This is a genomic window from Amycolatopsis camponoti (assembly GCF_902497555.1).
Taxonomy (GTDB): Bacteria; Actinomycetota; Actinomycetes; order Mycobacteriales; family Pseudonocardiaceae; genus Amycolatopsis; species Amycolatopsis camponoti.
The window spans coordinates 1,261,611-1,317,181 of the sequence record NZ_CABVGP010000002.1; the positions used below are offsets into that span (position 1 = coordinate 1,261,611).

Consider the following 55,571-nt stretch of genomic DNA (forward strand, 5'->3'; position numbering starts at 1 on the left):
GCCACGCCGAAGCTCGTGTGTTCCCGGACGCCGCACGAACCGGGCTGGGTGAACGCCCGCGCCGTCACCGACGTGGTCACCGAGGTCAAGGAGCTGTGCTCCCGCCCGGGTGGCGACCTGCTGGTCCTGGGCGGCGTCGAGCTGGCCCGCACCCTGGTGGCGGCCGGCCTGGTCGACGAGTACCGCCTCCTGGTGAACCCGCGCGTGCTCGGCGGCGGACGGCGCCTGTTCCCCGACGTGTTCCCGGGCACGGACCTGGGGCAGGTGAGTGCGGAGGTATTCGGCTCCGGCGTCGTGTCACTCCGCTATCGCCGCGGCTAGTGCGGTGACCGAATACGTTCGCCGGGTCGAGAATGGCCTGCCGCGGCTGGTCGTGAGTGAGAAACAGGGTTAGAACACTGTTTCTCACTCACGACCCCAAGCCGGTGAACCTTTGCGGTCACCGCACTGGCCCGCCGCTCAGGCCGCGGTCGCTTCGTCGAGCCGCGCGCTGAGGAACGCGCGCTCGGCCTCGTTGTCGGCCAGGTCCAGCGCGGCCCGGTAGGAGACCGCCGCCTCGGCGGGGCGGCCCAGCCGGCGCAGCAGGTCGGCCTTCGCGGCCGGGAGGTAGTGGTATCCGTCGAGCCGGCCGTCGTCCTCCAGGGCCTGCAGCTCGCCGAGGCCGGCCGCCGGACCGTCCACCATGGACACCGCGATGGCGCGGTTGAGCGCCACCACCGGGGACGGCCACACCTTCACCAGCTCGTCGTAGAGCACCACGACCTGCGCCCAGTCGGTCTCGGCGTAGGTCGGCGCCTGCGCGTGCAGGGACGCGATGGCCGCCTGCAGCACGAACTTCCCCGGCCGGCCCGCGCGCATCGCGTCGAGCACCAGCCGATGGCCTTCGTCGATTGCCGCCCGGTCCCACCGCGTGCGGTCCTGCTCCTCGAGCAGCAGGAGCCGGCCTTCGGCGTCGGTGCGGGTCGAGCGCCGGGCGTCGGTGACGAGCAGGAGGGCCAGCAGTCCCCAGACCTGCCGCTCGTCCGGCATCAGGTCGCGCAGCAGCCGGGCGAGGTCCAGCGCGTGGTCGACGAGGTCGTCGCGCACCAGCGCGTCCCCCGACGGGGCGGTGTGCCCGGTGGAGAACAGGAGGTGGATGACGGTGAGCACGGCGTCCAGCCGGTCCGGCAGCTCGCTCGCCGCCGGAACGCGGTAGGGCACGCCGGCCGCGGCGATCTTCTTCTTCGCCCGGGTGATCCGGGCGGCCATCGTCGGCTCCGGCACGAGGAACGCCCGCGCGATGTCGCCGGTGGTGACCCCGCACACCAGCCGCAGCGTCAGTGCGATCTGGGCGTCGCGCGGCAGCACGGGGTGGCAGCAGGTGAAGATCAGCCGCAGCCGGTCGTCGGCGATCGCGTCGCCCGCCACCAGGTCGTCCAGGTCGTCCATCTCGGTCACGTCCGGTTCCAGGAGTAACGGCATCCGCGTGCGGAACGCGTCCTGCCGCCGGAAGTGGTCCATCGCCTTCCGGCGGGCGATCGTGGTCAGCCAGCCGCCCGGTTTGGCCGGGATCCCGTCCGAACGCCAGCCGTCCAGCGCGGCGAGGAAGGCCTCCTGGACGCACTCCTCGGCGAGGTCGAGGTCGCGAGTGACCCGTACCGTCGCGGCGAGCACGAAGGCCCACTCGCGACGGTACGCGTCGGCGACCGCCCGTTCGACGTCGCTCATCCGGGCTTCCCCTGCGACATCGGTGTTTCCCCTCGGTTCGCCGACCGGCATCCGCTTTCCCACGCTAGCGCGGTTCCGGGCTCCGGACGGGGAATCGAGCACGCCGGGAGAAGACCGGGCCGGGTCAGCCCAGCGGGGTGTTCTGGTACGCGGCGAGCAGCCAGTCGCCGTCCTGCTTCGCCAGCACCCAGATCGCGCGGACGGCGCGGTCCGGGCTGACCTCGGTCTCGCCCGGCGCGAGCACCCCGCCGACGGTGACGACGACCGCGGCGTCCTTGCCGAGGAAGCGGATGTCGACCGGGTCGCCGTGCACCCGGGTGCCCTTGTACGGTCCGGCGTACCCGGCCGCCATGAACTCCTCGATGCCGGCGCGGCCCTTGACGAAGATCCCGCCGGGCAGCGCCATCGTGCCGTCCTCGGTGAAGACCTCCGCGAAGGCCTTCGCGTCGTTGCCGGCCCACGCCGCGACGATGCGCTGCGGGACCGCGGCGGCGGCGGCCTGCTCGGTCGCCACGGTGGAAGTGCCATTGCTGGTGGACATAATCGGGATCCCTCTTCCTCAGGTGGGCACGAGTACCCCCGACAGTAGGGACGGGGACCCGGCCGGTACTACCGCTCGATTGCGAGAACCCCTGCCCGGCAACGGCTTCCGCGCTCGGCTGCGCAACCGCGGAGACGTCGCCCCCGCCGGTGCCCGGGGAGCATGGACCGCACGAGCCCGCACCGGCCGCCGCCGGCGACGGGACCACGTGCGCTGGAGGAGTGCTGACACCATGGTCATCGTCATGGCAAACGACGCCACCGCAGAGGACGTCGACGCGATCGTCGAGCGGGTGGCCGCCGCCGGGGGCGAGGCCTTCGTCAGCCGCGGGGTGAGCCGCGTGGTCATCGGCCTGGTCGGCGACGTCGACCGCTTCGAGACGCTGAACCTCGGCGGCATGCCCGCGGTCCTGAGCGTCACGCGGATCTCGGCCAAGTACAAGCTGGTCAGCCGGGAGCACCACCCCGAACGGTCCACTGTGTACGTCGGTGGCGTGCCGGTCGGGCCGGACACGGTCACGCTGATCGCCGGGCCGTGCGCGGTGGAGACGCCGGAGCAGACCCTCGAAGCGGCGCGGATGGCGCAGGCGGCCGGCGCGGTGCTGCTGCGTGGCGGCGCCTTCAAGCCGCGCACCTCGCCGTACGCCTTCCAGGGCCTGGGGGAGCGGGGCCTGCAGATCCTGGCCGACGTGCGGGCGGAGACGGGCCTGCCGATCGTCACCGAGGTGGTCTCCGCCGACGACGTCGGGATGGTCGCCCGGTACGCGGACATGCTGCAGGTCGGCACCCGCAACATGTCCAACTTCGGGCTGCTGCAGGCGGTGGGCGAGGCGGGCAAGCCGGTGCTGCTCAAGCGCGGGATGAGCGCCACCATCGAGGAGTGGCTGATGGCGGCGGAGTACGTCGCGCAGCGCGGCAACCTCGACATCGTGCTCTGCGAACGCGGCATCCGCACCTTCGAGACCGCGACCCGCAACACCCTCGACATCTCGGCCGTGCCGGTGGTGCAACGGCTTTCGCACCTGCCGGTGATGATCGACCCGTCGCACTCGGGCGGGCGCCGCGACCTCGTGCTGCCGCTGTCGCGTGCCGCGGTCGCCGTCGGCGCGGACGGCGTGCTCGTCGACGTGCACCCACACCCGGAGCAGGCGCTGTGCGACGGCCCGCAGGCCCTGCTCGCCGAGGATCTCGAGCGGCTGGCCGCCGAGCTCGACGCGCTCAGCGGCGTCGTCGGGCGGGGGCTGTCCACGTGGTGGAACCGGCGCCTGATCGCCGGCTGAGCGGCAGGACGGCACGGGCGGAGACGCGGAAACCGGCCCGTGCCGGTTAGCGTCGCCCAGCGGAGCCGGTCGGATCCCGCCCGGCGGTCGACCAGCCGGGAGGTTTCGCCGTGCCCCTGAACCAGACCCACCCCGTGGCGGTGACCGGATGACCGGCATCGCCCCCGCGCCCGCGGTGGAAGTCGCCACCGGGCTGCAGTTCCCGACCAGCCTCGCCTTCGACGACGCGGGCGGCATCTACGTCGCCGAGTCCGGCCTCGCCTTCGGCGGCGCGGCCCCCGGCGGGAAGGTGTGGCGCTTCGCCGGCGGCGACCGGACGCTCGTCGCCGACGAGCTGGCCGGGCCGGTCACCGGCCTGTGCTGGTTCGAGGGCGACCTGTTCGTCTCCGAAGGCGGAGCGGGCCGGATCACCCGCGTCGACGCCGCCGGCGCGAAGCACGTCGTCGTCGAGGGCATGCCCGGCCCCGGGAACTACCACACGAACATGGCGGTCGTGGGCGCCGACCGGAAGCTCTACTTCAGCCAGGGCGCGATGGCGAACCTGGGGATCATCGGCCTGGACGCCTACGAGCTCGGCTGGCTGCGCCGGCTGCCGCACTCGTTCGACCTGCCCGGCCTGGACATCACATTGACCGGGTTCGACGCGACGACCCGGGACCCGTTCTCCGACGAGCCCGGCGCGACCGTCGAGACCGGCGCGTTCGTCCCCTTCGGAACGCAGACCACGGCGGGGCAGAAGATCGCGGCGCAGCTGCCGTGCACCGCGGCCGTGCTGCGGTGCGAGCTGGACGGCTCCGGCCTGGAGCTGGTGGCCTGGGGGCTGCGCAACGCGTTCGGCCTCGGCTTCCTGCCCGACGGCCGGCTGATCGCGCTCGACCAGGGCGCCGACGACCGGGGGAGCCGCCCGATCGGCAACGCCCCGGACCTGCTCTTCGACGTCCGGCAGGGCGGTTGGTACGGCTGGCCGGACTACGTCGGCCACCGCCCGGTGACCGACCCCGCGTTCGCCCCCCAACGCGGCGCGCACCCGCAGTTCGTGCTGGCCGACCACGACGAGCTGCCCCCGCCCGAGCGGGCGCTGCTGGAGTTCGAGCCGCACGTCTCGGCCACCCGCTTCGCCGTGGTGCCCGACCGGGCCGGGGCACTGGCCGGGCAGCTGGTCGTGACGCTCTTCGGTGACGAGGCCCCGATGTGCCTGCCCGCGGGCGGCCCGCCGGTCGGCCGCAGCCTCGTCGTCGTCGACCCGGCCGACTGGTCGCTGCGCGAGCTGCCCGGCGCACCCGCGCTGGCCCGGCCCATCGACGTCGGGTTCGCGCCCGGCGACGACGCGCTGTACCTGCTCGACTTCGGGAAGTTCGAAATGTCGGAGGACGGGGTCCGGGCGACCCAGGGCACCGGGCGCCTGTGGCGCTGGGAGTCCTGGTCGGACCGTCCACAGGGGACGATCGAGGACTGATCGGAGCCGCACTGCGCGAGAAGCCAGTCACTCCGGCTCGAAGCTACGGTGGAGTCCACGCGGAGCCCGGCCCGGGCCCCGCCGGAGTCCGAAGTGGACTCCCCGTGGGGGAGCTGGGGTGACTGGCTGGCGCGCGACGGTGGTCGCCGCGCCCGGCCGGGGTTGGAGACCATTGTGCCGTACTCGCGTTCGCTGCTCGGCTGCCTGGCCGACTTCGCCCGCACCCGGCCGGAGTCGACCGCACTGGTGCTGGGCGACGTCCGGGTGTCCTACGCCGAACTGGCCGCCATGACGATGTCGGCCTACGAGGGTCTTTCGGCGCTGCAGCTGCCGGCCGAGGCCCGCGTCGCGGTGCACGCCGCGAAGACCCCGCGCACGGTCGCGCTCATCGTGGCCTGCCTGCTCGCGCGCCGCCCGTTCATGCTGCCGTCCACCGAGCTCGGCGCCACGGCACTGGACGAGCTGCTGGAGAAGGCCGGCTGCACCGACGTCCTGACCGCCGAGCCCGGCGCGGGCGTCGGCGGACGGCGGGTGCACAAGATCGACACCACCGCGGTCCTGCCGGACGGCGACCTCGCCGGCCTCGACGGCATCACGGGCCCCGACGTCAGCCCGGACGCCACCTCGTTCATCTTCACGACCTCCGGGTCCACCGGCCTGCCCAAGGTGGTGCCGCTGAGCTTCCAGGCCGTCGAGCGCTTCACCGAGTGGGCGGTCACGAAGTTCCGGCTGCGGCCCGGCACCGCGGTGCTCAACTACGCGCCGTTCAACTTCGACCTGTGCCTGCTCGACATCCGCGCCACCTTCAAGGCCGGCGGCACGACGGTCCTGGTCGACCCGGAGAAGGCGACCAACGGCAAGCACCTCGCCGAGGTCATCCGCACGGAGTCCGTCGAGGTCGTGCAGTCGGTCCCGATGCTCTACCGCCTGCTGGCCGACGCCCACGACGGGCAGCCGTTCGACTCGGTGAAGCACGTGATCGTCACCGGCGACAAGATGCCGGCGAAGCTGCTGCCCGAGCTGCCGCGGCTGTTCCCGAACGCGCGCTTCCACAACATCTACGGTGCCACCGAGACCAACGACAGCTTCATCCACGAGATCACCGGCTTCGAGGGCGAGGGCCCGCTGCCGATCGGCCGCCCGCTGCCCGGCGTCGACGCGCTCGTGCTGGACGCCGCGGGCGAGGTCGTCGACGGCCCGGCCACCGGCGAGCTGCTCGTGTCGACGCCGTTCCAGACCGCCGGCTACGCGGTCGGCGGCGGAGCGGACAAGTTCGTCGAACGGGACAACGGGCGCGTCTACTTCCGCTCCGGCGACCTCGTCGCGCGGGACGCCGACGGCGTGTTCACCCTCGTCGGGCGCACCGACTCCCAGGTGAAGGTCCGCGGGGTGCGGGTGAACCTCGAGGAGATCGAGCAGGTCCTGCTCGGCCACGAGCGGATCGCCGGCGCGGCCGTCGTGGCGGTGCCCGACGACGTGGCGGGGCTGGTCATCCACGCGGTCGTCCGCCGCGACACGACCGAGCCGCTGGGCGTGCTCGCGCTGCGGCAGTTCTGCCGCGAGCGGCTGGCGCGGGCCGCGCTGCCCACCACGATCCGCGTCGTCGACGCCCCGCTGCCGACGACGTCGACGGGCAAGACCGACCGCAAAGCCGTCATCCGAGACCTGTTGAACGGGAGCTGACATGAGCTATGCCGAGCAGATCAAGCAGTACGTCCTCGACGAGTTCCTCCCCGGCGTCGGCCCGGAGGAGCTGGAGGACGACTACGACCTGCGTGCCAACGGCGTGATCGACAGCCTGGGACTGCTGCGCGTGGTCACCTGGCTGGAGAGCACGTTCGAGATCCCGATGGAGGAGGTCGAGATCGTCGAGCAGGACTTCACCTCCATCACTTCGATCTCCCGGTTCGCCGAGCTGCACTCGGCGTCGGGCTCGTCCGGTACGGACTACCTGGGAAAGGCGGCCTGACAAAGTGATCATCCGCAAACTTTCGGAAGTCGAAGGCGTCGAGTGGGGCAACGGCCTGAGCCACCGGTTCCTGACGCTGCGGGACGGCATGGGCTACACGGTCACCCACACGATCGTCCGCGCCGGCACCGACTCCGCGCTGGAGTACAAGAACCACCTGGAAGCGTGCTACTGCATCGCCGGCAGCGGCAAGGTCATCGACTCCGCGGGTGACGAGCACGTCATCGAGGTCGGCACGATCTACGCCCTCGACAAGCACGACCCGCACCACCTGATCGCGTCGCCGCACGAGGACATGGTGCTGGTCTGCATGTTCACGCCGGCCCTCATCGGCGACGAGTCGCACAACCTCGACGACGAGTTTTCCAACTACTGAGCCGGAGCTCCCCCGATGCAGCAGTGGACCGACAAGCAGCAGGAGCTGCGGGACGGCTACACCGAGGCCTTCCAGGCCTGGGGCGCCGACCACCTCCGGCGCGACCGCGAAGCCGAGTTCGCCGGCGAGCTGTGGCCGGAGATCGGTGCGACGGGCCTGTTCGGCCTGCCGTTCGGCACCGAGCACGGCGGCGGCGGGCACGACCTGCCCACCACCATGCACGTGCTGGAAGGCCTCGGCTACCACTGCCGCGACGGCGGGCTGAACTTCTCGATCTCGACGCAGCTGGTCAGCACCGGCGTGCCGATCCAGCGCTTCGGGAGCCAGGAGGTCAAGGACCGGTTCCTGCCGCGGGTCGTCGACGGCTCGGTGATCTGCGCCCACGCGATCACCGAGCCGCACGGCGGGTCCGACGCGGCCGCCATGCAGACCACGGCGGAGCGGCGCGGCGACGACTACGTCATCAACGGCCGGAAGTTCTTCATCACCAACGGCCCGGCCGCCGACGTCGTCCTGGTCTACGCCCGGACCTCGCCCGGCACCGGCCCGCTCGGCATCAGCGTGTTCGCCGTCGAGAAGGGCACGCCCGGCTTCGAGGCGGGGCCGCCGATCGACAAGATGGGCCTCCGCACGTCGCCACTGGGGAACCTGACGTTCACCGACTGCGTGGTGCCCGCGGCGAACATGGTCGGCCGGCGGGGCAAGGGCTTCCTGCTGCTCGACTACGTGATGAAGTGGGAGGTGCTCCTGTCCTTCGCGATCAGCCTGGGCGCGATGGAGTACCGCCTTGGCCAGAGTATCGACTACGCGAAGAGCCGCAAGCAGTTCGGGGCGCCGATCGCGTCCTGCCAGCTGATCGCGGAAAAGATCGTGCAGATGAAAATGGACCTGGAGACCACCCGCAACTGGTTCTACGACACCGCGAAGCGGTTCGAAGCCGGCGAGGACGTGATGGTCGACGTGGCCATGGCGAAGGTCCTCGCGAGCGAGGCCAACGTCCGGTCCGCGACCAACGCCGTGCAGATCTTCGGCGGCCGGGGCTACCTCAGCGAGTTCGGGATCGAGAAGGAGCTGCGCGACGCCACCGGCGGCACGATCTACTCCGGCACGTCGGAGGTCCAGCGGGACAAGGTCGCCAGAATGCTCGGAGTGCGCTGACAGGCGCCGGAACCGGAAGAAGGACGAAATGGCGGCCGAGACGCCTCCGCAAGACCTGCTCGGGGTCACCCCGTTCCTCGACTACGACCACCCGGTGGTCCAGGAGTTCGTCGGGCAGGCGCTCGACGGCTCCGAGCAGACCCCCACCGACAAGGCGGTCGCGCTCTACTACGCGGTCCGCGACAAGCTGCACTACGAGGTCTACGGCGCGGCGCTGAGCCGCGACGGCCTCAAGGCCAGCTCGATCATCAGCCGCGGCCGCGGGTTCTGCGTGCACAAGTCCATCGTGTACGCCGCCGTGTGCCGCGCCGCGGGCGTGCCGAGCCGGATCGCGCTCACCGACGTCCGCAACCACCTCGCGTCGCCGCGGCTGCGCGAGCTCGTCGGCGGCGACGTGTTCCGCTTCCACGCGCTGAACTCCGTGTACCTGGAAGGCAAGTGGGTCCGCGCGACGCCCGTGTTCACCAAGCTGCTGTGCCGGCTCTACGGCATCACGCCGCTCGAGTTCGACGGCACGTCCGACAGCATGTCGCACCCGTACGACAGCAAGGGCCGCCGGTACATGGAGTTCCTCCACGACTACGGCGACTTCGACGACTTCCCGTACGAGCTCGTGGTCGAGGGCATCCGCTCGGCGCACCCGGCGCTGTTCGCGAGCCGCTACGAGACGGCGGGCGGCTCGCTCGTCGCCGAGGCGGCCGACGAGACCGGCGAGACGGGGCTCAAGGCCGCGTAACCGGTCGAGCACAGCGGGAGATGCGGTCCGCCGTCGCGCGGGAGGACGGTGGACCGCGGCGAGGGGGGTTCGTCACCGGTCGGGCCACCTCATGGCCACGGTGGCCTGCCGTCGGCCGGATCGGTGACCGGGAGAGGGGCAGTGATGGTGGATCTGGCGCCCGGTTTCGTCCGGAGCCGGTGGCAGCGGTCGGTGCTGGGCCGGTTCCCGGGCCTGGGCAAGCTGACTGTGAGCAGCCTGCTCTCGGAGACCGCCGACGAGTTCGCCTCCGTCGCCCTGATCTGGATCGTGCTGGTGGAGACCGGTTCCCCGGGACTCGCCGGGCTCGCGGTGCTTTTCCGCCGCTTCCCGGAGATCGTCTCGGGACCCCTGCTCGGCGCGTGGTTCGACCGCTGGTCCCCGGTGCGGCTGACCGCGATCGGCTTCGCCGTCCGCGGGATCGCGATCGGCGGGATCGCGCTGCTGTCGGTCGTCGGCACGTTCAGCATCCCGGTGGTGCTGGGGCTGTGCCTGGTCATGGGCGTCACGAACCCGCTGGCCAAGGTCGGCACCCGCGTCATCACGCCGCTGCTCATCCCGCGCCGCGAGCTGCAGGTGGCCAACGGCGTCCTGACCATCGGCGACCAGTTCCCCTACCTCGTCGGCCCGGTCCTCGGCGGCTCGCTGGCGGGCTTCATCGGGATCTGGTCGCTGTTCATCCCGGCGATCATGTGCCTGGTCGCGACGGCGCTGGTGCTCGGTGTGCGGGTGAACCCGGGCGTCGCGGTTCCCGCGGCGTCGCCTTCGCCGAAGAAGAACAGCTTCGTCGCCGGGTTCGGTCCGCTGATCACCGTGCCGGTGGTCCGCGCGATGATGATCCTGACGGTCATCTACTTCCTGTCGTACGGCCCGCTGCTGACCGCGATCCCGGTGTTCTCCGAGCAGAACCTCGGCGCCGGCGGCGCGGGCTACGGCGCGATGTGGTCGGCGATGGGCGTGGGCGCGCTGCTCGGCCTGGTGATGGTGCCGCGGCTGGCCCGGTTCCGCCCGGCGGTGGTCAACGCGGTCGGCGCGACGGTGTGGGGGCTCATCCTGCTGCCGCTGGTCTTCGTGCACGCGTTGCCGCTGGCCCTGGTCATCATGTTCGTCGGCGGGTTCGTCTGGGCGCCGTACGCGTCCACCGAGATCAGCGTCATCCAGAACGCGGTCACGGCCGAGCAGTACGGCGCGGTGTTCGGCGCCCGCCGTTCGGTGATCGTCGCGTCGTCCCCGACGGGCGCCGCGCTCGGTGGTCTGCTGCTGGAGCACTTCAGCGGGTCCCAGGTGGTCGCGCTGTCGGGCGTCGCGTGCGTCCTCGGCGGCGCGTTGTGCCTGTGCCTGCCGTCGGTCCGCGCCGAGAAGCCGGTGGAGCCCGCGCCCGTGCCGTCGTCGCAAGTCGAGCCCGAACCCGAACCGGTCTGAGTCCCCAGGAGTGACCAGCGAAATGGCGCCACGCATCCTGCTCATCGGCGGCAACCCCAAGCACTTCCACGCGGCGAAGGCGGCCGGCCTGGAGGTCGTGTACTGCCAGAACCCGGACGAGTTCAAGCCGGAGTACGGCCCGCTGGTGGTGGGCGCGCTCCTGGCGGACTACACGGACTGGGAGACGTTCCGCCCGCTCGTCGAGGCGGCGCACCGCGCGTGGGGCTTCACGACGGTGGTGTCGCTGACCGAGCCGGGCCTCGACCCGGCCGGCCGGGTCCGCGACCTGCTCGGCCTCGGCGGGCCGTCGTACGAGGTGAGCCACCGGTTCACCGACAAGTACGTGATGCGCCGCAGGCTGGCCGAGGTGGCCCACCCGGACGTCCCGGCGATCGGCGCGGAGGTCCTGACGGACAGCGCGAGCCTGACGGCGTTCGGCGACCGGTACGGGTACCCGTTCATCGTGAAGCCGGGAGCGGGCACGGCGAGCTTCGGCGTCCACCGCGTGGACGGCCCGGACGAGGCCGACGCGGTGTTCTCGGCCATCTCGCGGGAGCGGGACGTGTCCGATCACCCGTTCCTCGGCCAGTACGACCTCGACGAGTACGTGATGGAGGAGTACATCGACGGGACGCTGTACAGCGCGGAGGCGTTCTCGTTCGCGGGCACGCACACGGTGCTGGCGATCACCGAAGCGGTCACGCTGCCGGGGACGGTCGTGCACGCGGGCCACGCGGTTCCGGCCCGCCTCGACGCCGCCGCGGTGGCATCGGTGGAGCGGATGATCCCGGCGTTCCTCGACGCGCTGGGGTATTCGGACGGCCCGAGCCACACGGAGTTCAAGTTCAGCCCCCGCGGCCCGGTGGTGATCGAGTCCCAGAACCGCATCGGCGGAGCGTTGATCAACGAGATGGTGTTCGCGGTGCACGGGGTCGACATGCACGACCTGACGATGAAGTGGCCCCACGGCTCGGTGTCCCCGATCGTGGCCGCCCCATCGGCGTCGGGCGCGGCGGCAAGCTGGCTGGCGGTGGCGGAGCCGGGCGAGATCCTGGAGATCGCCGGTGTGGACGGGGTTTCGGCAGACCCGGCAACATTGGCGATCGACTTGGGCGGAGCGGCACCGGGGGACGTGGTCCGTTCGTTGGACGGGTCATGGGACGGCTTGGGTCACGTAGCGGTCCGAGCCCCCGACACGACGGCGGCGATCGAGTTCAGCCAGGCGAAGGTGGCGGACATCAAGGTCCGCACGAAGCCGGTGGAGTCCTAGGGTTTCGTGGCGGGTGAGAGCCCCGGTGCCGGTCGGCGCACCGGGGCTTTCGCATGCCTGCCCCGCCGCCGGCTGGTCTGGTCTGGCCCGGAACTCGCCATCGCGGTCTTCGTGGCGAGTCGGCTTCGGCCGGGTTCGGAACCTGTTGCCGCGCGGCTGCGTGGGTGCGAGGTTGAGACAGCTGGGCCCGGGTTCGGAACCTGTTGCCGCGCGGGGCGTGCACGCGGAACGGGCCCGCCCCTGGCTGGGACGGGCCCGTTCTCACGCGCGCCGGGTCACGGGACTCCGACCACGCCCGTGCAGTAGTCCTCGATGTACGCCCGCTTGGCCGCTTCGCCGCGGTCCGTGCGCAGGAACCGGGCCCACGCGCGGCGCTCGTGGGCCGTCGTGTCCAGCTCGACCACGTTCTGCGTCGCGCGGAACGCGCCCGGCTTGGCCGGGTAGCGCTTGAACTCGTCGCCGTCGAGGAAGAAGATCCCCGTCCACAGCTCGTCCTTGCGCCACAGACCCACGATCAGGTAGTAACCGCCGTCGTGGTGGAGCTGCGCGTAGCCGAGTTCGTTCTCGAACTGGAGCTCGCCCGACTCCGCCTGGTCGCGCAGGTACTGGCGCGCCTGCTCGCTGATCGCCGGCGCGGCGTCCTCGCCGGCTTCGCGGACGTCGTACCACTTCAGGTACGCGCCCGGCAGCCGGAGGTCTTCGCCCGGGTAAATGCGCTTGTCGACGTGCACCCATTCCGCCGGGATGTCCGCCAGCTCGCTGAGTTCCGTGATCGCCTTGGTCACCTGGTCACCACCTCACCTGTGTAGAGCCCGTTCTGTTCGTACTCGCGCAGCTGCTTGTAGTCCGACTCGACCTGCTCCGGGTCGTCCGCCTCGAGGTAGACGTAGCCCACCGACGTGGCGAGGTCGACCGTCCGCCGCACCGGCCCGCCGGCCGGCGTCGTCAGCACCAGGTCGACGAACGACGGCAGCGCGCGCACCGCCGCGAACCCGGCCTCGTCCGGCACCACGCCGTCGGTCGGGCTGATCAGCGTGACGTAGCGCAGGAACGACCGCGGCCGGTACGTGGGCAGCCGCCGTTGCGTGACCTCTTCGGGCCGCGCCACCGCGAGCGCCAGGCATTCGACCTGGTTGGTGCCGATGCACCGCGAGATCACCGCCGGCTGGTGCGACCCGCCCATCCGCGCCCCGGACTCGACCAGCACCGGCCCGGCCGGGGTGAGCATCACCTCGGTGTGCCCGGCGCCGTTGCGGAGCTCGAGCGCGTCCAGGACGTCCAGCGTGTAGCCGGCCAGCTCCGCCACGCGCGGCTCCGAGAGCGGCACCGGCTGTTCGTAGTCGTACATCCAGTGCCCGCCGTCGAGTGCCCGCTTGTGGTAGCGCCACACCTCGACGACGTGGTGCACGCCGTCCCGGCTCACCGTGTTGACGAAGTACTCGTCGCCGTGCAGGTATTCCTGCGCCAGCACGGTTTCGTTGCGGGAGCCGTACCGGGTGGTGCCGGCCATGATCGCGTCGTGCCCGGCACGCACCTCGCCGGCCGACCCGCAGATCCGGACGTTGTCGGTGCCGGCACTGGCCAGCGGCTTCAGCACGACCGGCCAGCTGCCCAGCGCTTCCGACCAGGCGACGACCTCGTCCGCGGACGGCGACGAGAACGACGCGGCCGTCGCCAGGCCGGCCTCGCGCACCGCGGTGACCATCTCGAACTTGTCGCGCCGGGCCCGCGGCCGGACCATCCCGTTGCCGGGGGTGCCGAGCGCCGCCGACAGCTCGTCGGCGAGCAGCACCCCGGACTCGGTCCCGGCCACGACGAACCCGACGTCGAGGCGCTGCAACGCATCCGCGGTCGCGGCGACGTCGCCCTGGTGCCGGACGTCGGCCTCGGTGGACCCGCGCAGGTGCACGTCCGGTGCTTCCGACCGGACGCGCACCGTCTCCAGCCCGTGCGCGGCCAGCGCCGCGGGCAGGTGCGCCGCGATGCCGTCCGCGTCGACGACGGCCACCCTCACGCGCCGGCTCCGTCCAGCCTCGGGATCGACGCGGCCGCGAGGTCGAGCGCCTCCTCGTTGACGACGTCGTCCTCGAGCGTGCCGGCGAAGTACTTGTCGTAGGCCACGAGGTCGAAGTGCCCGTGCCCGGACAGTCCGAAGAGGATGGTCTTGCCGACGCCTTCGGCCTTGCACTTCAGGGCTTCGTCGATCGCGCCGCGGATCGCGTGGGTCGACTCCGGCGCCGGCAGGATCCCTTCGGTGCGGGCGAACTGCACGCCCGCTTCGAAGCACCCGGTCTGCCCCACGGCGATCGGCTCGATCAGCTTGTCCTCGACCGCACGGCTGACCAGCGGGCCGATGCCGTGCGCGCGCAGGCCGCCGGCGTGCACGGGCGGCGGCATGAACTCGTGGCCGAGGGTGTGCATCCGGAACAGCGGCCCGAGCCGGCCGGTGTCGGCGTAGTCGTAGGCGATGCTCCCGCGGGTGAGCGTCGGGCAGGCGGCGGGCTCGACGGCCAGCACCCGCACCGCGGGCCCGCCGCGCAGCTGCGCGCCGATGAACGGGAAGGTCAGCCCGGCGAGGTTGCTGCCGCCGCCGGAGCAGCCGACGATGATGTCCGGGTAGTCCCCGGCCAGCTCCATCTGCAGCAGGGCTTCCTGCCCGATGACGGTCTGGTGCAGCAGTACGTGGTTCGCGGCGCTGCCGAGCACGTAGCCCAGCGACGGGTCGGTGGCCGCCGTCTCCAGCGCCTCCGAGGTGGCGATGCCGAGGCTGCCGGGGGAGTCGGGGTGCTTGGCCAGGATCGCCCGGCCCACCGCGGTTTCCGGGCTCGGGCTGGGGACGCACTCCGCGCCGTAGGACTCCATCAGCGCCCGCCGGTACGGCTTCTGCTGGAAGCTGACCTTGACCATGAACACCTTGGCGGTCAGCCCGAAGAGCGCGGCCGACAGAGCCGTCGCGCTGCCCCACTGCCCGGCGCCGGTCTCGGTGATCAGCCCGGTCTTGCCGGCCTGCTTGTTGTAGTACGCCTGCGGGATCCCGGTGTTCGGCTTGTGGCTCCCGGACGGCGCGACGCCCTCGTACTTGTAGTAGATCTTGGCCGGGGTGCCGAGGGCCTGCTCGAGCCGCCGCGCGCGGTAGAGCGGGCTGGGCCGCCACTGGCCGTAGAGCTGACGCACCGGCTCGGGGATCTCGATGTCCCGCTCGGTGCTCAGCTCCTGGTCGATGATGGGCTCCGGCATCGTCGCGCCCATCTCGTCGCGAGTCAGCGGGGCCCCGGTCGCCGGGTTGAGCGCGGGCGCCAGCGGAGCGCCGGGCAGGTCGGCGGCAATGTTGTACCAGGTGCTCGGAATCTGGGACTCGTCGAGCTGGAACTTCGTTCTCTCCATCGCGGAGCCTCTCGTGTTGTGCGGTACCGGATCCGGCGCACGCCGGCACCGCCGGCACGCCCCGATGCTGCCGTTCCCGCCCGTCGGCGCACATCTTCCGGAGTGCGCGCTGTGCGCCACCCGCACCAGTGGGGCGCCAATTTCGGGATATAGCCGAGAAAGCGCGAGGGGAATTCCGCTGGGAAACGCAACGTCGGCCGACGGCACCGTCATCGAGTTCGACAAGGTCGGCTCCGGCCCACCGCTGCGCACGCAGGAGCTGACCGATCTGCTCGGCCGCGACGACCGTCGCGGCCGCGACGGCAGCACCGACACCCGCCATGCGCGGTGGAGCGCGAGCTTGAGGACCTGGCCGCCCTGATCGCCGACGCCGGTGGCGAGGCCCACCTGTTCGGCATGTCGGCCGGCACGGTCCTCGCCTTGGACGCCGCCGCTCGCGCGTCCTGGTCCTCGACGGCGGCGCGAGCCCGGCGTCGTTCGGCCACGTGGCCCAGGCCGAAGCCTTGCCCAACGCGCGGCGCCGCACGCTGCCCGACCAGGAGCACGCCGTCGCGCCGGACGTCCTGGCTGCCTTTCTACCTGGACTGAGGGGCGGCGGGTCCCTGCGGCGTCACGCGGCGTCCGATGTGGAGAGCGGCCCTTCCGTGGCCGGCCCACGCGCCTCCGGTGCCGGCGCACGCCCGGCCAGGTACCGCAGCTTGGTCAGGTGCCGCTGGACGAGCCCCGCACGCCGTGCTTCGTCCAGGGCGGTGCGCGTGACGCGGTTGGCTCGCCGCCGCCGGTGCCGGCCGCCGGGCTCTTCGGTGTGCACGGTGGTGTTGCCTCCTTCGTTGTCGGTGCCGGTTCGCTCGATCGGGTGGGCGTGTCGATCGCCGTCGTACCGAGGGTGTGATCGCTGGGTGTGACGGTTCGGTTGCGGGCAAGCGCAAACAGGGCCCTCGCCGCGCGAGGTAACAAGGTTGTCTCGGACGGTGCCGTTGGGCCACCTGGCCGCTCGCACGGTGCGACTTACGGACTCGTGCGGCGCGGGGAGCGTGGTCGCGACCGTCCACAGTGGGGGCACGTCGGCGGTGCCGGGGGAGTGCCCCGATGCGCGGCCGGGCACGTGACCAGGGTGCGTCGTGCGCATGCCGCGCACGACGTCTTCCCTGGTGGCGCCCCCGGCAGGACTCGAACCTGCGACCTAGAGATTAGAAGGCTCTTGCTCTATCCAGCTGAGCTACGAGGGCCCGCGCCGACGGCTGCTGCCGGTAACCCGGCACTGGCAGCTTAGTCGTCGCCATCCTCTCGATCGTTCGACACCGGCGAATCGTTTCAGGTCTCGTTCGACGGAATTCGGAAGTTCGGTGGAAGCGCCGTCGTGACCGGGACGGCGACAGTGGTGCAGACCTCCTCTGTGTCGGGTGTGGTGCTGAGGGTGACCGAACGGGCTTCCCGGCGGGCCGCGAACCTGTAATCTGGCGATCAGAAGGCTCTTGCTGTGTCCAGCCAGACCACGCTCGCCCGCACCAACCCGCGGCCGGGCAGGCAGCGCCGCGAGCGTCCGCACGCCGCTGCCTGACGGCCGCGGCGGGCGGCGCGGTGGTCGCCTCACCTGCGGGGGTGAGGTCTTGGGGACGCCCTGTCGATGGTTTGGTCGCTTGTTGACGACCTTGGGTCGGTTTCGTGGGTGATCTGGTCGATTTGTCCGAATAGTGGTGGACGGGTTGTCGTCGGTGGCGGCGCCGCGGTGCGTTGTGGTGGCTGGCGTCGTGACGCCGGTCGCGCGTTGGTGCTCGCCGGGGGGTGGGTGGTGGTCGACAAGCGGCCGCGGCTGATGTGGCGGTTGCGGTGTGGGCCGCCCAGGCAGGCCGAGAAGCCCAGCTGAGCGGCTTCCAGGCCGACTGAGGCCAACCCGGCCGGGGGCAAGGCCCGCGAAGGCCAACCCAGGCCCGCTAGGCCTGCCAGGCCCGCGAAGGTCAACCCAGGTCGGCTACGGCTAACCCGGGCTCGCCGGGCCCGCCAAGACCGATCCGTGGCCGCAGGCTGGTTAAGGCCGCCAAGGCTGACCAAGGTCCGCTGTAGCCGACCCTGGCCTGCCGCTGCCGACGAGGGCTGGCAAGGCGGACCCAGGCCCGCCGAAGCCAAATACGGCCCACGGAGGCCCACGGAGGCTCGCCAGGGCCAACCAGGGCCAACCAAGGCCAATCAAGGCACCGAGGCCCGGCCCGCCCGGAACCGCCAGAGGCCGTCGCCGGAGTCGCCTACGCCGGCCGCCTGGCTGGCGGCCGCCGCCGGATCTGGTGTGGGAAGCCCGTGGGCGCGCCCCGCCGCTGGGGCGCGCCCACGGGGTGGGGCCGCTGTCGGGGGAGCGGCCCCGGTCGGGTCCGGCCGCCGCCGCGAGCCGGCTCTCCCCCCTGGGAGCGGGCGGCGGTGCGGGCCCGGGTCAGGGCGTCACTCCCAGATCTGGATCCCGCGGACCAGGAACCGCGCGTCCGGCACGTACGTGCCACCACCCGGGTAGGTGACGAAATCTCCCTCGGTCGAGCATTCCTCGCTCTGGTACACCGTGACGTCCCGCGTAAGCAGATTCGCGAATGACGATCCGGAGAATCCCTCGGGCAGGGGAATGCATTCCCCGGGATTCGCGGTGCGGAGGTCGAACCGCTGGATCTCGCCGCCGTAGTCGCCCGCCGACCACAGGCAGAATTCGCCCTTCTGGCACCCCGGTTCCTCCTGTGCGGAAGCGGCCTGAGCGGTGCCGACGCTGGTCAGCAGACCCAGCGCGGCCAGGATCAGCAGGTGCGGCAGGCGGGCGCGGAGACGGCGTGAAGACATCGTGGATTTCCCCTCTGGAATCGCGGCTTCGCGGGCCGCGGTGAACTGGTGATTCCAGATTGGCGGGCGGGGGAAGATTTGTCAGCCCGCGATTTCGGATCTGTGGACAGGTGGCCGGGCGGGAACCGGTTGTCCACAGATCCGCGAACGGTCTTGTGGGGGCGCGGAGGAGGTGCTAGCCCGGCCGTGAGCACTTCCGTCAAGCTGGCTCCATGGACAGGGCGCGGGTTGCGGTGTTCGTCGTCTTCGCGGTCAACGGCCTCGCGCTGGGCTCCTGGGCCTCGCGCACGCCCGCGCTGGCGGCGCAGGTGCACGCCTCGCCCGGGGTCTTCGGCCTGGCGTTGCTCGGCGCCAGTGCCGGGATGCTCGCCGCCGCGTCGGTGGCCGGCCGGATCATCGAACGGGCCGGCGCTCGCGTGGTCGTCGCCGGCAGCACCGGGTGCGCGGCCGGCTCGATGGTGCTGGTCGGCTTCGCGCCGGCCGTGCCGCTGCTGGCCGGTGCCCTGCTCCTGATCGGCATGAGCGTCGGGATGCTCGACGTCGCGATGAACGTCGCCGCCGTGGCTGTCGAACGACGGATCCGCCGGCCGATCATGCCGGAGTTCCACGCGGGGTTCAGCGTCGGCGCCCTCGCCGGAGCGCTGGCCGCGAGCCTCGCCGCCGGCCACGGCTGGTCCCCGGGGCGCCACCTGACCGTGGCCGCCGTCGTCGCCGTCGCGGCGCTGCTCCCCGTCATCCGCGCGGTGCCGGGCAGCCGGCCCGAACCCACCGAAGAAGCAGCGCCGGGCCGGGCGCCGATCCGCCGTCCGGTGCTGTGGCTGCTCGCCGCGGTCGCGCTCTGTTCGGCCATCGCGGAGGGCGCGTCCTCGGACTGGTCCGCCTTGCTGATGACGGCCGAACGCGGTGTCGGCCAAGGCGCCGCGGCCCTCGCGTTCGCCGGCTTCCAGCTGGTCATGGTGCTGACCCGGCTCGCCGGCTCCCGGGCGCAACGCCGGTTCGGCCCCACCCGCTGCCTGGCCGCGGGTTCGGTGCTGGCCGCCGCCGGGCTGCTCGCCGCGGCCACGATCCCGGTCGCCGCCGCCGGATACCTCGGCTTCGCGCTGGCCGGCGCGGGCCTGGCCGCGTCGTTCCCGCTCGCACTGAGCCTGGCCGGCGACGCCGGGAAACGCGGGGACGGCACCGGCGGCGAGCGCGAGATCGGCTTCGTCACCGCCATCGCCTACACCGGGTTCCTCGGCGGGCCGCCGATCGTCGGCGGCATCGCCCAGGTGACGGACTACGGCGTCGCGTTCGGGTTCGTCGGGCTGGTCGCCGCGCTGATCCTGCCCGCCGCCCTCGGTGCCCGGCGGGCGCGGCAGCGGGAGGCGGCCGCGCTGACAGCCGAATCGTGACAAAAAGCCGGGAGCCGCCCGCTCCCGGGTCGCGTCTCTTCCCCGTACGGCCCCTATCGCCGAAGCCCCGTTGACAGTGCGGAACCAAGCGGGGCAAGCTGAGCGCGTCGTAAGCTGAAATGAATTTATCGACGTTACAAGTTCAGGTGGGCTGGTCAGGGTAGGGGCCTTGACCCGGGGAGGACGTCGTGAGGGTTGTGCTGCTCGGCGGCGCGGGGGCGCTCGCCGGCGGAGCCGGGCTCCCGCTCGTGCAGGGCGCGGTGCCGAGGCTCGTGCTCGTGCCGGTCGCGTTCCGGCTCGCGCTGTTCCTGCAAGCGATCTGGGCCGGCGCCCCGCTGGGCGCGCCGGTGCTCGGCCTGGCCATCGTGCTCTACCTCGTGCCGAACCTGGCCGAGGTGGCCTGGGTCTTCCACCGCAGCACCGGCATCCGGCCGGTGCTCGCCGCCGACACCGCGTACACGCTCGTCACGAGCTTCGCCGCGGCCATGTTCGCTCCGGGTCTGCTCGCCCTGACCTGGCCGAACATCATGGGCACGGTCATGGTCTGGACGTTGCTGCGCGGCGCTCCGGCCGGCGCGATCGCGATCACCGGGGCCGTGCTCCTGCGCTACGGCATGGCCGTGGTGTCCGGCACGTCGGCGCCCGCGACGTGGATCGTGCTGGCCCTGGTCGCGGCCGCCGCGACGGCGCTGGCGATCGTGATGCTCGTCGCCGGCGCGATGCGGTTCGCGCACCGGCTGGGGGAGCAGCGCGGCCGCGCCGCCGAGCGGGAGCGGCACCGGCGCGACCTGCACGACACGGTCCTGCAGGTGATGGAGTCGCTCGCGCTGCCGGCGCCCCGGGACGGCCTCGACCCGGTGGGCAGCCTCGACCAGGTCCGCCGCATCGCCCGAGCGCACGCCCTGCGCCTGCGGCTGAGCCTCGACGGCGACGCGCCCGCGGAGCCGGGCGGCCTCGAGCACCGGCTCGGTGCGCTGGCGGTCGAGATGACGGCGGAGGGCCTGCGCGTCGACCTCGTCACGCTCGCGAAGCCCGCTGAAGTCCCCGAGAGCGTCGTCAATTCCCTGCACGACGCAGCGCGCGAAGCGCTGCGAAACACGTTGAAGCACGCGAAGACGGGCAAAGCCGTCATGTGCCTCGAAGAGCATGACGGCGTCGTGACGGTGTCCGTGCGCGACCACGGGACCGGCTTCGACATCGGCGCGCACCCCGCCGGGTTCGGCATCGAGAACTCGATCCACGCCCGGCTGGCCGAGATCGGCGGCGCCGCGCGCATCGACTCGGCGCCCGGCCAGGGCACCCGCGTCGTCCTGACCGCCCCGCTAGAGCTGGGTTTCCCCGTCGGGTGAGTCCCGCCACTGCGCGAACGGCCGGTCCAGCGCCCACTTGCCGTCGTGCTCTTCGAGGACGCGGTATTCGCAGGTCTCCGGGTTGGTCAGCGACTCGAACAGCTCGATGCTCCAGCCGAAGAGCCGGCGGCACAGCAGCCGCACGGTGAGCCCGTGCGACACGATCAGGACCGTCTCGGGGTGACTTTCGTCGCGCAGGCGCAGGTCCGAGAGGAACGCGGCGACCCGGTCGTCGACGTCCGCGCCCGACTCGCCGAAGGGCAGCCGGTAGAAGAAGTGCCCGAACTCGTTGCGCCGCGCCTTCTGGATCTCCTGGCCGGCGGGGTCCTGGAGGTTGCCCCAGTCCTGCTCGCGCAGCCGCGGCTCCTGCAGCACCCGTTCGCACGACGCCTCGATGTCCAGCAGCCGCAACGTTTCCCGCGTGCGCAGGTACGGGCTGACGTAGACGGCGGGCCGCTCGCCGTCGAGCAGCCGGGCGATCTCCGGCCCGGCCGCAAGCGCTTCCCGCTCGCCCTTCGCCGTCAGCGGCAGGGCGTGGTCGGGGATCCGCGTGTAGGCGAGCTCGTCGACGTTGCCGAGCGACTCGGCGTGCCGCAGCAGGATCATCTTCACGGTCCCATCCTGCCCGTCACACGGGCGTGACCGGGGCTGGGCATACCCTCTGGGGCGTGTCCAGCGAGCCCGTGACGAAATCCGACGCTCCCGCGCAGCGCCGGGCCAGTGTGCTGCCCCTGATCTCGGTCGGCGTGCTGCTGGCCGCGGTCGTCGCGATCGGGTTGATCGCGCTCACCGGCGGGGCCGGCTACGTCATCGCCGGCCTGCCCGATCCGGGGCTGGTCACCAAGTACGGCATCACGGTCATGCGCGTGCTGTCCGAAGCCGCGTCGGTGATCTGCGTCGGGTCGCTGCTGCTGGCCGCGTTCCTGGTGCCGCCGCAGAAGTCGGGCACGCTCGGCCCGGAGGGCTACGGCGCCCTGCGCGCGGCCGGGATCGCCGCCTGGGTGTGGTTCGGCGCGGCCCTGCTCTCGGTCGCCTTCACCGCCGCCGACACCGCGGGGAAGCCGTTCGGCGAGGTACTGGACCCGCAGACGCTGCTCGACCTCGTCGGCGCCATCGAGCAGCCGAAGGCGTGGTTGTGGACCGCGCTGATCGCGATCCTCGTCGCGCTCGGCTGCCGGCTCGCGCTGTCGTGGGGCTGGACGGCGGTGCTGTTCTTCCTGGCCGTCGGCGGGCTGGTCCCGGTCGCGGTCACCGGGCACTCGGCCAGCGGCGGCTCGCACGACGTCGCCACCAACAGCCTGCTGTTCCACCTCGTCGCCGCGTCCCTCTGGGTCGGCGGGCTGGTCGCGCTCCTGGCGCTGGGCTACCGGCGCGGGAACCACCTGAGCCTGGCCGCGCAGCGGTTCTCGCGGCTGGCGCTGGTCTGCTGGATCGTGATGGCGATCTCCGGCGTGGTCAACGCGCTGGTCCGGATCGGCCTGAACGATCTCTTCACCACCGACTACGGCCTCCTGGTCGTCGCCAAGACGGTCGCGCTGCTGCTGCTCGGCGTGTTCGGCCACCAGCAACGCCGGAAGGGCGTCGCGGACCTCGTCGACGGCAAGGGCGGCGGCCAGCTGATGCGGCTGGCCGCGGTCGAGATCCTGATCATGTTCGTCACGATCGGGATCGCGTCCGGCCTGGCCAGGACGCCGCCACCGGCGGACGCGGTCACCCAGCCGTCCACCACCGAGCTGCTGATCGGCTACAACCTCGACGGCGCGCCGACGGTGTGGCGGCTGCTCTTCGACACCCGCTTCGACCTGGTCTACGGCACCCTCGCGCTCGTCCTGGGCGCGCTGTACCTCGCCGGGGTGCAGCGGCTGCTGCGCCGCGGCGACTCGTGGCCGGTCGGCCGCACGGTCTCCTGGATCGTCGGCTGCGTGGTGCTGCTGATCGCGACGTCGTCCGGCATCGGCCGCTACGCCCCCGCGATGTTCAGCGTCCACATGGGCAACCACATGCTGCTGTCGATGGTGGCGCCGGTGCTGTTCGTGCTCGGCGGACCGGTGACGCTCGCGCTGCGCGCCCTGCCGGCCGCGGGCAAGGACGACCCGCCGGGACCGCGGGAATGGCTCGTCGCCTTCGTGCACTCCCCGGTGTCGCGGTTCCTGACCCACCCGGTGGTCGCGCTGCTGCTGTTCGTCGGCTCGTTCTACGCGCTCTACTTCTCCGGCATCTTCGACAACGCGCTGAACTACCACTGGGCGCACCTGGTGATGAACGCGCACTTCCTGCTCGCCGGCTACGTCTTCTACTGGCCGGTGATCGGCGTCGACCCGGCGCCGCGGCGGATCCCGTACCTGGGCCGGCTCGGCATGATGTTCGCCGCGATGCCGTTCCACGCGTTCTTCGGCGTGATCCTGATGAGCACGCAGACCGTGATCGGGCGGGCGTTCTACAGCCAGCTGCACCTGCCGTGGGTGTCCGACCTGCTCACCGACCAGCGGCTCGGCGGCGGCATCGCCTGGGCGTCCGGCGAGCTCCCGGTGCTGCTCGTGCTGATCGCGCTGCTGGTGCAGTGGTCGCGCCAGGACGAGCGCGAGGCGAAGCGGCGGGACCGGCGCGAAGCGGCGACCGGCGACGAAGAGCTGAACGCCTACAACGCGATGCTGAAGAACATGGCCGAGGGGAAGCGCGCCGAATAGTCTCGACTTCCGGTTGAGGGTGAGACCGTCCCGGAGCCGGCCGAAACGACGGTTTCGGTGATCCCGGGCTGACTTTCGGTAGTCCGACGGTGACCGGCGTCGGGTCGCGATCAGGTGCGCTCTACGATCGTCGGTATGGCCGAGTTCATCTACACCATGAAGAAGGTGCGCAAGACCGTCGGGGACAAGGTCATCCTCGACGACGTCAGCACCGCGTTCTACCCCGGCGCCAAGATCGGCGTGGTCGGGCCGAACGGTGCCGGTAAGTCCACCGTTCTCAAGATCATGGCGGGGATCGAGCAGGCCAGCAACGGCGAAGCGTTCCTCCAGCCCGGCGCGACCGTGGGCATCCTCATGCAGGAGCCGGTGCTCAACGAGGAGAAGACGGTCCGGGGGAACGTCGAGGAGGGCCTCGGCGAGATCAAGACCAAGCTGGACCGCTACAACGAGATCGCCGAGCTGATGGCGACCGACTACAGCGACGCCCTGATGGAGGAGATGGGCCAGCTCCAGGAGGAGCTGGACCACGCCGACGCCTGGGAGCTCGACTCGACCGTCGAGCAGGCGATGGACGCCCTGCGCTGCCCGCCGCCCGAGGAGGGTGTCTCGCACCTCTCCGGGGGTGAGCGCCGCCGCGTCGCGCTGTGCAAGCTGCTGCTGTCCGCGCCCGACCTGCTGCTGCTCGACGAGCCCACCAACCACCTGGACGCCGAAAGTGTCCTGTGGCTGGAGCAGTTCCTGGCCCGCTACGCCGGCGCCGTCCTCGCCGTCACCCACGACCGGTACTTCCTGGACAACGTGGCCGAGTGGATCATGGAGCTCGACCGCGGCCGCGTCGTCGGCTACGAGGGCAACTACTCCACGTACCTGGAGAAGAAGCAGGAACGCCTCGCCGTCCAGGGCAAGAAGGACGCGAAGCTCGCGAAGCGCCTGAAGACCGAGCTCGAGTGGGTGCGGTCCAACGCCAAGGCCCGGCAGACCAAGTCCCGGTCGCGGCTCGACCGCTACGAGGAGATGGCGGCGGAGGCGGACAAGCACCGCAAGCTCGACTTCGAAGAGATCCAGATCCCGCCGGGCCCGCGCCTGGGCAGCGTCGTGGTCGAGGTCGAGAAGCTCAAGAAGGGCTTCGACGACCGCGTCCTCATCGACGGGCTGTCGTTCGACCTGCCGCGCAACGGCATCGTCGGCGTGATCGGCCCGAACGGCGTCGGCAAGACCACGCTGTTCAAGACGATCGTCGGGCTCGAGGAGCCGGACGACGGCATCGTCAAGATCGGCGAGACGGTCAAGCTGTCCTATGTGGACCAGAACCGCGGCGGGATCGACCCGAAGAAGACCGTGTGGCAGGTCGTCTCCGACGAGCTGGACTACATCCACGTCGGGCAGACCGAAATGCCGTCGCGCGCGTACGTCAGCGCGTTCGGCTTCAAGGGCCCGGACCAGCAGAAGCCGGCGGGCGTGCTCTCCGGTGGTGAGCGCAACCGGCTCAACCTGGCGCTGACGCTCAAGCAGGGCGGGAACCTGATCCTGCTCGACGAGCCGACGAACGACCTGGACGTCGAGACGCTGGGCTCGCTGGAGAACGCGCTGGAGCAGTTCCCCGGCTGCGCCGTCGTGATCTCGCACGACCGGTGGTTCCTCGACCGGGTCGCGACGCACATCCTGGCCTGGGAAGGCACCGAGGAGAACCCGTCGCAGTGGTTCTGGTTCGAGGGCAACTTCGAAGGGTACGAGAAGAACAAGGTGGAGCGGATGGGCGCCGAGGCCGCCCGCCCGCACCGTGTCACCCACCGCAAGCTGACCCGCGACTGAGGGGGCGGGTTTCCCCGTGGAAGCCAGCAAGCAGCACCGGACGGGCCCGCTCTCGACGTCGAACGCCGCCTCCGCGGGAGGACGTGCGTCGGCGGGGGAGAGCGGGCGCGCCGCCAATGCCGGGGGAACCCTCTCCGCAGTCGGACGGCTGATCGAGCGGGCGGACGCCCTGCACCTGCGGGCGCCCGAGCTCGCCCTCGTCCTCGGCGAGCGCGCGGCCGCGTTGTCCGAAGCCGCCGGCGCCGACGAGCAGTGGATCCGGGCCGAGAGCCTGGTCGTGTCCGCGCGCGTCCGCCTCGGCGAGCGGCCGGGCACGGTCGGGCGCGCCGTCGCGGCCCTGCGCGCGGCCGAGCACGCCGGCTACGGCGACATCGCCGCCCGGCTGCGCATCGACCTCGCCGTGTGCGCCCGCAGCCTGGGCGTGCCGCTGACCGGGCTCGCCGCGCTGCGGCCGGTGCTCACCGACCCCGTCGTTTCGCCGGTGCACCGCGCCGCCGCGTTGACGCACCTCGTCGGCTGCCTCGGCTTGCTGGGCCGGAAGGCCGAGCTGGACCGGGCGCTGGTCGAGGCGGACAAGCTCGTCCTCGGCGACGAGTCCCTGAGCGCCGACACCCAGCTGCTGGTGCGGGCGCTGCTGCGCGTCGGCACGGCCGCGCACCGGCGCCGCCACGGCGATCTGACCGCGGCGGCCGACGCCGCCCGGACCGGCCTGGGCTTCCTGGAGAAGCTCGACAACCCGGCCGACGACGGCGGTCTCGTCCGGATCCGGCTGGTGCTGCTGCTGGTGAGCACGCTGCTCGACCGCGGTGACGCCGAAATGGCGTACGAGATCGCCGAGCCGATCCTGGCCGAGCCCGTGCGGGCGGCCGGGGTCGCGCCGCTGGGCTGGCTGCGGCTGGCCGTCGCGACGCGGATCCACCTGCCCTCGGGTTCGGGTGAAGCGGCGATCGAGCTGGTCCGCGAAGCCGTGGCGAGCACCGACCGCCACGGGATGTCCGCCGTCACCGCCCGGTTGTGGCTGGAGCTGGCGCAGCTGCAGGAGCGGTTCGGGCAGGCCGAAGAAGCCATCGCGTGCCTGTACCGCTCGCGGGCGGCCGAGCAGCTCCACGCGCGGGCCCGGCGGCAGGCGTGCAGCGTGCTGGCCGGCGAGTTCGGCTCGGGGGAGCCGGCGTCGGTCGACCTCGACGAGGTGCTGAAGGCGGTGCCGGCGCGGCCGGTCCCGGTCGTCCCGGCCGTCGTGGCGGTTCCGGTGGCCCCGGCCCCGGCCGCCGCGGTCGAGCCGCCGACGCCGGCGTGGTCGTTCGGCCGCGAGGAGGAGACCCCGAAGCCCGAGCCGCGGCAACCGGCCCCCGCGTGGTCGTTCGAGCGGCCGCGGGTGACCGCCGACGCGGCCGAGACGTCGGTGCTGCCGGCGGTGCGGGACGAGCCCGCGGAGCCTCGCGTGCGCCCCGAGCCGGTGGTCGTGGAACGGCGGCGGCCCGAGCCGGTCGAGGGCCGGCCGACGGGACGCCGGCGCGAGCCGGAGCCGATCGAGGTGCGGTCAGCCGAGGTCGAGTCCGTGCGGCGGGAACCCGAGCCCGTCGAGGTGCGGCCGGTCGAGCCGGAGCGCGTCGAACCCGCGCGCCGGCGCGAGCCGGAGCCGGTCGAGGTGCGGTCGGCGATCGTCGACCCGCCGTGGCGGCGTGCGTCGCCCGGCCAGGCGCCGCCGATTCCGCCGGAACCCGTCGAAGCGCAGCCGTCCGGACGCCGGCGCGCGCCGGAGGTCCCCGCCGAGCCGATCGAAGTCCGCGGCGTGCCCGAGCGCCGGCCCGAAACCAACGGCGAACCGGTCGAGCCACCGGCGCCCCAGGAAAGCGAGAAGCCCAAGTTCTCCTGGGCGGCACTCGCCGAATCGCGGCTGCGGGAGACCGCCGCCGAACGGGAGTCGGCGCCCACGCGCATCACGCCGGCGTTGCCGCTCGCCCCCGAGCCCGCCGCCGAGCGGGAGCCGTGGGAGGCGCGGCGCGAACCGCAGCCGTCGACCCGGCACGACGCCGAGCACGGTTCGGAGGCCGCCCGGTCGGTGCTGGACCGTCTGGGGATTTCGTCGTCGGGCGGTGCGAGCGGCGGCCGTCGCCGGGCGGAAGACGCGGAAAGCCCGCGCGAAACCGAGTCCGGTGCGGAAAGCCCGCGCCGGGAACGCGCCGAGGCCCAGCCGGAGCTGGCGCCGCCGCCGCGGCCGGAGGACGAGCCGCCGTCGGTGCCGGACTACCGCGACGAGGCTGAGCCCTGGCTGCCGCGGCTGCGGATGCCGCCGTCGCTGGAGCCGATGGAGGACTTCGGCCACTGGACGCCGGCGACGGCACCGTTCCCGGAGAGCTACGCGCGCGCCATCGCCGAGGACGAGCCCCCGCCGGACGCGGGCCTCGCCGACCTCCTGGCCCGCGCGCTGGCCGAGCACCAGGCGGGCACCGCGAGCGCGGCGGCGCTCGTCAAGAAGCTGGGATCGAACGACACCGGCCGTCGCAACGGTCACGGCCGCAACGGCCACGGAGCCGAGGTCTCGGACTCCCGCCGGCACGGCTCGGGCGACTGACCGAGGCCCGCGGCGGCCCTCGGATCCGGGTCGCCCGCCCTTGGCCGTTCCACCGAAGCGGCGCTTCCGCGCCGAAGCACCCCTATTCGTCGCCGACCTGCCCGGGGCCCCTCGACAGTGGCGTCCGTCGCACCCCGGTGTCGCCGACCGGCCGACAACGTTCGCCGAACGGCTCCGCATGCCCTCAGCTGAACCGATCATGTCGGCCCTACGTCGGGTAATGCGCGCGGAGCCAGGCTGGTCAGCGCCGCGGGAGGCTCCGGAACGCAACCCGTCAGTAGCTTGACCGATCACGCGAATCCGCTGGCCCGGAAGGGTTTTCCGACACTGGGGAACCCCCGGGTCTTCATGTGATCCCCGACCGGAGCGCATTAGTGTGGGGTGGCCGGACTCAACGCCGAACCGGCGCGGTGCCACCTCACGAATACTGGAGAGTTGCCTCAAATGAGCTCGACCGGAGTCTCGTCCCTACCCGGAACCGGAGCCGAAACCGAACCCGAGTTCGGCCAGCGGTCCCCGGCCAGCCCGGAGCAGATCAGGGACGACCTGATCGACGCCGCCGCCGGCCTGGCCCCGGAGATCGGGGAGCTCATCCGGCTCTACTACCGGCACATCCCGGCCGAGGAGATCGTCGGCGACGAGCCCGTCAACCTGGTCGGCGCCGTGCGCTCGCACCTGCAGCTCGCCAAGTCCCGGATGCCCGGCCGCCCGGCCGTGCGGCTGCTGAACCCCACCGTCGCCGAAGACGGCTGGGCGCGGGAAGCCACCGTCGTGCAGGTCGTCACCGACGACATGCCCTACCTGGTCGACTCGATCGCCGCCGAGTTCGCCCGTGACGGCGTGCAGGTGCAGCGGATCGTCCACCCGATCGTCGTCGTCAGCCGCGACCTGACCGGGGAGCTGCAGGACGTCCACCCGGACGCCGACCCGGCCGAGCCGCCCGCGAACTCGGCCGCCGAGTCGTGGATGTACATCGAGATCGACTTCGTCACCGACCCGAACCGGGCCCGCGAGCTCGACAACCGCCTCTCCAGCGTCCTGGGCGACGTCCGCGAGGTCGTCGAGGACGCCGAGAAGATGGCCCAGACGGCCTGCCAGCTCGCGAGCGAACTGGAGACGGACCCGCCGAACCTGCCCCAGCCCGAGGTCGCCGAGGGCGCCCGGCTGCTGCGCTGGCTGGCCGACGGCCACTTCACCTTCCTCGGCTACCGCCGCTACGAGCTGATCGACAACCCGCACCCGGACTCGGACGAGCCGGCCCTGCGCGCGGTGCTGGCCTCCGGGCTCGGCGTGCTGCGCCAGGACAGCCTGGCCGCCCGCGGCCTCACCGCCGGTCCGGACACCGCCGCGTCCGCGCTCTCGCCGGCGCTGCTGGTGCTGACCCAGGCGAGCGCGCCCTCGACCGTGCACCGCCCGGTCTACCCGTACTACGTCGGCGTCAAGACCTTCGACAGCGAAGGCGACGTCACCGGCGAACACCGCTTCCTCGGCATGTTCACCACCACCGCGCTGCACGAGAACGTGCTCGACATCCCGGTGGTGTGCAAGCGGGTCCGCGAGGTCATCCACCGCGCCGGGTTCCCGATGGAGTCCTTCTCCGGCCAGCGGATGCTCGAAGTGCTGCAGAACTGGCCGCGCGCCGACCTGTTCTCCGCCGACACCGACTCGCTGTACGCGACGACCACCGGCGCGATCACGCTGTCGGACCGCCGCCGGCTGCGGCTGTTCCTGCGCCGCGACCCCTACGGCCGCTTCTACTCCTGCCTCGTCTACCTCCCGCAGGACCGCTACACGACGCGGTCGCGGCTGGCGATGCAGGAAGTCCTGCTGGAAGAGCTCGAAGGCACCCAGCTCGAGTACAGCGCGCGGATCGGCGAGACCGTCCTCGCGCAGGTGCACTTCATGGTCCACACCGATCCCGCGCGCCGGCTCGAGCCGGACACCGCGAAGATCCAGGACCGGCTGAACAGCGCCGTCCGCAGCTGGGACGACCGGATGGTCGAGGCGGTCCTCGACGAACGCCGTGAGCGCTCGGACGGCGGCGTCGCCGTGGGCGTCCTCGGCGAGGAGTCGGCGACCGAGCAGGGCCAGCGCTTCGCGAGCGTCTTCCCGGAGGGCTACAAGGAGGACTTCTCGGCCGGCGAGGCGCTGGCCGACCTCCGCGCCCTCGACTCGCTGACCGACGAGGGCGACCTCGCGCTGTCGTTCTACCGGCCGGCCGACGCCGAGCCGGGCGAACGGCGCTTCAAGCTCTACCTGCGCGGCGAAGGCGTCACCCTCTCGAAGGTGCTCCCCGTGCTGCAGGCGATGGGCGTCGAGGTGGTCGACGAGCGGCCGTACGAGCTGCACCGCGAAGACGGCGGTGCCTGCTGGATCTACGACTTCGGCCTGCGCGTCGCGCAGAAGATGCTCGACGAGGGCGACGACCACGCGGTCGAGCAGCTGCGCGGTCGCTTCCAGGACGCCTTCGAGGCCGCCTGGCGGGGTTACGCCGAGGTCGACGGGCTCAACGGCCTGGTCCTGCGGGCCGGGCTGACCTGGCGCCAGGCCGCCGTGCTGCGCGCGTACTCGCGGTACCTGCGCCAGGCCGGGAGCGCGTTCTCCCAGGACTACATCCAGAACACGCTGCTGAACCACACCCAGGTCGCGACGAAGCTGCTGCGGCTGTTCGAAGCCCGCTTCGACCCGCAGCTGGGCGACGCCGACCGCGAAGCCGCCACCGAGGCGCTCGCGAGCGAGCTCGGCGCGATGATCGACGAGGTCACCAGCCTCGACGAGGACCGCATCCTGCGCCGCCTGATGGCCGTCATCCGGGCCACGCTGCGGACGAACTACCACGTCACCGACGCCGACGGGAAACCGAAGACCTACCTGGCGATCAAGCTCGACCCGGCCGGCGTGCCCGACCTGCCCGAGCCGCGGCCGAAGTTCGAGATCTTCGTGTACTCGCCGCGCGTCGAGGGCGTGCACCTGCGCTTCGGCGAGGTCGCTCGTGGCGGTCTGCGCTGGTCGGACCGCCGCGAGGACTTCCGCACCGAGATCCTCGGCCTGGTCAAGGCGCAGGCGGTCAAGAACGCCGTGATCGTCCCGGTCGGCGCGAAGGGCGGCTTCGTCGTGAAGATGCCGCCGGCCGCGACCGGGGACGCGAGCATCGACCGCGACGCCCAGCTCACCGAGGGCATCGCCTGCTACCGCATGTTCATCTCCGGCCTGCTCGACCTGACCGACAACCGGATCGAGGGCAAGACCGTGCCCGCGCCGGGCGTCGTCCGGCACGACGCCGACGACTCGTACCTGGTCGTCGCGGCCGACAAGGGCACCGCGAAGTTCTCCGACATCGCCAACGAGATGTCCGCGAAGTACGGCTTCTGGCTGGGCGACGCGTTCGCCTCCGGCGGCTCGGTCGGCTACGACCACAAGGCCATGGGCATCACCGCGAAGGGTGCCTGGGAGAGCGTCAAGCGGCACTTCCGCGAGCTGGGCAAGGACACCCAGACCGAGGACTTCACCGTCGTCGGCATCGGCGACATGATGGGTGACGTCTTCGGCAACGGCATGCTGCTCTCGGAGCACATCCGGCTCGTCGCCGCGTTCAACCACATGCACGTCTTCCTGGACCCGAACCCGGATGCCGCGGCGACGTTCGCCGAGCGCCGCCGGCTGTTCGACCTCCCGCGCAGCTCGTGGGACGACTACGACCGCTCGCTGATCAGCGAGGGCGGCGGGATCTACCCGCGCACGGCGAAGTCGATCCCGATCAGCCCGCAGGTCCGGGAAGCCCTCGGCCTGGACGAGAACGTCAAGGCGCTGGCGCCGATGGACCTGATCCAGGCGATCCTGCTGGCCCCGGTGGAACTCCTGTGGAACGGCGGCATCGGCACCTACGTCAAGGCGGAGTCCGAGACCCACGCGGCCGCCGGTGACAAGGCCAACGACGCCATCCGCGTCGACGGCAAGCAGCTGCGCGTCAAGGTCTTCGGCGAAGGCGGCAACCTGGGCCTCACGCAGCTGGGGCGCATCGAGTTCGCCCGCAACGGCGGCAAGATCAACACCGACGCGCTGGACAACTCGGCCGGCGTCGACTGCTCCGACCACGAGGTCAACATCAAGATCCTGCTCGACCACCTGGTGCAGACCGGGAAGCTCGAGGAGGCCCAGCGCAACGAGCTGCTGGCGGAGATGACCGACGAGGTCGGCGCGCTGGTGCTGGCCGACAACTACCGGCAGAACGCCGTCCTCGGCGTCAGCCGGGCGCACGCCGCGCCGATGGTGTCGGTGCACGCGCGCCAGGTGCAGGCGCTCGTGTCCGCCGGCGCCTTCGACCGCAAGCTCGAAGCGCTGCCGAGCAACTCCGAGTTCCGCGAGCTGGAGAAGGCGGGCAAGGGCCTCACGTCGCCGGAGCTCGCGACCCTGCTCGCGCACGTCAAGCTCGAGCTGAAGGACGAGCTGCTCGCCAGCGACCTGCCCGACTCGAAGGTGTTCGCGGCCCGCCTGCCCGAGTACTTCCCGAAGCCGCTGCGCGAGCGGTTCGGCCCCGCGATCGGCGAACACCCGCTGAAGCGCCAGATCATCACCACGCTCGTCGCCAACGAGGTGGTCGACGGCGGCGGCATCTCCTTCGTCTACCGGCTGATGGAGGAGATGAGCGCGACCGCGACCGACGCGGTGCGCGCGTACGCGGTGGTGACGCAGGTGTTCGACCTCCCGTCCCTGTGGCAGGAGATCGACGCGCTCGACAACGTCGTGCCCACCGACGTCGCCAACGCCATGGTGCTGGAGACGCGGCGGCTGCTCGACCGGGCGGCGCGCTGGTTCCTCACCAACCGGCCGCAGCCCCTGGCGCCGCTGTCGGAGATCCAGCGCTTCGGCCGCGTGCTCGACGAACTCGTCCCGAAGATCGGCGACCTGCTGCGCGGCCGCGAGGCCGAGTCGGTGCAGAAGCACGCCGACGAGCTGATGGCCGCGAACGTGCCCGAGGCGCTGGCCCACCGCGTCTCGCTGCTGCTGCACACCTACGGCCTGCTCGACGTCACCGAGGTGGCCGAGCTCGCCGAGCAGCAGATCGGCGTGGACGCGACGCACAGCCCGGCGGAGACGGCGGAGCTGTACTACGCGCTTTCGGACCACCTCGACATCGACAAGATGCTGACCGAGATCAGCGCGCTCGAACGCGGCAACCGCTGGCACGCGCTCGCCCGGCTTTCGCTGCGCGACGACGTCTACGGCTCGCTGCGGGCGATCACGCTGGACGCGTTGCGGCACAGCGATCCCGGCTCGTCCGGGGACGCCAAGATCGCGCAGTGGGAGAAGACGAACTCCTCCCGGTTGCAGCGGGCGCGCGTCGCGCTGGACGAGATCCACAAGTCCGGCCGGCTCGACCTGGCGACGCTTTCGGTGGCGGCCCGCCAGATCCGGAGCACGGTGCGGTGACCTACGTTGCGCACGTCCGCCCGCGCTGGACGGACATGGACGTCTACGGCCACATCAACCACGCGAAGATGGTGACGCTGCTCGAAGAGGCGCGGATCCCGCTGCTGTTCAAGGGAGCCGTCGAGGCCGGGCTCGACCAGCTGCCGAAGGGCATCGTCGTGGTCAAGCTGGAGGTGGCCTACAAGGCGCCGATCGTGGTGTCCGGGCAGGAGCTGCGCGTCGGCATCGACCTGACGGAGCTGCGCGCGGCGAGTTTCACGCTGGCCTACCGCGTCCACACCGGGCCGGCGGAGTCCGACCCGGTCGCGGTGACGGCGGAGACGGTGCTGGCGCCGTACGACACGGTCGCGTTGCGGCCGCGTAGGCTCAGCCCGCCCGAGTCGGAGTTTCTGAAGCAGGGGTTCGCGGATGCCTGAGTTGCTCGTACCGGACGCGGCGGACCGGGAGACCCTCGGTGCGTTCGTCGCCCGCGCGGTCCGGCTGGACGGCCAGACGGCCGTCCGCCTGCGGCAACGCGGCGACGGCGTGGTCGAGGCCTGGACGGCGACGCCGTTCGAGTGCTTCGCGACGCGCGCGGTGGCGGGGGACGTGACCCCCGGCGACGTCACGGTGTCCGGCAACGAGCTGCTGGCGGCGCTGACCGTCGCGGGCGGCCCGAAGATGGACCCGGGCCCGGCCCGCGACCTGCTGTGGCACGGCGAGCTGCCGCCGTCCGGCCGCTGGCCGCTGGTGGACGAGCTGCCGGCGCGCGTCGTCGCGGAGCTGGCCGACCGGGGCGTGACGCTGGCCAGGGACAACGCCGGCCCGCACGGCAACCCGCCCGCGTCGCTGATGGACCAGGCGGTGCTGACCGTGTCCGGCGAAGCGACCGAGGTCAAGGTCCAGATGCGCTGCCTGTTCGCCATGTCCGGCATGGGTTTCGTGGACTCGGACCTGGCCGAGGACGTCGTTCGCGTGTCGGCGACCGACTCGTGGCTGCGCCTGGACGCCCGCTACGGCGCGATCGTCCGGCGCCGGCACGCGCTGCTGCCGCTGCTGTTCTGACGGTTTCCTTACGGCAGGGGCGCGGCCCCGTGTTCGGTGGCACCCTGGAGGCATGCCCTCGGAAGACGACCCGACCGCGGACTTCCTCGACGAGGTCCGCGCGGACGAGACGCCGTGGCGGCGCGACCGCCCGCCGGGGGAGCAGGCGCCGGAGCGCGCCGAGCGTCCTGAGAGGTGGGGCCGCACGCGAGCGGCGGGCCGGGCGGCCGCCCAAGCTGCGCCCTACCTCCAGGCCGCGGCCCTCGTGGCGTGGCTGGCGAGCGGTGCCTTCGATGACGGCTCCGGCAACCAAAGCGGCTGACGTGTTAGAGTCCGCGCCTTCCCGTGGGAGAGGCGAGCGATGAGGTTTCCGGCGTTCACCGTGATCGTGACCCGCGAAGCCGGTGTCTGGACCGCGAAGGTGACCGACGGCCTCGACGCCGCGGCCGAGTTCAAGCGGTTCACCGACATCGACCCCGGCATGCGGAAGATCGTCGCGAACCAGACCGGTCTCCCGCCGGAGCGGTTCTACCTCCGGTGGCGCTACGAGTTCGACGACGCGGACGCGACCGACCTCGTCCTGCAGTACCAGGAGGCGCACCGGATCGCCGAGGACGTGGCCGAGTGGCGCGAAGGGGTCCGCGCCCGCCTGGTCTCCACGCTGAACGGGCAGATTTCGCAGCGGGCGATCGCCGACCTGCTCGGCCTGTCGCACCAGCGCGTCAACCAGCTCACGCACGCCCCGGTGCCCGACGCGGCCGACGTCGTCAAGCCCGGCCGCTGGGTGCCGCTCTAAACCAGCCAGGCGGCCGCGTCCGCCGGCAGCTTGCCGTCCACCAGCGGGCTGCTGCTCAGCAGTACCTCACCCGGCGGCAGCGCGATGGGCGTGGCGGACGTGTTGAGCGCGCACACCAGCCCGCCGCCCTTGCGGCGGAACGCGAAGCAGCCGGCCGGAGCGCCGTACCACTCCAGCTCGTCACCGCCGAACGCCGAGTGCGTCTTCCGCAGCTCGATCGCCTGGCGGTACAGCGAAAGCGTCGAGTCGGCGTCTTCGATCTGCTTCTCGACCGTCAAACCGGCCCAGGAAGCCGGCATCGGCAGCCACGTCCGCGGGTTGCGCGAGAACCCGAACGGCGGCAGGTCGCCCTCCCACGGCAGGGGCACCCGCGAGACGTCCCGGCCGAACTCGGCGCCGCTGGTCTTCGCGCGCGGATCGGCCATCTCCGCGAGCGGGATCTCGACGTTGGCCAGGCCCAGCTCTTCGCCGTTGTACAGGTAGACCGCGCCGGGCAGCGCCAGCTCCACGAGCGCCATCGCCCGCGCGCGCCGCACGCCCGCGGCACCCCCGCCGTAGCGGCTGACCTGCCGCCAGACGTCGTGGTTGCCCAGCGTCCACGTCGCAGGTGCCCCCGTGCGAGCCGGCACCGTCAGGGAGCGCTGGATGGCCGTGCGCATCGCGTCCGCGTCGAAGTGGGTCAGCACCAGCCGGAAGTTGAACGCCAGGTGCAGCTCGTCGGGCCGCAGGTACCGGGACAGGCGTTCCTCGTCGGTCACCCAGATCTCGCCGACGGCCATCGCTTCCGGGTACTCGTCGAGCACCTTGCGGATCATCTGGTGGATCTCGTGGACGCCGTCGTAGTCCCAGCGCGGGTCGTAGTAGTGGCTCGGCCCGAGCGCGTCGGCGCGCGGGTCCATGTCCGGCAGGCCGGGCGGCTTGGCCATGCCGTGCGCGACGTCGATGCGGAAGCCGTCGACGCCGCGTTCGAGCCAGAAGCGCAGGGTGCGTTCCAGGTCGGCGGCGACTTCCGGGTTGGCCCAGTTCAGGTCGGGCTGCTGTGGCGCGAACAGGTGCAGGTACCACTGCCCGTCGGGCACGCGGGTCCACGCCGGGCCGCCGAACGCGCTGACCCAGTTGTTCGGCGGGTCCTCGCCCTTCGGGCCGACGCCGTCGCGGAAGATGTACCGGTCGCGCTCCGGGCTGCCCGGCTTGGCCGCCATCGCGGACTTGAACCAGGCGTGCTGGTTGCTGGTGTGGTTGGGGACGACGTCCACGGTGACCTTGATGTTGCGCTTGTGCGCCTCGGTCAGCAGGACGTCGAAGTCGCCGAGGGTGCCGAACATCGGGTCGACGTCCCGCGGGTCGGCGATGTCGTAGCCGTGGTCGGCCATCGGCGAGCGGTAGAACGGCGTCAGCCACAGCGCGTCCACGCCCAGCAGCTCAAGGTAACCGAGCCTGGAGTGGATGCCCTCCAGGTCTCCGACGCCGTCACCGTCCGAATCGGCGAACGAGCGCACGTAGACCTGGTAGAAGACGGCGTCCTGCCACCAGGCTCCCCCGGGTCTCATCGGGGGCTCCGGGTGGCGGAGCCCCCGGCCTGGGGCGCAGCCCCGGATGTTGCAGCTCTCATACGAAGCTGTTCATCATGCTGTGCGCCGCCATCTCCAGGTAGGCCCAGAGCTGCCCGCGGTAGGGCTCCTCGAGGTTCTCCTCGTCGACCGCGATCCGGATGCAGCGCAGCCAGGCGTCGCGCTCGATCGGCCCGATCTTGAACGGCGCGTGCCGCATCCGCAGCCGTGGGTGCCCGCGCTGGTCGGAGTAGGTGTGCGGGCCGCCCCAGTACTGCATGAGGAACAGCCGGAAGCGCTCCTCGGCCGGGCCGAGGTCCTCCTCGGGGTAGAGCGGGCGCAGGATCTCGTCCCGCGCGACTTCTTCGTAGAACCGCGCGACGATCCGGTGGAACGTGGGTTCGCCGCCCACCGCTTCGTAGAGGTTCGCCGGTTCGCTCACTGCAGACACGCCTTCCATCTTGCCTTCCGGGTGCGGGTCCCCGACGCCCGGTCCCGCCCCTCGCCGGAAGGTCGCGAACCCGTTTCCCAGCGTAACCACGCGGGCCGGGTCGTGAGGTACATCACGACCCGGCCGCGGGCCGCTACTTCTTCTCGACCGCCGGGACGGGGCTCGGGAACAGCCGGCCGAGCGGCGGGTCGAACCCGGCTTCCTCCAGGGCCGCCAGCAGCTGGGCCCGCAGCGCCCGCTGGACCGCCCACTGCTTGCCCGGGCGCACCTTCACGGTCAGGCGCAGCTGGAGCCCCTCCGGGGTGACGCTTTCCACGCCCAGCATCTCCGGGGGCTCGAGGACGTGGTCCTTCAGCGCGTCGCTCGCCGTCGCGGACGACGCCGCCTCGCCGAGTACGGTGGCCGCCCGCTCGACGTCGGCGGTGTACCCGAGCGGGACGTCGACGACCGCGACCGCGAAGCCCTGGCTCGAGTTGCCGACGCGGAGCACCTCGCCGTTGCGGACGTACCAGACCGTGCCCTTGACGTCGCGCAGCGTGGTGATCCGCAGGCCGACCGCCTCGACGGTGCCGGTCGCCTCGCCGACGTCGACGACGTCGCCCACGCCGTACTGGTCCTCGACCATCATGAAGATGCCGGACAGGAAGTCCTTCACCAGGTTCTGCGCGCCGAACCCGATCGCGACGCCGATGATGCCGGCCGACGCGATGATCGGGCCGAGGTCCAGGCCCAGCTCGCCCAGCACAAGGATGAAGGCGAGGCCGTAGACCAGGAACGTCGCCATCGACTTCAGCACCGACCCGATGGTCTGCGCGCGCTGGCGGCGCCGTTCGATCACGGCGGAGCCGAGCACCTCGGGGGCGCGCTCACGCAGGGGGCGGAGCAGGGCCGGGAGCTTGCCGCTGCCTCGGGGGAGCGTCGTGACGCGGTTGATCATCCGCCTGATCAGCAGCCGCACGACGAACGCGATCACGATGATCATCAGGATCTTCAGCGGCTTGGTCAGCAGCCAGTTCGCCGAGCCGCCCAGCCATGCGTTGCCGGTGGCCTTGAACACCGTGTAGCAGAAGGTGCTGGGATCGGTGGTGCATGGCGGGTCGGCGGAGAGCAAGGGGAACACGGGGGTTCGATCATCCTTCCGATCAGGTCGGTTTTCCCAACTTCGAGTGGATGTTGGGTCGCGCGGATGTGACACGTCTTGTAACACACGTGCGCTGGGGGCCTGTTCTGTGGTCGACTATGCCTACGCCCCTGGAGGTGGTCGAGTGCCAGACCGACAACCCAGCCCCCGCGGCGTCTCCGGCCAAGCCATGGCCGCCGAGACGCCAGAGGTGGTCCTGCGCGCCTATCCGGGGGGTACCGCATCCGGCGGTGCCGTCCCGGCCGGGCCGGGGAACCGCCCAGGGGGCATTACCCGCCCGCCCGGTCAGCGTAGTAGAGGCCGGGATCCGGCTGCCCCGGCCTGGGGCCGGCGCCGGGTGCTCCTGCTCAACGCCACCTTCGAGCCCCTCACTGCGTTGCCGCTGCGCCGGGCCGTGGTGCTGGTGATGTGCGGCAAGGCCGAGGTGGTGCACGGCGATCCGGGTGGCGTCGAGCTGCATTCGGCCAAGGTGTCGCTGCCCGTGCCTTCGGTGATCCGGCTCAGCACGTACGTGCGCGTGCCCTACCGGGCGAAGGTGCCGCTCACCCGCGCCGGGCTGATGCACCGCGACCGGTACCGCTGCGCCTACTGCGGAGGGCGGGCCGAGACGATCGACCACGTCATCCCGCGCAGCCGTGGCGGACCTCACGCCTGGACGAACTGCGTCGCCTGCTGCGCCAAGTGCAACCACCGCAAGGCGGACCGGCTGCTCTCGGAGATCGGCTGGCGGCTGCGCGTCGTCCCGCGGGCCCCGCACGGCCCGCACTGGCGCCTGCTGGCGCATTCCAAAGAGGCCGACCCGCTGTGGCGGCCTTATCTCGGCTCCGCGGCTTGACGTCGCCCGGCTGACCGGGCCCGGACATGCCGGCGCCCCGGCTGCCTTGCGGCGGCCGGGGCGAGCCGGGTGCTTGCGCGTCTTCAGGTAAGTGCGTGCGTCCCCAGGAGTGACCGGTCAGGCAGCGAGCGCGTAGTCGCTCTGGCAGGTGACGCGGGTCCCCATGGTGACGCGCGTGCCGCGGGTGACCCGGGTGCCTCGCGTGACGCGGGTGCCGCAGGTGACGCGCGTGCCGGCCGTCCCGCGGGTGCCCATCGTGACGCGGGTGCCCCGGGTGACCCGCGTACCGCGCGTGACCCTCGTCCCCGCCGTCACCCGGGTGCCCATGGTGACGCGTGTTCCCGCCGTGACGCGTGTACCGCGAGTGACGCGTGTACCGCGGGTAACCCTTGTGCCCGCCGTCACACGCGTTCCGGGCACGAATTCGATTTCGCTGGGTGACGAGGTGGTCTCGGTGATCGCCTGTGCGGGGGTGTGGACGCTGTTCATGGCAAGGCCTCCTGGGACCGGTGCGTTACCTGCTGGGGCTGAGGAGCGGGGCGCAAGGCCCGTACAGGTGAAAAAGCTACGAGGATTTCAAGGCTGCGACAAGGCGACAGCGGCGGGTGCGGCCGCCTGTACGTTGAGTTGCAACCTTTCGGCCCGAAGGTCTTCGCCCCAACGTTCCATCGGCCGCGAGCCAAGCGGCGGACGGCAGTCGGCTTACGACGAACGGTCGAGTGCGGTACACGCCGTGGCTTCGGTGGCTGAAGTGTCTGCGGAGGTCATCCGATACGCTCACCGCCGTGAACATCGTCGAGACGATCCTGGTCTTCGCCGTGATCCCGCTGGCCATCTACGGCCTCGCCGGGCTGCTGACGCTCCGGCGCAGGTCCGGCGGCGCCGCGCGGTACCGGTCCGGCCAGGCCTGGGACTACCCGGCCATGTGGTGGAGCGCCAACCCCGACGGGGTCGGCGCCGGGCACCGGCACGCCGGCGCCGAGAACAGCGCGCCCGAGGGCGCCCCGACCGCGGCAGGAGGCGCTCGTGGCAACTGGTGAGCTGACGAAGCGCGTCGACGAGTCCGAACTGGGCTACGGCGAGGCTCTGACGTCGAGTGGCCGCGTGTCGGCCGCGAAGATGTACGAGCCGGAGGCGCCGACGAGCCCCTTCACCACCCGCCAGCTGGCCCGCCTCGACGAGGCGCTGACGTTCGCGAGCCGGGAGACCGGCCTCGACTTCAGCCTGTACCTCGGCGAACTGGGCACCGACAGCCGGTCGGCGGCGGAGAAGCTGCACTCGACGACGGCGAACCCGGCGAACGCGGTCCTGATCGCGGTCTCCCCGGGCGAGAAGCTGATCGAGATCGTCACGGGCAAGACGGCCCACGTCCGTCTCCCGGACCGCGGCTGCAAGCTCGCGGTGGCGAGCATGGTGGCGTCCTTCAAGGAGGGCGACCTGGTGCGCGGTCTGGTGAACGGCCTCGCGAACGCGCTGCGCATGCTGTCCGACCAGGCGGGCCCCGCGCCCCGCTGACGCAACGGACGCGAGAGCCCCGCACCTCACCGAGGTGCGGGGCTCTTTTACGTCCGGCGCTGGCCGTCAGGCCTGGGCGTCGAAGTCCCGGGCGGCCAAAGCCCGGACGATGCCCGCCCGGCCTTCCGAAACCAGCCGGCGCAGGGCCTGCGAGTGCTCGCCGGCCAGCCACGCGTCCGACGCCGTCACCGTCTCCGGGGCCACCGCCCACGACGGGTACAGCCCGATCGCGATCGGCTGCGCGCGCTCGCTGGAGCGCCGCTGCCACACCTCGTCGATCACCTCGAAGTACCGCGGGACGTACGAGCCCAGCAGCGCCTTCTGGCCCGGGTGGGAGAAGCCCGAGATGAGCGAGTCGCTGACCGCGTTCGGCAGCTCGTCGTCGTACACCGCGCGCTGCCACGCGTCGGCCTTGGCCTCCGCCGTCGGGCGCAGGGCGCGGGCGCGCTCCGCCTGGCGACGGCCCGTCGCCGTGTTGTCGCGGGCCAGCTCGGCCTCGATCTCCGCCGTGTCCGCCTTGCCGTGCGCGACCAGCGCGTGCAGCAGGCGCCAGCGCAGGTCCGTGTCCACCGTCAGGCCGTCGAGCGGCGCCGACCCGTCCAGCCAGCCGGCCACCACGGCCAGCGTCGCCTCGTCCAGCACCGACCCGGAGAGGGAGTTGACGAAGGCCAGCTGGTGGTCCGAGCCCGGCTCGGCGGCGTGGACCAGCTCCAGCAGCCGCGTCGTGAACGCCGGCCAGCCGCGCGAAGCCGCCCACTCCTGCTCCGCGTAGGAGTTCAGCGCCGTCTGGGCCTGCAGCAGCAGGCGCTGGACGACGCCGACCTCGGTCTCGGTGTGGATGCCGCGCTGCACCAGCGTGACGAAGTCGCGGGCCTTCAGCTCGGCCTCGCGGGTCATCTCCCACGCCGCCGACCAGCACAGCGTCCGCGGCAGCGGCTCGGTGATGTCGGCGACGCGGTCGATCAGCGTCGTCAGCGACGCCGGGTCGAGCCGCATGGTGCAGTACGTCAGGTCGTCGTCGTTGACGAGCACGAGCTTGCCCGCGGGCCGGCCGACCAGGTCGGGTACCTCGGTGCGCTCGCCGTCGACGTCCAGCTCGACGCGCTGGGTCCGGACGATCTTGCCCGAGCCGTCCTCGTCGTAGATCCCGACGGCGACGCGGTGGGTGCGCAGCTCACCGGCGCCCGGCTTCGCGCCGGACTGCACGACGGCGAACGAGGCGAAGTTCCCGTCCGCGCCGATCTCGTAGCGCGGGCTCAGCGAGTTGAGCCCGGTCGTCTCCAGCCACTGCGCGCTCCACCACGACAGGTCGCGCCCGGACGCCTCTTCCAGCGCGCCCAGCAGGTCGGCCAGGGTCGCGTTGCCCCAGGCGTGCTTGCCGAAGTACACCTTCAGGCCGTCGAGGAAGTGGTCCAGCCCGACGTAGGCGACGAGCTGCTTGAGCACGCTCGCGCCCTTGGCGTAGGTGATGCCGTCGAAGTTCACCTCGACCGCGTGCAGGTCGACGATGTCGGCCGCGATCGGGTGCGTCGAGGGCAGCTGGTCCTGGCGGTAGGCCCACGACTTCTCGATGTTCGCGAAGCTGGTCCACGCGTTCTTGTACTCGGTCGCCTCGGCCTGGGCCAGCACGCTCGCGAAGGTCGCGAACGACTCGTTCAGCCACAGGTCGTCCCACCAGCGCATGGTCACCAGGTCGCCGAACCACATGTGCGCCATCTCGTGCAGCAGCGTCTCGGCGCGCCGCTCGTAGGCGTAGCGGGTGACGCGGCTGCGGAAGACGTAGTCCTCCAGGAACGTCACCGCGCCGGCGTTCTCCATCGCGCCCGCGTTGAACTCGGGCACGAACAGCTGGTCGTACTTGGAGAACGGGTAGGGCGTGCCGAACTTCTCGTGGTAGAAGCCGAAGCCCTGCTTGGTCTCGGTGAACAGCCGGTCGGCGTCCATGTGCTCGGCCAGCGACGCGCGGCAGTAGATGCCGAGCGGGATGGTCTTGTGCTCGTCGGTGTACTCGTCGCGCCACTCGGCGTACGGCCCGGCGATCAGCGCGATCAGGTAGGTCGAGAGCCGCTCGGACTCCTTGAACACTGTGCGGACGGCGCCTTCGGGGGTCTCCTCGGCGGACTCCACGGCCGTGTTCGAGACGACCTTCCAGTCCTTCGGCGCGATCACGGTGAGCCGGTAGACCGACTTGAGGTCGGGCTGGTCGAAGCAGGCGAACATCCGCTTGGCGTCGGCCGTCTCGAACTGCGTGTACAGGTAGACGCTGTCGTCGACCGGGTCGACGAACCGGTGCAGGCCTTCGCCGGTGTTCATGTACCGGCAGTCGGCGGTCACGGTGAGCTCGTTCGCCTCCGCCAGGTCGGCGAGCGCGATGCCCTTGTCCTCGACGTACGCGCTGATGTCGACGTCGGTGCCGTTCAGGGTGGCCGAATGCACGCGGTCGGCGACGATGTCGACCCACGTCCGTTCGCCGGCCCGGGCGCTGGAGAACCGGACGGTCGTCTTCGACGCGAAGGTCTTCTCGCCGGGGCCGCCGTGGCCGTCGGTGAGATCCAGCTCGATGTCGTAACCGGTGACGTCGAGCAGGTCCGCGCGCAGCTTGGCTTGGTCGCGGGTCAGGTTGGGGGCGGGCACAGGCACCTCTGGTCGTTGGTATCGGTTTTCAACTCCCCGCATCCAATCATGGGGACGGGGTGGTGGGCGATGGGGAACAAGCCCGGGCCCCCGGGTGTTGGCCCGCTGTGCGGGGGTGTGCCCGCTCCCGGACCGGACCTGAATTCGCACAGGAGAACCTGATGACCGCTGCCGAGCAGCCCACGAAGGTCGATTTCTACTTCGACCCGATCTGCCCGTTCGCCTGGATCACCTCGCGCTGGATCCTCGAGGTGGAGAAGCACCGCAACCTGGACCTGAACTTCCGGATCATGAGCCTGTCCGTGCTGAACGAGGGCCGCGAGGAGCTGCCCGAGCAGTACAAGGAGCTGCTGGCGAAGGGCTGGGGCCCGGTGCGCGTGGCCGTCGCGTTGGCGCAGCTCAACGGCGAAAAGGCGCTGCGGGACTACTACACCGAGTTCGGCACGCGCTACCACAACGAGGGCAACAAGGACCGCGACGCGGTGATCAAGGAGGCCCTGGCCGCGATCGGCGCGCCGGCCGAGCTCTACGACGCCGCGGACAAGACGGAGTTCGACGACGCGCTGAAGAAGAGCCACCACGAGGGCATGGACCCGGTCGGCATGGACGTCGGCACCCCGACGATCCACATCGACGGCGTGGCGTTCTTCGGCCCGGTCCTCAGCTCGATCCCGCGCGGCGAAGACGCGCTGAAGGTGTTCGACGGTGCAGTCGCGCTGGCGAGCTACCCGGACTTCTTCGAGCTCAAGCGCACCCGGTCCGGTGAGCTGAACTTCGACTGAGACGCCTTCAAGGCGTTCCGAGGGCGGCCAAGGTGACGTCGCTGGGGTAGCGCGAAGCTGCCACAGCGGCCACCTCGGTCGTCTCGCCGCGCCCGACACCGGCCTTGAGCGCGATCAGCTCGTGCAGGCCGTGGCGGTGGTAGCGGACGAAGTCGGCGTCGACGGGGTCGCCGTGCCCCGGCACGATCACCCGCGGCTTCAGCGCGAGCAGCGTGTCCAGGGTGTCCGGCCAGGCGGTCAGGTCCGACTCGGCGCTGAAGGAGAACGCGCTGAAGCCGTGTTCGGCGTTTTCGACGATGTCGCCGGCGAAGAGCACGTCGGCGTCCGGCACGTGCACGACGACGTCGTGGTCGGTGTGGGCGCGGCCGGGGTGCAGCAGGACGGCCGTGCGGCCGCCCAGGTCGAGTTCGGTGCGGTCGGTGAACAGGTGGTCGGGCACGACGAACGTCGTGCGCGCGATGGCGTCCGCGGTCTCCGTCTTGCCCTGCTCGCGGTAGTAGGCGATCCACTTCCCGCGCGCGTCTTCCGCGTACTCGGTCAGCTCGGCGCGGCAGCCCTCGTGCGCCCAGACGGCGCAGGGCGTGAACCGCTCGGTGCCCCAGGTGTGGTCGAAGTGCGCGTGGGTGAAGACGACCGACCACGGCAGCGGGGTCAGCTCGCGGACCGCCGCCGCCAGCTCGGCGCCCTGCTCCAGGTCGCCGCGGGTGTCGACGACCAGGCAGCGCTCGGCCCCGACCACCAGCCCGACGGTCAGGTCCAGCTCCTCGTACCGGCGTGCGTGCACGCCGTCGGCGACCTCGATCCAGCGCCCGCTCATGCCAGTACTCCTTCACTCAGCATCGGGGCAGCATCGCTCACGTCGAGCCGCGCGGCCAGTGTGACGTCCCCGCCGTGCCCCGACTCGGTCAGCTCGCGCCCGGAAACGCAGCCCGCCAGGGCCGTGACGTCGACCGATCGGGCGGCGAGCGCGGCTTCCGGGGACAGCGAAAGGCCGTGTCCGGCCAGCGCGGCGGCGATCGCCCCGGCGCCGACCTGGTCTTCGACGCACGGACGCAGCGGTCCGAGGGTGTCGCCGTGGCCGAAGATGGTCACCCCCCAGCGTTCCCCGGCCGCGATGAGGCCGACCGGCCCGCCCAGGTCGTGGGCCTTCGCGGCGACGGCGGAGGCGTTGCGCAGGCAGCCGGCGAGGACCCGCGCGCCGGTCGCCGCGGCCGCTTCGCAGAGCGTCGCGCCGTTGGGTGAGGGGAGCGCGAGCAGCGTCCCGGGCGGGATTTCCGTCACAGAGGACGGCCGGAGGGTGAACGCGCCCTCACCCGCGATGACGGCGCCCGCGGCCCGAGCCCGCGCCACGCCGCGCTCGTCACGCCAGCGGACCGGCAGCACGCGACCACCGCGGCCGACCACGAGATCCGTGGTGGTGCTGAAGGAAAGCACGTCGACGACCACCAGCACGGCGCATTCCCGGCCGAGGGCGGCCACGCCTTCGGCGCCCCAGTCGAGCCGGACGTCGTACGCCGACTGCTCCCAGATGCCCACCCCCGGAGCATGCCCGAAACCGGCCGTGATGGCAGACTCCCAGCCGTGCGTGTCTACTTGGGATCCGACCATGCCGGCTTCGAGCTGAAGAACCACCTCGTCGCCCACCTGGAGAAGCAGGGCCACGAGGTGACCGACATCGGTCCGCGGGTCTACGACGCGGCCGACGACTACCCGGCGTTCTGCGTCGAGACGGCGCTGCGCGTCGTGGCCGACGAGGGCAGCCGCGGCATCGTCGTCGGCGGATCGGGCAACGGCGAGCAGATCGCCGCGAACAAGGTCCCCGGCGCGCGGGCCGGCCTCGCCTGGAGCGTCGAGACCGCCCAGCTGTGCCGCGAGCACAACCACGCCCAGCTGATCGGCATCGGCGCCCGGATGCACACGGTCGAGCAGGCCACCGAGATCGTAGAGGCTTTCCTGGCGACCGAGGTTTCGCCGGAGGAACGGCACGCGCGCCGCGTCCAGCAGCTGCTGGACTACGAGCGCACCGGCATCCCGCCGGCGCTGCCGGAGGCCTGATGCCCGAGGGGCACACGCTCCACCGGCTGGCGCGGCTGCACAAGCGCCGGTACGCCGGCGCCCCGGTCGAGGTGAGCAGCCCGCAGGGCCGGTTCGCCGCCGAGGCGTCCCGTTTGGACGGTCAGGTCCTCGTCGGCGCGCAGGCGTACGGCAAGCACCTGTTCCACGACTACGGTCCACACGGGACCGTGCACATCCACCTGGGGCTCTACGGCACCTTCGGCGAGTCCCCGCTGCCCGCGCCGGAGCCGGTCGGGCAGGTCCGGCTGCGGCTGGCCGGGCGGACCCACTGGACCGACCTGCGCGGGCCGACCCGCTGCGAGCTGCTTTCCCCGGATCAGGTGGACGCGATCAAGGCACGCCTCGGACCGGACCCGCTGCGCCGCGACGCGAAGCCGGAGCAGGCGTGGGAGCGTGTCTCGCGGTCGAAGACGTCGATCGCGGCGCTGCTGATGGACCAGGCGGTGCTGGCGGGCGTCGGCAACGTCTACCGCGCCGAGGTGCTGTTCCGCCACGGCGTCGCGCCGCTGACCCCGGGTCGCGCGCTCGACCGGGCTTTGTGGGACGACCTGTGGGCCGACCTGGTGCTGCTGATGCGTGACGGCGTCCGCGTCGGCCGCATCGACACGGTCCGCCCCGAGCACCTGCCGGAGGCCATGGGCCGCGCGGCGCGGGTGGACCGCCACGGTGGCGAGGTGTACGTCTACCGGCGGGCCGGCGAGCCGTGCCTGGTGTGCGGCACACCGGTGGCGAACTCCGAGCTGGTCGGGCGCAACCTCTACTGGTGCCCGACCTGCCAGCCGGCCTGACCCGGTCGTGAGTGGGAAACAGTGTTCTAACCCTGTTTCCCACTCACGACGGGGGTCGGTCAGAAGTCGAAGCCGCCGCCGTCGAAGCCCCCACCATCGAAGCCGCCGCCGTCGAAACCGCCGCCGCCCCAGTCTCCGCCGCCGTCGCCGCCCATGTCGCCGCCCATGTCGCCGCCGTCACCACCGCCGTCGCCGCCCGCGTCACCGGACTCGAGCGCGTCCTGCTGACCCGCGTCGTAGCCCGACTCCCAGGCGCCGGCGCTGGCGATGCCGCCCATGCCGGAGAACATCGCGCTGAACAGGAACATCGACCCGAGACCCCAGGCGCCGGCGACGAGCGCGGGCTTCCACCACGGCTCGCTGTACCAGCCCTGCGGCACCGGCCGCCCGGCCACGCGGCCACCGGGGTAGTAGTACGGCGTGTCCTGGCCGGCGTCGGGCGAGGCCGCGTAGTGCTGGCCCTCGACGTCGACGTCGCGGCGCTCGGTGACCTTGCCGGCGCGCTCGCGCTCGGCCTCCTCCGGCAGCTGCGGGCCGGGGTCCATGCCCATCGCGACGCGCGCGGCGCGGACGTAGTAGAGGCCTTCGACGGCGGTGTCCTTGACCAGCCGGGCCTGCTCGATCGTGCGGGCCTGTTCCATCTGCGAGCCGGCCGCGTTGTAGCGCTCGGCGGCGTCCGCCATCGCCTGCATCGACGCGGTGTCGTTGCCGCTGAGGTTCAGGACCTGGCCGCCGAGCCGCTCGACGAGGCGCCGGGCGTCGGCCTTGGCGTCGTCCAGTTCCCGCTGCCGGGCCGCGGCGCGCTGCCGCGACAAGTAGAGGCCGCCACCGACGATCAAGACGACGACTACGATCAGGAAGATCGCGGTGCCCATGGACCACTCCCAGAACTCGGTGCCCGGTGACCGGAAGTCACCTTTGATCCGGACAACGCGGACGTTACGCGGAGGGTTCCCGGGACGTGATCCGGCCCACCGCGCGGGCTGGCCGAAGAAACTAGAACACGTTATAGTTCCGTGGTATGAAGTTCACCCTGTCGATCGCGATGAACCCGCTTGATCAGCTGGGCGAGCTCGCCCAGGCCGCCGAAGAGGCCGGCTTCGCCTCCATCGCCCTGCCGGACTCGCTGTTCTACGCCGAGACGGTGGACACGGACTACCCGTACACCCCCGACGGTAGCCGGTTCTGGACCGGCGAGACGCCCTGGGTGGACCCGCTCGTCGCGACCGCGTCGATGGGCGCGGTCACCAGCCGCATCGAGTTCTACACGTCGGTGCTGAAGCTCGGCTCGCGCAACCCGGTGCTGCTGGCGCGCCAGGTCGGCTCGGCGGCGGTGCTCACCGGCGGCCGGTTCGGCCTCGGGCTCGGCGTCGGCTGGCTGCCGCAGGAGTTCGAGTACTGCGGCGTGCCGTTCGAGCGGCGCGGCAAGCGCGTCGACGAGGCCATCGACGTCCTCCGGCTGATCCTCGACGGCGGCATGGTCGAGTACCACGGCGAGTTCTACGACTTCGACAAGATCCAGATGAGCCCGGCGCCGCCGTCGCGCGTCCCGTTCTACATCGGCGGCCACACCGAGGTCGCGCTGAAGCGCGCGGCCCGCGTCGCCGACGGCTGGTCGTCGGCGATGATGAAGCTCGAGGAGCTGCGCACGACGATCGCCCGGCTCAAGGAGCTGCTGGCCGAGCGCGGCCGCGCCGATGACCCGTTCGAGTACCAGGCCGTCTGCATCGACAAGTTCGGTCTCGACGGCTACCACGAGCAGGCCGAGGCCGGCGTCACCGACATCATCACCATGCCGTGGGTGTTCGACGGCGTCGGGTTCGACGCGCCGGTCGGGCCGAAGCTCGAATCGATCCACAAGTTCGGGGCCGAGATCATCGCGAAGTTCGAGGAGTGACGGGCATGGGCGTGCAGGTCAGCTGGGACACGTCGGCGGAGCAGCCGCCCGCGCGGCGCGCGGCGTTCGCGTCGATGACCGCGGTGACGGCGGGGGACAAGGAGGCGTGGCTGGACCTGTTCGCGCCCGACGGCGTCGTGGAAGACCCGGTCGGGCCGTCGTTCTTCGACGAAGAGGGCAAGGGGCACCACGGCCGCGACGGGATCAGCGCGTTCTGGGACAAGACGATCGGCAACGTGGAGCGCTTCGAGTTCACGATCCGCGACTCCCACGCGGCGGGCGACGAGTGCGCCAACGTCGGCACGATCACGACGTACCTGCCGGGCGGCTACCGCGTCGACACGGACGGGGTGTTCGTCTACCGCGTCGGCGAGGACGGCCTGATCACGTCGATGAGGGCGTTCTGGGAGACCGAGCGGGCGATGGCGACGGCCCGGCAGGTGACCGAGTAGGTCCCGGCCAGCGGAACCCCAATTTCATATCTGATACATGATCTCTTGACGTCTGGTTAGGCAGGTCTCTTTACTAACTGGTGTAGACCTCCGATGTCTCACCAGGGAGCAAGCATGTCCTTCTTCCGGCGCACGGCGGTCGCGGCCGCCGCGTTCGCGCTCGCGGCCAGTGGCACCGTCCTGAGTCAAACCCCGGCTTCCGCCCTGGAGAACGGGCTTCTGCGCACGCCGCCGATGGGGTTCAACAACTGGAACTCCACGCAGTGCAAGGCGGACTTCAACGAAACAATGATCAGAGGTATCGCCGACCTGTTCGTCAGCAAGGGCCTCAAGGACGTCGGCTACCAGTACGTCAACATCGACGACTGCTGGGCGCTGCCTTCGCGGAACTCTGCGGGCAACCTGGTGCCCGATCCCGCGCGCTTCCCCAACGGCATCAAGTCCCTCGCCGACTACGTGCACGGCAAGGGCCTGAAGTTCGGCATCTACACCAGCGCGGGCACGAAGACGTGCAACAAGGCCGGCTTCCCCGGCGGCCTCGGCCACGAGCAGCAGGACGCGAACCTCTTCGCCTCCTGGGGCGTCGACTACCTGAAGTACGACAACTGCAACAACCAGGGCGTCGACGCGCAGCAGCGCTACAAGGCGATGCGCGACGCCCTCGCGAAGTCCGGCCGCGCCATCGCGTACTCGATCTGCGAGTGGGGCCAGAACCAGCCGTGGACCTGGGCCGCCCCGGTCGGCAACCTGTGGCGCACCACCGGCGACATCTCCGACAAGTGGTCGAGCATGATCGGCAAGGCCCAGACCAACCGCGGTCTGGCGCAGTACGCCGGCCCTGGCCACTGGAACGACCCGGACATGCTCGAGGTCGGCAACGGCGGCATGACCGCGGCGGAGTACCGCACGCACTTCAGTCTCTGGGCGATGATGGCCGCGCCGCTGCTCATCGGCAGTGACCTGCGGAAGGTCTCCGACGACAGCTTCTCGATCCTGAAGAACACCGACGTGATCGCGCTCGACCAGGACCCGCTGGGCAAGCAGGCGACCGTGCTCAGCTCGAACGCCGGCCTGGTCGTCTACAGCAAGGTCCTCGCCAACGGCGACCGCGCGGTGGCGCTGTCCAACGAAACGGCGTCCACCGCGACGATCAGCACGACCGCGTCCGCGACGGGCATCGGCAGTGCGTCGTCGTACACGCTGAAAGACCTGTGGAGCAAGGCGGTCCGGACCACCTCGGGGACGATCAGCGCGTCGGTGCCCTCGCACGCGACGGTGCTGTACCGGGTTTCTCGCGCCGGCGGTGCTCGCTACGAAGCCGAGTCGGCCACCCTGTCGGCGGGCGGCACGATCGATTCGAACCACGCGGGCTTCTCGGGAACCGGCTTCGCGAACGGCGCCAACGCGGTCGGCAGCTACGTCGAGTGGCAAGTGACCGGACCGGCGTCGGCGCTGACGTTCGGCTACGCGAACGGCACGACGGCGGCGCGTCCGGTGGACATCGCGGTCGACGGCACGGTGGTGGCCACGGCCGTGCCGTTCCCGGCGACCGGCGCGTGGACGACGTGGAGCACGGTGACCCGCGCCCTCGCGCTCGGCGACGGCACGCACGCGATCCGGCTCACCGCGACGTCCGCCGACGGCCCGGCGAACCTCGACTACCTGGACGTGACGCGCTAGCCTCTTCTCGTACGGCATACGAGAAGAGGGGCCATGGCCGGTGAAGTGACGATTCCCTTGCTGCCTTGCGGAGACATCGACGAGATCGCGGAGTTCTACGCGATGCTCGGGTTCGAGCGGACCTACCGTCAGCTCCGCCCGAACCCGTACGTGGCGCTGTGCCGCGAGGACCTGAACCTGCACTTCTTCGGGATGGCGGGGTTCGACCCGGAGCAGTCCTACGGGACCTGCCTGGTGGTGGTGCCGGACGTCGCCGCGCTGTTCGAGGCGTTCGCCGCTGGGATGCGCGCGGCACGCGGCAAGCTCCTGGTGGCCGGGATCCCGCGCATGACGCGGCCCCGGGCCCGCAAGAACATGGGTGGAGTCACCGGGTTCAGCGTGGTCGATCCGGGTGGGAACTGGATCCGGATCGTCCCGCCGGCCGGCACGCAGGGGGAGGCGGCGACCACGAAACTGGGCAAGGCGCTGGAGAACGCCGTCGTCCAAGGGGATTCCCGCGGCGACGTGGGCCAGGCGGTGAAGATCCTCTCGGCGGCGCTCGCGCGCGAACGGGAGTCGGCCGCGGCGTCCGACGTCGCCGCGGCCGAGGACTACCTGGCGGAGCTGCGCGAACGGTCGTCGTAGTGCGCGCGGGCGTCCGCGACCTTCGCGAGGTTGGGTGACCACTCGGCGAGCGTGGCGAACATCGGGCCGAGGCTGCGGCCCAGCTCGCTGATCTCGTACTCCACCCGCGGCGGGACTTCGGCGTGGTAGGTCCGGGTGATCAGGCCGTCGCGCTCCAGCTGCCGCAGCCGCTGGGTGAGCACTTTCGGGGTGATGGTGGCGATGCGGCGGTGCAGTTCGACGAACCGCTGGCGCCCGTATTCGTTGAGCGACCACAGGATCGGCGTCGTCCACCGGCTGAAGACGATGTCGACGATGGGGGCGATCGGGCAGGCCAGCTCGGGTGTGGTCTCGGTCACTTCCGGTGCCTCCATCCAATACTTTCCTCTAGGTACCTACTATACGTCGGAATGTAGCGTCGTTCCCATGATCGTAGTGACCGGAGCGACGGGAAACATCGGACGGCCGTTGGTGGAGGCCCTGACAGCAGCGGGCGAAGAAGTGCGGGCCGTGTCCCGCCGAGGCCCGATCCGGGCCGACTTGTCGGACGCACCATCGTTGCGCCCGGCGTTCGAGGGTGCGTCGGCAGTCTTTTTGCTGCTCCCACCGGACTTCCGAGGTCCGCTGGAGCCGGTGCTGGAGGAGGCAGCCGGAGCGCGAGTGGTTTTGCTGTCCTCGCAGGGCGTCGGAACAGGCCGCCACCCCGCGCACTTCGAGGACGCGGTCCGCGCCTCGGGTCTTCCGTGGACGATCCTCCGGCCGGGCGGGTTCGCGTCGAACGCGTTGCAGTGGGCGGAAAGCGTGCGTACTTCCCGCGTTTTGGCGGCCCCGTTCGGCGACGTCGGGTTGCCGGTGATCGACCCATCGGACATCGCAGAGGTGGCGGCAGCGGTCCTGGTGGGTCCCTCACACACCGGCCGGACGTACGAACTGACGGGCCCGGCCCCGGTGTCTCCGCGCGACCAGGCGGCGTCGATCGCCACGGCGCTGGGCGAGCCGATCGAGTTCATCCCGCGGACGCGCGAGGAAGCCCGTTCGGCCATGCTGGCCTTCATGCCCCCAGAGGTCGCGGAGGCAACGCTGAACATTCTGGGCTCCCCGACGCCGGAGGAACAGCAGGTGAGCCTGGACGTCACGCGGGTACTGGGCCGCCCGGCACGCCCGTTCGCCGACTGGGCAACGCGCAACGCGGCGGCGTTCAAGTGACGACTCTGTCCTATGTGGAGTCCGGCACCGGCGCCCCGGTGGTGTTCTTGCACGGAAACCCGACATCATCGTACTTGTGGCGCAACGTGATGCCGTCGGTGCCGGGCCGCGGGCTGGCCCCGGACCTGATCGGCATGGGCTCATCGCCCCGGCCGTCCATCGAGTATTCGTTCGACGACCACGCGCATTACCTGGACGAGTGGTTCGACGCCCTGGACCTGTCCGACGTGGTCCTGGTCGGCCACGACTGGGGAGGAGCACTGGCCGCGGACTGGGCATCACGACACCCGTCACGGGTCCGCGGTCTGGCATTCACCGAGGCAGTCCTGAAGCCGATGACGTGGGAGGAGTTCCCACCGGCAGGAGCAGAGGTGTTCCGCGCGCTCAAGACCCCCGGGGCCGGCGACCCGATGATCGACATGTTCCTGAAGTCGCTCCCACCGGAGTACGAAGGCATGTACCCGACCCCGAAGTCCCGGATCCCGTTGCTGCGCTGGGCCCAGTCGATGCCACTGGGCGGCGAGCCGCCCGAGGTGGTGTCCCGGATCGAGGCCTTCGACGGCTGGCTGGCCTCCACCCCGGAGATCCCGAAGCTGCTGATCACATTCGAGCCGGGCCCGGACACGATGTGGACCCAGCCGATGATCGACTGGATGTCGTCGAACTTCGCGGCGCTGGAGGTGGCCCACCATCCCGTGGTGGCGGGCCACCACACGCCGGAGGACCAACCGGGGCCGATCGCGGCGTCGCTGACGGAGTGGCTTGGCCGGCCGGCCCGCGGAACACGGCAGCCGACCTGACTCGGTCCCTCAGGGGCCGGGGACGTCATCGGTGGGCTCGTCGTGGCCGTTCCGGTCGCCGTTGTCGTCGGGGTGGTTCTGTCGTGTCACCGAGTCGGGCAGCTGCGGTGGCTTGGTGTCTTGGCCGGTGCTGTTGATCGCCCGGACGATTGCGGCGACGGCCCACAGCAGCGTCGGCACGCCGTACAGCAGCGCCGGGTTGATCGAGATGAACGCCAGCGCCACGATGACGATCAGTAGGGCCGCCGCGGCGGCGATGATTCGGTTCAACGAATTGCGCATATTTCACTAATACGCGCTCGGTTACTCGGCGAGATTTCGCAAGAATGAAGTGGCGAGCGGTAGCGTGGAACGTTGATCCCTGGCTGCGAAGGTTAAATGTTTATTGGTCACCGGGTTCGTGAAGCGTGAGTCGAGTACGCGGATCATGAATCGATGGTGACCACGCGGAGTACGTTGTAGAGCTTCCGGTACGCCGCCTGCGCGTCGCGCTTGCCGCCGCGCAGCGCGGACGGCCGCCGGAAGGGTGTCTCGGTCCCGTCGTAGGCCTTTTCCAGCTCGTTGAGGTGCTCTCGGACGGCGCGGGCGCCGCTGGCGACGAAGTTGTCCAGGTCCTTTTTCTGCTCGGCCGGGGTGCGGGCAGGGTCCGGGGTGGGCCTGAGCTCGGCTTTGTGCAGGACCAATTCGAGCCGGTTGAGCGCCACATCGGGCAGTGGGCGAGACATCACGGGCTTGTTCGGGTCGTTGAGCCGGCGGCACCGGTCTTCGATCGCCTTCTTGATCGTCCGGGCGAAGTCCAGGTCTTGGATGCCCCAGGAGGCGAGGAAGTTCCAGTTGGCGATGCTGTAGGCGTCCTTCGGGTCCTTCACGCGCCGGGCCTGTGCGGCGCCGGGTTGGAAGATCTCGAAGATGTCGGCGGTGAACGGGGTGCCGGGGGTGAAGCAGTAGCTGGCGCAGGCGTCGTCGATCAGTTCGCGGGCATCGGGATCTTGGATGGCCTCGGAGGTATAGGCGACCAGCAGCACGCCGGCGCGCGGCCAGCAGGCGGAGTCGCCGTAGAACGCAGCGTCGGCTCGTAGCGCGTGCTGGTCACGGAATTGCGCGGCGATCCGGCGGAACTCGCGGAACCGAGGTCGCTGCCGGACGTCGGTGTCGGAGGAGAGGACCAGGATCAGGATGTTCACCGCGGCGATCGCGGCCGGGGTGAAGTCGTCGACGGCCAGTTCGTTGGCCGATACCCAGTGCGGGCACTGCCCGACGATCGCTTCCGCGACATCGAAGCTGGCCGCACCCACGCCGTAGACCAGTGTCAACGGGAGAGCCGGTCCCCATCCGGACCGGCTCTGCCACGGGGCGTCCGAAGAAGACGGGGCGGGCTGGGAACCCGGCGCCGGTGCACCTTCTTCGCCCTGCTTGTTCGTGCCACCGGTGTCGTCGGCCGCTCGGGTCATGACTGCCAGTATGCAGATCATGTGTCGAGGCAGACACCCTCTGTCAACAGCGGATCATGAAACCGTGGCAAGATTCGTGATTCATGCTCTGGCGACCGGTTCATGATTAACGAAGTCGTCCCTGAATTCACGTATGCGGCCAGATTAATCGAATTGACAATTGACGCGCTTGTCCGGCAAATGTCACCCTCGATGGCGTGGCCGATCCGATTGCAACCCGAAACGGGATTCTCGGCGAGGAATTGTCCCGCGCCGTGCTTCAGACGATCGCGCTGACGGCTCGTGGCGGTGTGAGTGCCCTGGACCGGGTACGCCGCCGGCTGGAGGCGCGGGGCGTCCCGACCGGCTTCGCGCCGGAGCCGCCGAGCAGGCAATGGCAGGAACTGCTCAGCAACCTGTTTCCCACTATGGTCCTGCTGAACCCGGCGGGACCACCGTCTCCTGACCTGGTCTTCGCGGCCAGCGACGGAGGGGCCGAGCGGACCGTCCGCAAGCTGCTCACCGCGGCCGCCTC

53 protein-coding genes and 1 tRNA gene (2 of these 54 cut by a window edge) are annotated in these 55,571 nt (G+C 71.2%); 34 read left to right on the plus strand and 20 right to left on the minus strand.

Annotated elements, in window-relative coordinates:
- A protein-coding gene (locus AA23TX_RS26470; protein ID WP_155545532.1) for a dihydrofolate reductase family protein crosses the window boundary here: on the plus strand, positions 1 to 321 show its 3' portion. It extends 243 nt beyond the left edge of the window; the window shows 321 of its 564 coding nt (coding positions 244-564); its start codon lies beyond the left edge, outside the window; its stop codon occupies positions 319 to 321.
- Between the two features lie 138 nt (positions 322 to 459).
- On the opposite strand, the gene AA23TX_RS26475 is transcribed toward AA23TX_RS26470, so the two are convergent.
- Together AA23TX_RS26475 and AA23TX_RS26480 are read right to left on the minus strand one after the other, a co-directional pair.
- Entirely contained in the window at positions 460 to 1,707 is a 1,248-nt protein-coding gene (locus AA23TX_RS26475; RefSeq protein WP_155545533.1) for an RNA polymerase sigma factor, read from the minus strand.
- Positions 1,708 to 1,831: 124 nt separating this feature from the next.
- Complete coding sequence (locus AA23TX_RS26480; RefSeq protein ID WP_155545534.1) at positions 1,832 to 2,248, minus strand: SgcJ/EcaC family oxidoreductase; 417 nt, start codon at positions 2,246 to 2,248, stop codon at positions 1,832 to 1,834.
- A 244-nt stretch (positions 2,249 to 2,492) separates the two neighbouring features.
- On the opposite strand from AA23TX_RS26480, the gene aroF reads away from it, so the two are divergent.
- From aroF to AA23TX_RS26525, 9 genes are all read left to right on the plus strand, one after another.
- Positions 2,493 to 3,527, plus strand: coding sequence for a 3-deoxy-7-phosphoheptulonate synthase (aroF, locus tag AA23TX_RS26485; protein WP_230862713.1), 1,035 nt, complete (start codon positions 2,493 to 2,495; stop codon positions 3,525 to 3,527).
- Between the two features lie 148 nt (positions 3,528 to 3,675).
- Complete coding sequence (locus AA23TX_RS26490; protein ID WP_155545536.1) at positions 3,676 to 4,983, plus strand: PQQ-dependent sugar dehydrogenase; 1,308 nt, start codon at positions 3,676 to 3,678, stop codon at positions 4,981 to 4,983.
- A 93-nt stretch (positions 4,984 to 5,076) separates the two neighbouring features.
- Positions 5,077 to 6,666 (plus strand): AMP-binding protein, encoded by a 1,590-nt coding sequence (locus tag AA23TX_RS26495; RefSeq protein WP_230862714.1) that lies wholly within the window; start codon positions 5,077 to 5,079, stop codon positions 6,664 to 6,666.
- Between the two features lies 1 nt (position 6,667).
- Positions 6,668 to 6,952 carry an acyl carrier protein gene (locus tag AA23TX_RS26500; RefSeq protein WP_155545537.1) on the plus strand — a complete coding sequence of 95 codons (285 nt, stop codon included), beginning with the start codon at positions 6,668 to 6,670 and terminating at the stop codon, positions 6,950 to 6,952.
- A gap of 4 nt (positions 6,953 to 6,956) precedes the next feature.
- A complete protein-coding gene (locus tag AA23TX_RS26505; RefSeq protein WP_086671488.1) occupies positions 6,957 to 7,328 on the plus strand; it encodes an ectoine synthase in 372 nt (123 codons plus the stop codon).
- Positions 7,329 to 7,343: 15 nt separating this feature from the next.
- Complete coding sequence (locus AA23TX_RS26510; RefSeq protein ID WP_155545538.1) at positions 7,344 to 8,486, plus strand: acyl-CoA dehydrogenase family protein; 1,143 nt, start codon at positions 7,344 to 7,346, stop codon at positions 8,484 to 8,486.
- A gap of 28 nt (positions 8,487 to 8,514) precedes the next feature.
- A complete protein-coding gene (locus AA23TX_RS26515) occupies positions 8,515 to 9,222 on the plus strand; it encodes a transglutaminase-like domain-containing protein (protein ID WP_155545539.1) in 708 nt (235 codons plus the stop codon).
- Between the two features lie 144 nt (positions 9,223 to 9,366).
- A complete protein-coding gene (locus AA23TX_RS26520; RefSeq protein WP_155545540.1) occupies positions 9,367 to 10,662 on the plus strand; it encodes an MFS transporter in 1,296 nt (431 codons plus the stop codon).
- A gap of 22 nt (positions 10,663 to 10,684) precedes the next feature.
- Complete coding sequence (locus AA23TX_RS26525) at positions 10,685 to 11,932, plus strand: ATP-grasp domain-containing protein (protein WP_155545541.1); 1,248 nt, start codon at positions 10,685 to 10,687, stop codon at positions 11,930 to 11,932.
- A 275-nt stretch (positions 11,933 to 12,207) separates the two neighbouring features.
- On the opposite strand, the gene AA23TX_RS26530 is transcribed toward AA23TX_RS26525, so the two are convergent.
- Genes AA23TX_RS26530 through AA23TX_RS26540 form a run of 3 tightly spaced genes read right to left on the minus strand, consistent with a single transcriptional unit; the run spans position 12,208 to position 15,316 of the window.
- Positions 12,208 to 12,717, minus strand: coding sequence for a hypothetical protein (locus AA23TX_RS26530; protein WP_155545542.1), 510 nt, complete (start codon positions 12,715 to 12,717; stop codon positions 12,208 to 12,210).
- Positions 12,714 to 13,946 (minus strand): ATP-grasp domain-containing protein, encoded by a 1,233-nt coding sequence (locus AA23TX_RS26535; protein ID WP_230862715.1) that lies wholly within the window; start codon positions 13,944 to 13,946, stop codon positions 12,714 to 12,716. Before AA23TX_RS26535 ends, AA23TX_RS26530 begins: the two co-directional genes overlap by 4 nt.
- Positions 13,943 to 15,316: a TrpB-like pyridoxal phosphate-dependent enzyme gene (locus AA23TX_RS26540; protein WP_155545543.1), complete on the minus strand. Its 1,374-nt coding sequence runs from the start codon at positions 15,314 to 15,316 to the stop codon at positions 13,943 to 13,945. Before AA23TX_RS26540 ends, AA23TX_RS26535 begins: the two co-directional genes overlap by 4 nt.
- A 64-nt stretch (positions 15,317 to 15,380) precedes the next feature.
- Between AA23TX_RS26540 and AA23TX_RS51240 the strand changes: the two genes are divergently transcribed.
- On the plus strand, positions 15,381 to 15,677 hold the full coding sequence (locus tag AA23TX_RS51240) for a hypothetical protein (protein ID WP_155545544.1): 297 nt from the start codon (positions 15,381 to 15,383) through the stop codon (positions 15,675 to 15,677).
- Positions 15,678 to 15,926: 249 nt separating this feature from the next.
- On the opposite strand, the gene AA23TX_RS26550 is transcribed toward AA23TX_RS51240, so the two are convergent.
- From AA23TX_RS26550 to AA23TX_RS26560, 3 genes are all read right to left on the minus strand, one after another.
- Positions 15,927 to 16,127, minus strand: a complete 201-nt coding sequence (locus AA23TX_RS26550) for a hypothetical protein (protein WP_155545545.1) — start codon at positions 16,125 to 16,127, stop codon at positions 15,927 to 15,929.
- A 341-nt stretch (positions 16,128 to 16,468) separates the two neighbouring features.
- Positions 16,469 to 16,545, minus strand: a tRNA-Arg gene (locus tag AA23TX_RS26555).
- A gap of 1,204 nt (positions 16,546 to 17,749) precedes the next feature.
- Positions 17,750 to 18,133 carry a peptidase inhibitor family I36 protein gene (locus tag AA23TX_RS26560; protein WP_155545546.1) on the minus strand — a complete coding sequence of 128 codons (384 nt, stop codon included), beginning with the start codon at positions 18,131 to 18,133 and terminating at the stop codon, positions 17,750 to 17,752.
- Positions 18,134 to 18,345: 212 nt separating this feature from the next.
- Here AA23TX_RS26560 and AA23TX_RS26565 point away from each other — a divergent pair, with 212 nt between their 5' ends.
- Both AA23TX_RS26565 and AA23TX_RS26570 read left to right on the plus strand, forming a co-directional pair.
- The gene (locus tag AA23TX_RS26565) at positions 18,346 to 19,524 is read left to right on the plus strand and encodes an MFS transporter (RefSeq protein ID WP_155545547.1); all 1,179 of its coding nucleotides are present in this window, start codon (positions 18,346 to 18,348) and stop codon (positions 19,522 to 19,524) included.
- Between the two features lie 197 nt (positions 19,525 to 19,721).
- A complete protein-coding gene (locus tag AA23TX_RS26570; RefSeq protein ID WP_196425701.1) occupies positions 19,722 to 20,873 on the plus strand; it encodes a sensor histidine kinase in 1,152 nt (383 codons plus the stop codon).
- Here the strand turns inward: AA23TX_RS26570 and AA23TX_RS26575 are convergent.
- Positions 20,847 to 21,485, minus strand: a complete 639-nt coding sequence (locus AA23TX_RS26575) for a histidine phosphatase family protein (protein WP_155545548.1) — start codon at positions 21,483 to 21,485, stop codon at positions 20,847 to 20,849. The two genes, AA23TX_RS26570 and AA23TX_RS26575, sit on opposite strands and share 27 nt — an antisense overlap.
- 56 nt (positions 21,486 to 21,541) lie before the next feature.
- Here AA23TX_RS26575 and AA23TX_RS26580 point away from each other — a divergent pair, with 56 nt between their 5' ends.
- From AA23TX_RS26580 to AA23TX_RS26615, 8 genes are all read left to right on the plus strand, one after another.
- Positions 21,542 to 23,560, plus strand: coding sequence for a bifunctional copper resistance protein CopD/cytochrome c oxidase assembly protein (locus AA23TX_RS26580; RefSeq protein WP_196425540.1), 2,019 nt, complete (start codon positions 21,542 to 21,544; stop codon positions 23,558 to 23,560).
- 135 nt (positions 23,561 to 23,695) lie between these two features.
- Positions 23,696 to 25,372, plus strand: coding sequence for an energy-dependent translational throttle protein EttA (gene ettA, locus AA23TX_RS26585; protein WP_155545549.1), 1,677 nt, complete (start codon positions 23,696 to 23,698; stop codon positions 25,370 to 25,372).
- Between the two features lie 16 nt (positions 25,373 to 25,388).
- Positions 25,389 to 27,947 carry a hypothetical protein gene (locus tag AA23TX_RS26590; protein WP_155545550.1) on the plus strand — a complete coding sequence of 853 codons (2,559 nt, stop codon included), beginning with the start codon at positions 25,389 to 25,391 and terminating at the stop codon, positions 27,945 to 27,947.
- A 444-nt stretch (positions 27,948 to 28,391) separates the two neighbouring features.
- Positions 28,392 to 33,377, plus strand: a complete 4,986-nt coding sequence (locus tag AA23TX_RS26595) for an NAD-glutamate dehydrogenase (protein WP_155545551.1) — start codon at positions 28,392 to 28,394, stop codon at positions 33,375 to 33,377.
- Positions 33,374 to 33,793, plus strand: coding sequence for an acyl-CoA thioesterase (locus AA23TX_RS26600; protein ID WP_155545552.1), 420 nt, complete (start codon positions 33,374 to 33,376; stop codon positions 33,791 to 33,793). Before AA23TX_RS26595 ends, AA23TX_RS26600 begins: the two co-directional genes overlap by 4 nt.
- A complete protein-coding gene (locus tag AA23TX_RS26605; protein WP_155545553.1) occupies positions 33,786 to 34,421 on the plus strand; it encodes a DUF8010 domain-containing protein in 636 nt (211 codons plus the stop codon). Before AA23TX_RS26600 ends, AA23TX_RS26605 begins: the two co-directional genes overlap by 8 nt.
- A gap of 52 nt (positions 34,422 to 34,473) precedes the next feature.
- A complete protein-coding gene (locus tag AA23TX_RS26610; RefSeq protein ID WP_155545554.1) occupies positions 34,474 to 34,722 on the plus strand; it encodes a hypothetical protein in 249 nt (82 codons plus the stop codon).
- Positions 34,723 to 34,761: 39 nt separating this feature from the next.
- Complete coding sequence (locus AA23TX_RS26615; protein WP_155545555.1) at positions 34,762 to 35,196, plus strand: hypothetical protein; 435 nt, start codon at positions 34,762 to 34,764, stop codon at positions 35,194 to 35,196.
- On the opposite strand, the gene AA23TX_RS26620 is transcribed toward AA23TX_RS26615, so the two are convergent.
- From AA23TX_RS26620 to AA23TX_RS26630, 3 genes are all read right to left on the minus strand, one after another.
- Entirely contained in the window at positions 35,193 to 36,746 is a 1,554-nt protein-coding gene (locus AA23TX_RS26620) for a glycoside hydrolase family 13 protein (RefSeq protein WP_155545556.1), read from the minus strand. The genes AA23TX_RS26615 and AA23TX_RS26620 overlap by 4 nt on opposite strands.
- Positions 36,747 to 36,804: 58 nt before the next feature.
- Complete coding sequence (locus tag AA23TX_RS26625; RefSeq protein WP_155547321.1) at positions 36,805 to 37,188, minus strand: globin; 384 nt, start codon at positions 37,186 to 37,188, stop codon at positions 36,805 to 36,807.
- 142 nt (positions 37,189 to 37,330) lie between these two features.
- Entirely contained in the window at positions 37,331 to 38,317 is a 987-nt protein-coding gene (locus tag AA23TX_RS26630; RefSeq protein ID WP_196425542.1) for a mechanosensitive ion channel family protein, read from the minus strand.
- Between the two features lie 358 nt (positions 38,318 to 38,675).
- Here AA23TX_RS26630 and AA23TX_RS26635 point away from each other — a divergent pair, with 358 nt between their 5' ends.
- On the plus strand, positions 38,676 to 39,173 hold the full coding sequence (locus AA23TX_RS26635) for an HNH endonuclease (RefSeq protein WP_155545557.1): 498 nt from the start codon (positions 38,676 to 38,678) through the stop codon (positions 39,171 to 39,173).
- Between the two features lie 117 nt (positions 39,174 to 39,290).
- Here the strand turns inward: AA23TX_RS26635 and AA23TX_RS26640 are convergent, their stop codons facing one another.
- On the minus strand, positions 39,291 to 39,662 hold the full coding sequence (locus tag AA23TX_RS26640) for a hypothetical protein (RefSeq protein ID WP_155545558.1): 372 nt from the start codon (positions 39,660 to 39,662) through the stop codon (positions 39,291 to 39,293).
- A gap of 296 nt (positions 39,663 to 39,958) precedes the next feature.
- Here AA23TX_RS26640 and ctaJ point away from each other — a divergent pair, with 296 nt between their 5' ends.
- Entirely contained in the window at positions 39,959 to 40,213 is a 255-nt protein-coding gene (gene ctaJ / locus AA23TX_RS26645; RefSeq protein WP_155545559.1) for an aa3-type cytochrome oxidase subunit CtaJ, read from the plus strand.
- The gene (locus AA23TX_RS26650; RefSeq protein WP_155545560.1) at positions 40,200 to 40,688 is read left to right on the plus strand and encodes a DUF5130 family protein; all 489 of its coding nucleotides are present in this window, start codon (positions 40,200 to 40,202) and stop codon (positions 40,686 to 40,688) included. The genes ctaJ and AA23TX_RS26650 overlap by 14 nt, the downstream gene beginning before the upstream one ends.
- 66 nt (positions 40,689 to 40,754) lie before the next feature.
- Here the strand turns inward: AA23TX_RS26650 and pepN are convergent, their stop codons facing one another.
- Positions 40,755 to 43,322: an aminopeptidase N gene (gene pepN / locus AA23TX_RS26655; RefSeq protein ID WP_155547323.1), complete on the minus strand. Its 2,568-nt coding sequence runs from the start codon at positions 43,320 to 43,322 to the stop codon at positions 40,755 to 40,757.
- A gap of 161 nt (positions 43,323 to 43,483) precedes the next feature.
- Between pepN and AA23TX_RS26660 the strand changes: the two genes are divergently transcribed.
- Positions 43,484 to 44,104 (plus strand): mycothiol-dependent nitroreductase Rv2466c family protein, encoded by a 621-nt coding sequence (locus tag AA23TX_RS26660; RefSeq protein WP_155545561.1) that lies wholly within the window; start codon positions 43,484 to 43,486, stop codon positions 44,102 to 44,104.
- Positions 44,105 to 44,111: 7 nt separating this feature from the next.
- Here AA23TX_RS26660 and AA23TX_RS26665 read toward each other — a convergent pair whose 3' ends face one another.
- Both AA23TX_RS26665 and AA23TX_RS26670 read right to left on the minus strand, forming a co-directional pair.
- Complete coding sequence (locus AA23TX_RS26665) at positions 44,112 to 44,921, minus strand: MBL fold metallo-hydrolase (protein ID WP_155545562.1); 810 nt, start codon at positions 44,919 to 44,921, stop codon at positions 44,112 to 44,114.
- Positions 44,918 to 45,640, minus strand: coding sequence for a 2-phosphosulfolactate phosphatase (locus AA23TX_RS26670; protein ID WP_230862717.1), 723 nt, complete (start codon positions 45,638 to 45,640; stop codon positions 44,918 to 44,920). Before AA23TX_RS26670 ends, AA23TX_RS26665 begins: the two co-directional genes overlap by 4 nt.
- Positions 45,641 to 45,685: 45 nt before the next feature.
- Between AA23TX_RS26670 and AA23TX_RS26675 the strand changes: the two genes are divergently transcribed.
- Both AA23TX_RS26675 and AA23TX_RS26680 read left to right on the plus strand, forming a co-directional pair.
- On the plus strand, positions 45,686 to 46,159 hold the full coding sequence (locus AA23TX_RS26675) for a ribose-5-phosphate isomerase (RefSeq protein ID WP_155545564.1): 474 nt from the start codon (positions 45,686 to 45,688) through the stop codon (positions 46,157 to 46,159).
- Positions 46,159 to 46,968 carry an Fpg/Nei family DNA glycosylase gene (locus AA23TX_RS26680; protein ID WP_155545565.1) on the plus strand — a complete coding sequence of 270 codons (810 nt, stop codon included), beginning with the start codon at positions 46,159 to 46,161 and terminating at the stop codon, positions 46,966 to 46,968. The genes AA23TX_RS26675 and AA23TX_RS26680 overlap by 1 nt, the downstream gene beginning before the upstream one ends.
- 59 nt (positions 46,969 to 47,027) lie before the next feature.
- Here the strand turns inward: AA23TX_RS26680 and AA23TX_RS26685 are convergent, their stop codons facing one another.
- Positions 47,028 to 47,843 (minus strand): hypothetical protein, encoded by an 816-nt coding sequence (locus AA23TX_RS26685; RefSeq protein WP_155545566.1) that lies wholly within the window; start codon positions 47,841 to 47,843, stop codon positions 47,028 to 47,030.
- 146 nt (positions 47,844 to 47,989) lie between these two features.
- On the opposite strand from AA23TX_RS26685, the gene AA23TX_RS26690 reads away from it, so the two are divergent.
- The 4 genes from AA23TX_RS26690 to AA23TX_RS26705 all read left to right on the plus strand — a co-directional run bounded on the left by AA23TX_RS26690 (position 47,990) and on the right by AA23TX_RS26705 (position 51,621).
- The gene (locus AA23TX_RS26690) at positions 47,990 to 48,865 is read left to right on the plus strand and encodes a TIGR03619 family F420-dependent LLM class oxidoreductase (protein ID WP_155545567.1); all 876 of its coding nucleotides are present in this window, start codon (positions 47,990 to 47,992) and stop codon (positions 48,863 to 48,865) included.
- A gap of 5 nt (positions 48,866 to 48,870) precedes the next feature.
- Entirely contained in the window at positions 48,871 to 49,317 is a 447-nt protein-coding gene (locus AA23TX_RS26695) for a nuclear transport factor 2 family protein (RefSeq protein WP_155545568.1), read from the plus strand.
- Positions 49,318 to 49,431: 114 nt separating this feature from the next.
- Positions 49,432 to 50,997: a carbohydrate-binding protein gene (locus tag AA23TX_RS26700; RefSeq protein ID WP_155545569.1), complete on the plus strand. Its 1,566-nt coding sequence runs from the start codon at positions 49,432 to 49,434 to the stop codon at positions 50,995 to 50,997.
- A gap of 33 nt (positions 50,998 to 51,030) precedes the next feature.
- Positions 51,031 to 51,621 carry a DUF8817 family protein gene (locus AA23TX_RS26705; RefSeq protein WP_196425543.1) on the plus strand — a complete coding sequence of 197 codons (591 nt, stop codon included), beginning with the start codon at positions 51,031 to 51,033 and terminating at the stop codon, positions 51,619 to 51,621.
- Here AA23TX_RS26705 and AA23TX_RS26710 read toward each other — a convergent pair.
- A complete protein-coding gene (locus tag AA23TX_RS26710) occupies positions 51,588 to 51,974 on the minus strand; it encodes a winged helix-turn-helix transcriptional regulator (RefSeq protein ID WP_196425544.1) in 387 nt (128 codons plus the stop codon). The two genes, AA23TX_RS26705 and AA23TX_RS26710, sit on opposite strands and share 34 nt — an antisense overlap.
- A gap of 52 nt (positions 51,975 to 52,026) precedes the next feature.
- On the opposite strand from AA23TX_RS26710, the gene AA23TX_RS26715 reads away from it, so the two are divergent.
- Together AA23TX_RS26715 and AA23TX_RS26720 are read left to right on the plus strand one after the other, a co-directional pair.
- Positions 52,027 to 52,806: an SDR family oxidoreductase gene (locus tag AA23TX_RS26715; RefSeq protein ID WP_155545571.1), complete on the plus strand. Its 780-nt coding sequence runs from the start codon at positions 52,027 to 52,029 to the stop codon at positions 52,804 to 52,806.
- On the plus strand, positions 52,803 to 53,606 hold the full coding sequence (locus AA23TX_RS26720; RefSeq protein ID WP_230862718.1) for a haloalkane dehalogenase: 804 nt from the start codon (positions 52,803 to 52,805) through the stop codon (positions 53,604 to 53,606). Before AA23TX_RS26715 ends, AA23TX_RS26720 begins: the two co-directional genes overlap by 4 nt.
- A gap of 9 nt (positions 53,607 to 53,615) precedes the next feature.
- On the opposite strand, the gene AA23TX_RS26725 is transcribed toward AA23TX_RS26720, so the two are convergent.
- Positions 53,616 to 53,876, minus strand: coding sequence for a hypothetical protein (locus AA23TX_RS26725; RefSeq protein ID WP_155545572.1), 261 nt, complete (start codon positions 53,874 to 53,876; stop codon positions 53,616 to 53,618).
- Between the two features lie 155 nt (positions 53,877 to 54,031).
- Complete coding sequence (locus AA23TX_RS26730; protein ID WP_155545573.1) at positions 54,032 to 55,057, minus strand: hypothetical protein; 1,026 nt, start codon at positions 55,055 to 55,057, stop codon at positions 54,032 to 54,034.
- 197 nt (positions 55,058 to 55,254) lie between these two features.
- Between AA23TX_RS26730 and AA23TX_RS26735 the strand changes: the two genes are divergently transcribed.
- A protein-coding gene (locus AA23TX_RS26735) for a hypothetical protein (RefSeq protein WP_155545574.1) crosses the window boundary here: on the plus strand, positions 55,255 to 55,571 show its beginning. Its footprint extends 1,132 nt past the window's final position; only the first 317 of its 1,449 coding nucleotides appear in the window; the start codon lies at positions 55,255 to 55,257; its stop codon lies off the right edge, out of view.

What these genes read in the sequence shown, in the direction of transcription:
- AA23TX_RS26475 (WP_155545533.1), bottom strand. Translation starts at nt 1,707, where the DNA reads ATGAGCGACGTCGAACGGGCGGTCGCCGACGCGTACCGTCGCGAGTGG.
- AA23TX_RS26480 (WP_155545534.1), bottom strand. Translation starts at nt 2,248, where the DNA reads ATGTCCACCAGCAATGGCACTTCCACCGTGGCGACCGAGCAGGCCGCC.
- aroF (WP_230862713.1), top strand. Translation starts at nt 2,493, where the DNA reads ATGGCAAACGACGCCACCGCAGAGGACGTCGACGCGATCGTCGAGCGG.
- AA23TX_RS26490 (WP_155545536.1), top strand. Translation starts at nt 3,676, where the DNA reads ATGACCGGCATCGCCCCCGCGCCCGCGGTGGAAGTCGCCACCGGGCTG.
- AA23TX_RS26500 (WP_155545537.1), top strand. Translation starts at nt 6,668, where the DNA reads ATGAGCTATGCCGAGCAGATCAAGCAGTACGTCCTCGACGAGTTCCTC.
- AA23TX_RS26510 (WP_155545538.1), top strand. Translation starts at nt 7,344, where the DNA reads ATGCAGCAGTGGACCGACAAGCAGCAGGAGCTGCGGGACGGCTACACC.
- AA23TX_RS26515 (WP_155545539.1), top strand. Translation starts at nt 8,515, where the DNA reads ATGGCGGCCGAGACGCCTCCGCAAGACCTGCTCGGGGTCACCCCGTTC.
- AA23TX_RS26520 (WP_155545540.1), top strand. Translation starts at nt 9,367, where the DNA reads ATGGTGGATCTGGCGCCCGGTTTCGTCCGGAGCCGGTGGCAGCGGTCG.
- AA23TX_RS26525 (WP_155545541.1), top strand. Translation starts at nt 10,685, where the DNA reads ATGGCGCCACGCATCCTGCTCATCGGCGGCAACCCCAAGCACTTCCAC.
- AA23TX_RS26540 (WP_155545543.1), bottom strand. Translation starts at nt 15,316, where the DNA reads ATGGAGAGAACGAAGTTCCAGCTCGACGAGTCCCAGATTCCGAGCACC.
- AA23TX_RS51240 (WP_155545544.1), top strand. Translation starts at nt 15,381, where the DNA reads ATGCTGCCGTTCCCGCCCGTCGGCGCACATCTTCCGGAGTGCGCGCTG.
- AA23TX_RS26560 (WP_155545546.1), bottom strand. Translation starts at nt 18,133, where the DNA reads ATGTCTTCACGCCGTCTCCGCGCCCGCCTGCCGCACCTGCTGATCCTG.
- AA23TX_RS26565 (WP_155545547.1), top strand. Translation starts at nt 18,346, where the DNA reads ATGGACAGGGCGCGGGTTGCGGTGTTCGTCGTCTTCGCGGTCAACGGC.
- ettA (WP_155545549.1), top strand. Translation starts at nt 23,696, where the DNA reads ATGGCCGAGTTCATCTACACCATGAAGAAGGTGCGCAAGACCGTCGGG.
- AA23TX_RS26595 (WP_155545551.1), top strand. Translation starts at nt 28,392, where the DNA reads ATGAGCTCGACCGGAGTCTCGTCCCTACCCGGAACCGGAGCCGAAACC.
- AA23TX_RS26605 (WP_155545553.1), top strand. Translation starts at nt 33,786, where the DNA reads ATGCCTGAGTTGCTCGTACCGGACGCGGCGGACCGGGAGACCCTCGGT.
- AA23TX_RS26610 (WP_155545554.1), top strand. Translation starts at nt 34,474, where the DNA reads ATGCCCTCGGAAGACGACCCGACCGCGGACTTCCTCGACGAGGTCCGC.
- AA23TX_RS26615 (WP_155545555.1), top strand. Translation starts at nt 34,762, where the DNA reads ATGAGGTTTCCGGCGTTCACCGTGATCGTGACCCGCGAAGCCGGTGTC.
- AA23TX_RS26620 (WP_155545556.1), bottom strand. Translation starts at nt 36,746, where the DNA reads ATGAGACCCGGGGGAGCCTGGTGGCAGGACGCCGTCTTCTACCAGGTC.
- AA23TX_RS26640 (WP_155545558.1), bottom strand. Translation starts at nt 39,662, where the DNA reads ATGAACAGCGTCCACACCCCCGCACAGGCGATCACCGAGACCACCTCG.
- AA23TX_RS26660 (WP_155545561.1), top strand. Translation starts at nt 43,484, where the DNA reads ATGACCGCTGCCGAGCAGCCCACGAAGGTCGATTTCTACTTCGACCCG.
- AA23TX_RS26665 (WP_155545562.1), bottom strand. Translation starts at nt 44,921, where the DNA reads ATGAGCGGGCGCTGGATCGAGGTCGCCGACGGCGTGCACGCACGCCGG.
- AA23TX_RS26680 (WP_155545565.1), top strand. Translation starts at nt 46,159, where the DNA reads ATGCCCGAGGGGCACACGCTCCACCGGCTGGCGCGGCTGCACAAGCGC.
- AA23TX_RS26685 (WP_155545566.1), bottom strand. Translation starts at nt 47,843, where the DNA reads ATGGGCACCGCGATCTTCCTGATCGTAGTCGTCGTCTTGATCGTCGGT.
- AA23TX_RS26690 (WP_155545567.1), top strand. Translation starts at nt 47,990, where the DNA reads ATGAAGTTCACCCTGTCGATCGCGATGAACCCGCTTGATCAGCTGGGC.
- AA23TX_RS26695 (WP_155545568.1), top strand. Translation starts at nt 48,871, where the DNA reads ATGGGCGTGCAGGTCAGCTGGGACACGTCGGCGGAGCAGCCGCCCGCG.
- AA23TX_RS26700 (WP_155545569.1), top strand. Translation starts at nt 49,432, where the DNA reads ATGTCCTTCTTCCGGCGCACGGCGGTCGCGGCCGCCGCGTTCGCGCTC.
- AA23TX_RS26705 (WP_196425543.1), top strand. Translation starts at nt 51,031, where the DNA reads ATGGCCGGTGAAGTGACGATTCCCTTGCTGCCTTGCGGAGACATCGAC.
- AA23TX_RS26710 (WP_196425544.1), bottom strand. Translation starts at nt 51,974, where the DNA reads ATGGAGGCACCGGAAGTGACCGAGACCACACCCGAGCTGGCCTGCCCG.
- AA23TX_RS26715 (WP_155545571.1), top strand. Translation starts at nt 52,027, where the DNA reads ATGATCGTAGTGACCGGAGCGACGGGAAACATCGGACGGCCGTTGGTG.
- AA23TX_RS26730 (WP_155545573.1), bottom strand. Translation starts at nt 55,057, where the DNA reads ATGACCCGAGCGGCCGACGACACCGGTGGCACGAACAAGCAGGGCGAA.